Annotated in this window: 61 protein-coding genes and 2 pseudogenes; 47 read left to right on the plus strand and 16 right to left on the minus strand. The window is 41.2% G+C overall.

Annotated features, from left to right (window positions below; genetic code table 11):
* Positions 1-403 precede the first annotated feature (403 nt).
* The 6 genes from M3205_RS25640 to modB all read left to right on the plus strand — a co-directional run bounded on the left by M3205_RS25640 (position 404) and on the right by modB (position 4,261).
* Positions 404-529, plus strand: a complete 126-nt coding sequence (locus M3205_RS25640) for a hypothetical protein (protein ID WP_285886354.1) — start codon at positions 404-406, stop codon at positions 527-529.
* Positions 530-606: 77 nt separating this feature from the next.
* Positions 607-1,173, plus strand: coding sequence for a DUF4256 domain-containing protein (locus tag M3205_RS13975; RefSeq protein WP_251170469.1), 567 nt, complete (start codon positions 607-609; stop codon positions 1,171-1,173).
* Between the two features lie 203 nt (positions 1,174-1,376).
* Positions 1,377-1,868, plus strand: coding sequence for a DUF2243 domain-containing protein (locus tag M3205_RS13980; protein ID WP_251170470.1), 492 nt, complete (start codon positions 1,377-1,379; stop codon positions 1,866-1,868).
* On the plus strand, positions 1,855-2,664 hold the full coding sequence (locus tag M3205_RS13985) for a cytochrome c oxidase assembly protein (protein WP_251170525.1): 810 nt from the start codon (positions 1,855-1,857) through the stop codon (positions 2,662-2,664). Before M3205_RS13980 ends, M3205_RS13985 begins: the two co-directional genes overlap by 14 nt.
* Before the next feature lie 145 nt (positions 2,665-2,809).
* Positions 2,810-3,601 carry a molybdate ABC transporter substrate-binding protein gene (gene modA, locus M3205_RS13990; RefSeq protein ID WP_251170471.1) on the plus strand — a complete coding sequence of 264 codons (792 nt, stop codon included), beginning with the start codon at positions 2,810-2,812 and terminating at the stop codon, positions 3,599-3,601.
* Positions 3,602-3,604: 3 nt separating this feature from the next.
* Entirely contained in the window at positions 3,605-4,261 is a 657-nt protein-coding gene (gene modB / locus M3205_RS13995; RefSeq protein WP_251170472.1) for a molybdate ABC transporter permease subunit, read from the plus strand.
* Positions 4,262-4,396: 135 nt separating this feature from the next.
* On the opposite strand, the gene M3205_RS14000 is transcribed toward modB, so the two are convergent.
* Positions 4,397-6,043, minus strand: a complete 1,647-nt coding sequence (locus M3205_RS14000; protein ID WP_251170473.1) for a hypothetical protein — start codon at positions 6,041-6,043, stop codon at positions 4,397-4,399.
* A 2-nt stretch (positions 6,044-6,045) separates the two neighbouring features.
* Positions 6,046-6,825: an ABC transporter ATP-binding protein gene (locus M3205_RS14005; RefSeq protein ID WP_251170474.1), complete on the minus strand. Its 780-nt coding sequence runs from the start codon at positions 6,823-6,825 to the stop codon at positions 6,046-6,048.
* Between the two features lie 175 nt (positions 6,826-7,000).
* Between M3205_RS14005 and M3205_RS14010 the strand changes: the two genes are divergently transcribed.
* From M3205_RS14010 to M3205_RS14075, 13 genes and pseudogenes are all read left to right on the plus strand, one after another.
* Positions 7,001-7,480, plus strand: a complete 480-nt coding sequence (locus tag M3205_RS14010) for a GNAT family N-acetyltransferase (RefSeq protein WP_251170475.1) — start codon at positions 7,001-7,003, stop codon at positions 7,478-7,480.
* A gap of 136 nt (positions 7,481-7,616) precedes the next feature.
* Positions 7,617-8,066, plus strand: coding sequence for a glycine-rich domain-containing protein (locus M3205_RS14015; RefSeq protein WP_251170476.1), 450 nt, complete (start codon positions 7,617-7,619; stop codon positions 8,064-8,066).
* The gene (locus M3205_RS14020) at positions 8,063-8,308 is read left to right on the plus strand and encodes a hypothetical protein (RefSeq protein ID WP_251170477.1); all 246 of its coding nucleotides are present in this window, start codon (positions 8,063-8,065) and stop codon (positions 8,306-8,308) included. The genes M3205_RS14015 and M3205_RS14020 overlap by 4 nt, the downstream gene beginning before the upstream one ends.
* A 282-nt stretch (positions 8,309-8,590) precedes the next feature.
* Positions 8,591-9,391, plus strand: a complete 801-nt coding sequence (locus tag M3205_RS14025; RefSeq protein ID WP_251170478.1) for a peptidoglycan-binding protein — start codon at positions 8,591-8,593, stop codon at positions 9,389-9,391.
* 410 nt (positions 9,392-9,801) lie between these two features.
* Complete coding sequence (locus M3205_RS14030) at positions 9,802-10,326, plus strand: CueP family metal-binding protein (RefSeq protein ID WP_251170479.1); 525 nt, start codon at positions 9,802-9,804, stop codon at positions 10,324-10,326.
* A 152-nt stretch (positions 10,327-10,478) separates the two neighbouring features.
* Positions 10,479-10,619: pseudogene (locus M3205_RS14035) on the plus strand (NAD(P)/FAD-dependent oxidoreductase); the annotation flags it as partial.
* A 53-nt stretch (positions 10,620-10,672) separates the two neighbouring features.
* Positions 10,673-11,035: a hypothetical protein gene (locus M3205_RS14040; protein ID WP_251170526.1), complete on the plus strand. Its 363-nt coding sequence runs from the start codon at positions 10,673-10,675 to the stop codon at positions 11,033-11,035.
* Between the two features lie 29 nt (positions 11,036-11,064).
* Positions 11,065-11,475, plus strand: a complete 411-nt coding sequence (locus M3205_RS14045; RefSeq protein WP_251170480.1) for an NUDIX domain-containing protein — start codon at positions 11,065-11,067, stop codon at positions 11,473-11,475.
* Positions 11,466-11,756: an RNA polymerase alpha subunit C-terminal domain-containing protein gene (locus M3205_RS14050; RefSeq protein WP_251170481.1), complete on the plus strand. Its 291-nt coding sequence runs from the start codon at positions 11,466-11,468 to the stop codon at positions 11,754-11,756. Before M3205_RS14045 ends, M3205_RS14050 begins: the two co-directional genes overlap by 10 nt.
* Positions 11,757-12,085: 329 nt before the next feature.
* Positions 12,086-12,838, plus strand: coding sequence for a hypothetical protein (locus M3205_RS14060; RefSeq protein ID WP_251170482.1), 753 nt, complete (start codon positions 12,086-12,088; stop codon positions 12,836-12,838).
* A 348-nt stretch (positions 12,839-13,186) separates the two neighbouring features.
* Entirely contained in the window at positions 13,187-13,582 is a 396-nt protein-coding gene (locus tag M3205_RS14065) for a VOC family protein (RefSeq protein ID WP_251170483.1), read from the plus strand.
* Positions 13,583-13,620: 38 nt separating this feature from the next.
* Positions 13,621-14,190 carry a nucleotidyltransferase domain-containing protein gene (locus M3205_RS14070; RefSeq protein WP_251170484.1) on the plus strand — a complete coding sequence of 190 codons (570 nt, stop codon included), beginning with the start codon at positions 13,621-13,623 and terminating at the stop codon, positions 14,188-14,190.
* A gap of 128 nt (positions 14,191-14,318) precedes the next feature.
* A complete protein-coding gene (locus M3205_RS14075; RefSeq protein WP_251170485.1) occupies positions 14,319-14,747 on the plus strand; it encodes an NUDIX domain-containing protein in 429 nt (142 codons plus the stop codon).
* Positions 14,748-14,845: 98 nt separating this feature from the next.
* On the opposite strand, the gene mle is transcribed toward M3205_RS14075, so the two are convergent.
* Positions 14,846-15,685 carry an alpha/beta fold macrolide esterase gene (gene mle, locus M3205_RS14080; RefSeq protein WP_251170486.1) on the minus strand — a complete coding sequence of 280 codons (840 nt, stop codon included), beginning with the start codon at positions 15,683-15,685 and terminating at the stop codon, positions 14,846-14,848.
* A 220-nt stretch (positions 15,686-15,905) separates the two neighbouring features.
* Between mle and M3205_RS14085 the strand changes: the two genes are divergently transcribed.
* The 3 genes from M3205_RS14085 (at position 15,906) to helD (ending at position 19,547) form a co-directional block, all read left to right on the plus strand.
* On the plus strand, positions 15,906-16,064 hold the full coding sequence (locus M3205_RS14085) for a hypothetical protein (protein WP_251170487.1): 159 nt from the start codon (positions 15,906-15,908) through the stop codon (positions 16,062-16,064).
* A 168-nt stretch (positions 16,065-16,232) separates the two neighbouring features.
* Positions 16,233-16,802 carry a ribonuclease FAU-1 family protein gene (locus tag M3205_RS14090; RefSeq protein ID WP_251170488.1) on the plus strand — a complete coding sequence of 190 codons (570 nt, stop codon included), beginning with the start codon at positions 16,233-16,235 and terminating at the stop codon, positions 16,800-16,802.
* 408 nt (positions 16,803-17,210) lie between these two features.
* Positions 17,211-19,547: an RNA polymerase recycling motor HelD gene (gene helD, locus M3205_RS14095; RefSeq protein WP_251170489.1), complete on the plus strand. Its 2,337-nt coding sequence runs from the start codon at positions 17,211-17,213 to the stop codon at positions 19,545-19,547.
* Between the two features lie 185 nt (positions 19,548-19,732).
* Here helD and M3205_RS14100 read toward each other — a convergent pair whose 3' ends face one another.
* On the minus strand, positions 19,733-20,203 hold the full coding sequence (locus tag M3205_RS14100) for a tRNA (cytidine(34)-2'-O)-methyltransferase (RefSeq protein ID WP_251170490.1): 471 nt from the start codon (positions 20,201-20,203) through the stop codon (positions 19,733-19,735).
* A 193-nt stretch (positions 20,204-20,396) separates the two neighbouring features.
* Between M3205_RS14100 and M3205_RS14105 the strand changes: the two genes are divergently transcribed.
* Both M3205_RS14105 and M3205_RS14110 read left to right on the plus strand, forming a co-directional pair.
* The gene (locus M3205_RS14105; protein WP_251170491.1) at positions 20,397-20,708 is read left to right on the plus strand and encodes a hypothetical protein; all 312 of its coding nucleotides are present in this window, start codon (positions 20,397-20,399) and stop codon (positions 20,706-20,708) included.
* A 700-nt stretch (positions 20,709-21,408) separates the two neighbouring features.
* A complete protein-coding gene (locus M3205_RS14110; protein ID WP_251170492.1) occupies positions 21,409-21,813 on the plus strand; it encodes a VOC family protein in 405 nt (134 codons plus the stop codon).
* 86 nt (positions 21,814-21,899) lie between these two features.
* Here the strand turns inward: M3205_RS14110 and ytzI are convergent, their stop codons facing one another.
* From ytzI to M3205_RS14125, 3 genes are read right to left on the minus strand one after another with little or no spacing between them, the layout of a single operon-like run.
* Positions 21,900-22,067 (minus strand): YtzI protein, encoded by a 168-nt coding sequence (gene ytzI / locus M3205_RS14115; RefSeq protein ID WP_251170493.1) that lies wholly within the window; start codon positions 22,065-22,067, stop codon positions 21,900-21,902.
* 41 nt (positions 22,068-22,108) lie between these two features.
* Complete coding sequence (locus M3205_RS14120) at positions 22,109-22,453, minus strand: ArsR/SmtB family transcription factor (protein WP_095244180.1); 345 nt, start codon at positions 22,451-22,453, stop codon at positions 22,109-22,111.
* A gap of 22 nt (positions 22,454-22,475) precedes the next feature.
* Positions 22,476-24,242 (minus strand): SulP family inorganic anion transporter, encoded by a 1,767-nt coding sequence (locus tag M3205_RS14125; RefSeq protein ID WP_251170494.1) that lies wholly within the window; start codon positions 24,240-24,242, stop codon positions 22,476-22,478.
* A 188-nt stretch (positions 24,243-24,430) separates the two neighbouring features.
* Here M3205_RS14125 and M3205_RS14130 point away from each other — a divergent pair, with 188 nt between their 5' ends.
* Positions 24,431-24,577 (plus strand): hypothetical protein, encoded by a 147-nt coding sequence (locus tag M3205_RS14130; protein ID WP_251170495.1) that lies wholly within the window; start codon positions 24,431-24,433, stop codon positions 24,575-24,577.
* Between the two features lie 236 nt (positions 24,578-24,813).
* Positions 24,814-25,959, plus strand: a complete 1,146-nt coding sequence (locus M3205_RS14135; RefSeq protein WP_251170496.1) for an MFS transporter — start codon at positions 24,814-24,816, stop codon at positions 25,957-25,959.
* Positions 25,960-26,024: 65 nt separating this feature from the next.
* Here the strand turns inward: M3205_RS14135 and M3205_RS14140 are convergent, their stop codons facing one another.
* A complete protein-coding gene (locus tag M3205_RS14140) occupies positions 26,025-26,513 on the minus strand; it encodes a pyridoxamine 5'-phosphate oxidase family protein (protein ID WP_251170497.1) in 489 nt (162 codons plus the stop codon).
* Positions 26,514-26,683: 170 nt separating this feature from the next.
* Between M3205_RS14140 and M3205_RS14145 the strand changes: the two genes are divergently transcribed.
* Together M3205_RS14145 and M3205_RS14150 are read left to right on the plus strand one after the other, a co-directional pair.
* Positions 26,684-27,337, plus strand: a complete 654-nt coding sequence (locus M3205_RS14145; protein ID WP_251170498.1) for an NAD(P)H-binding protein — start codon at positions 26,684-26,686, stop codon at positions 27,335-27,337.
* Between the two features lie 110 nt (positions 27,338-27,447).
* Positions 27,448-28,575, plus strand: a complete 1,128-nt coding sequence (locus tag M3205_RS14150; protein ID WP_251170499.1) for a TerD family protein — start codon at positions 27,448-27,450, stop codon at positions 28,573-28,575.
* A gap of 224 nt (positions 28,576-28,799) precedes the next feature.
* Here the strand turns inward: M3205_RS14150 and M3205_RS14155 are convergent, their stop codons facing one another.
* Positions 28,800-29,570: a GDSL-type esterase/lipase family protein gene (locus tag M3205_RS14155; RefSeq protein ID WP_251170500.1), complete on the minus strand. Its 771-nt coding sequence runs from the start codon at positions 29,568-29,570 to the stop codon at positions 28,800-28,802.
* A gap of 106 nt (positions 29,571-29,676) precedes the next feature.
* Here M3205_RS14155 and M3205_RS14160 point away from each other — a divergent pair, with 106 nt between their 5' ends.
* From M3205_RS14160 to M3205_RS14180, 5 genes are all read left to right on the plus strand, one after another.
* On the plus strand, positions 29,677-30,603 hold the full coding sequence (locus M3205_RS14160; RefSeq protein WP_251170501.1) for an ABC transporter ATP-binding protein: 927 nt from the start codon (positions 29,677-29,679) through the stop codon (positions 30,601-30,603).
* Positions 30,596-31,594 carry an ABC transporter permease gene (locus M3205_RS14165; protein ID WP_251170502.1) on the plus strand — a complete coding sequence of 333 codons (999 nt, stop codon included), beginning with the start codon at positions 30,596-30,598 and terminating at the stop codon, positions 31,592-31,594. Before M3205_RS14160 ends, M3205_RS14165 begins: the two co-directional genes overlap by 8 nt.
* 32 nt (positions 31,595-31,626) lie before the next feature.
* Complete coding sequence (locus M3205_RS14170; RefSeq protein WP_251170503.1) at positions 31,627-32,058, plus strand: cytidine deaminase; 432 nt, start codon at positions 31,627-31,629, stop codon at positions 32,056-32,058.
* Between the two features lie 159 nt (positions 32,059-32,217).
* Complete coding sequence (locus M3205_RS14175; protein WP_251170504.1) at positions 32,218-32,466, plus strand: PepSY domain-containing protein; 249 nt, start codon at positions 32,218-32,220, stop codon at positions 32,464-32,466.
* A gap of 108 nt (positions 32,467-32,574) precedes the next feature.
* Positions 32,575-33,033 carry a dual specificity protein phosphatase family protein gene (locus M3205_RS14180; RefSeq protein ID WP_251170505.1) on the plus strand — a complete coding sequence of 153 codons (459 nt, stop codon included), beginning with the start codon at positions 32,575-32,577 and terminating at the stop codon, positions 33,031-33,033.
* A gap of 176 nt (positions 33,034-33,209) precedes the next feature.
* On the opposite strand, the gene M3205_RS14185 is transcribed toward M3205_RS14180, so the two are convergent.
* Positions 33,210-33,848, minus strand: coding sequence for a pyridoxamine 5'-phosphate oxidase family protein (locus tag M3205_RS14185; RefSeq protein WP_251170506.1), 639 nt, complete (start codon positions 33,846-33,848; stop codon positions 33,210-33,212).
* A 424-nt stretch (positions 33,849-34,272) separates the two neighbouring features.
* On the opposite strand from M3205_RS14185, the gene M3205_RS14190 reads away from it, so the two are divergent.
* The 3 genes from M3205_RS14190 to M3205_RS14200 all read left to right on the plus strand — a co-directional run bounded on the left by M3205_RS14190 (position 34,273) and on the right by M3205_RS14200 (position 39,189).
* Complete coding sequence (locus tag M3205_RS14190; RefSeq protein ID WP_251170507.1) at positions 34,273-34,491, plus strand: hypothetical protein; 219 nt, start codon at positions 34,273-34,275, stop codon at positions 34,489-34,491.
* A gap of 472 nt (positions 34,492-34,963) precedes the next feature.
* A complete protein-coding gene (locus tag M3205_RS14195) occupies positions 34,964-38,806 on the plus strand; it encodes a S8 family serine peptidase (RefSeq protein ID WP_251170508.1) in 3,843 nt (1,280 codons plus the stop codon).
* 113 nt (positions 38,807-38,919) lie between these two features.
* A complete protein-coding gene (locus M3205_RS14200; protein ID WP_251170509.1) occupies positions 38,920-39,189 on the plus strand; it encodes a hypothetical protein in 270 nt (89 codons plus the stop codon).
* 133 nt (positions 39,190-39,322) lie between these two features.
* Here M3205_RS14200 and M3205_RS14205 read toward each other — a convergent pair whose 3' ends face one another.
* Together M3205_RS14205 and M3205_RS14210 are read right to left on the minus strand one after the other, a co-directional pair.
* Positions 39,323-39,496 carry a hypothetical protein gene (locus M3205_RS14205; protein WP_251170510.1) on the minus strand — a complete coding sequence of 58 codons (174 nt, stop codon included), beginning with the start codon at positions 39,494-39,496 and terminating at the stop codon, positions 39,323-39,325.
* A gap of 490 nt (positions 39,497-39,986) precedes the next feature.
* Complete coding sequence (locus tag M3205_RS14210) at positions 39,987-40,187, minus strand: hypothetical protein (protein ID WP_251170511.1); 201 nt, start codon at positions 40,185-40,187, stop codon at positions 39,987-39,989.
* Between the two features lie 136 nt (positions 40,188-40,323).
* Here M3205_RS14210 and M3205_RS14215 point away from each other — a divergent pair, with 136 nt between their 5' ends.
* The 7 genes from M3205_RS14215 to M3205_RS14245 all read left to right on the plus strand — a co-directional run bounded on the left by M3205_RS14215 (position 40,324) and on the right by M3205_RS14245 (position 46,685).
* Positions 40,324-41,343, plus strand: coding sequence for a DUF3231 family protein (locus M3205_RS14215; protein WP_251170512.1), 1,020 nt, complete (start codon positions 40,324-40,326; stop codon positions 41,341-41,343).
* 197 nt (positions 41,344-41,540) lie between these two features.
* Positions 41,541-42,026 carry a hypothetical protein gene (locus M3205_RS14220; RefSeq protein WP_251170513.1) on the plus strand — a complete coding sequence of 162 codons (486 nt, stop codon included), beginning with the start codon at positions 41,541-41,543 and terminating at the stop codon, positions 42,024-42,026.
* Between the two features lie 480 nt (positions 42,027-42,506).
* Entirely contained in the window at positions 42,507-43,613 is a 1,107-nt protein-coding gene (locus tag M3205_RS14225; protein WP_251170514.1) for a sensor histidine kinase, read from the plus strand.
* The gene (locus M3205_RS14230; protein ID WP_251170515.1) at positions 43,598-44,287 is read left to right on the plus strand and encodes a response regulator transcription factor; all 690 of its coding nucleotides are present in this window, start codon (positions 43,598-43,600) and stop codon (positions 44,285-44,287) included. Before M3205_RS14225 ends, M3205_RS14230 begins: the two co-directional genes overlap by 16 nt.
* A gap of 133 nt (positions 44,288-44,420) precedes the next feature.
* Positions 44,421-45,032: a DUF5957 family protein gene (locus tag M3205_RS14235; protein WP_251170516.1), complete on the plus strand. Its 612-nt coding sequence runs from the start codon at positions 44,421-44,423 to the stop codon at positions 45,030-45,032.
* Positions 45,032-45,532, plus strand: coding sequence for an anthrone oxygenase family protein (locus tag M3205_RS14240; RefSeq protein WP_251170517.1), 501 nt, complete (start codon positions 45,032-45,034; stop codon positions 45,530-45,532). The genes M3205_RS14235 and M3205_RS14240 overlap by 1 nt, the downstream gene beginning before the upstream one ends.
* 193 nt (positions 45,533-45,725) lie before the next feature.
* Complete coding sequence (locus tag M3205_RS14245) at positions 45,726-46,685, plus strand: 3-oxoacyl-ACP synthase III family protein (RefSeq protein ID WP_251170518.1); 960 nt, start codon at positions 45,726-45,728, stop codon at positions 46,683-46,685.
* 363 nt (positions 46,686-47,048) lie between these two features.
* On the opposite strand, the gene M3205_RS14250 is transcribed toward M3205_RS14245, so the two are convergent.
* The 3 genes and pseudogenes from M3205_RS14250 to M3205_RS14260 form a co-directional block, all read right to left on the minus strand.
* Complete coding sequence (locus tag M3205_RS14250; protein WP_251170519.1) at positions 47,049-48,131, minus strand: Ger(x)C family spore germination protein; 1,083 nt, start codon at positions 48,129-48,131, stop codon at positions 47,049-47,051.
* Positions 48,118-49,206 carry a GerAB/ArcD/ProY family transporter gene (locus M3205_RS14255; protein WP_311315734.1) on the minus strand — a complete coding sequence of 363 codons (1,089 nt, stop codon included), beginning with the start codon at positions 49,204-49,206 and terminating at the stop codon, positions 48,118-48,120. Before M3205_RS14255 ends, M3205_RS14250 begins: the two co-directional genes overlap by 14 nt.
* 49 nt (positions 49,207-49,255) lie before the next feature.
* Positions 49,256-50,521: pseudogene (locus tag M3205_RS14260) on the minus strand (spore germination protein); the annotation flags it as partial.
* 152 nt (positions 50,522-50,673) lie between these two features.
* Here M3205_RS14260 and M3205_RS14265 point away from each other — a divergent pair.
* A complete protein-coding gene (locus tag M3205_RS14265) occupies positions 50,674-50,862 on the plus strand; it encodes a hypothetical protein (RefSeq protein ID WP_251170521.1) in 189 nt (62 codons plus the stop codon).
* A gap of 35 nt (positions 50,863-50,897) precedes the next feature.
* Positions 50,898-51,164, plus strand: coding sequence for a GNAT family N-acetyltransferase (locus tag M3205_RS14270; RefSeq protein ID WP_251170522.1), 267 nt, complete (start codon positions 50,898-50,900; stop codon positions 51,162-51,164).
* Positions 51,165-51,398: 234 nt separating this feature from the next.
* On the opposite strand, the gene M3205_RS14275 is transcribed toward M3205_RS14270, so the two are convergent.
* Positions 51,399-52,781 (minus strand): polysaccharide deacetylase family protein, encoded by a 1,383-nt coding sequence (locus M3205_RS14275; protein ID WP_251170523.1) that lies wholly within the window; start codon positions 52,779-52,781, stop codon positions 51,399-51,401.
* 217 nt (positions 52,782-52,998) lie between these two features.
* On the opposite strand from M3205_RS14275, the gene M3205_RS14280 reads away from it, so the two are divergent.
* A complete protein-coding gene (locus M3205_RS14280) occupies positions 52,999-54,261 on the plus strand; it encodes a YeeE/YedE family protein (RefSeq protein WP_251170524.1) in 1,263 nt (420 codons plus the stop codon).
* Between the two features lie 116 nt (positions 54,262-54,377).
* The coding region (locus tag M3205_RS14285; RefSeq protein ID WP_396105691.1) for an HTH domain-containing protein at positions 54,378-54,570 on the plus strand (193 nt) is incomplete at its 3' end.

Raw genomic sequence — 54,570 nt, forward strand, 5'->3', positions numbered from 1 at the left:
GAGCTGTCTTGATGGATTATGCAGAGGAAGTTAGAAAAAGAATCATTAAAGAAAAGAACCAGTAGAATCTGCGGAGCGAAATTTTTGAAGTAGTGGAAGGGGCCCCTTCCACTACTTCAAAAACATAGAGCTAAATAACTTGTTTTTCCTAGGAATGAATTTACACAAAATAGTGGACTTGACTAAAATGTTTGGTTTAAGTCAGAAGTTGGCTCCGGTTCTGACACAGGAAGGTGAAAATGTCAGGTTTAAGTCAGAAGTTGGCTCCGGTTCTGACACAGGAAGGTGAAAATGTTTGGTTTAAGTCAGAAGTTGGCTCCGGTTCTGACACAATAGGATGACAGTGTCTGGTTTGAGTCAGAAGTTGGCTCGAGTTCCGCCACAGGAAGGTGAAAGGTCTGGTTTGAGTCAGAAGTTGGCCCAGGTTCCGCCACAGGAAGTTGAAACTGTCGGATTTGTGTCTGTCTTAAGTAAGAGCAGCAGCAAACAAAAAAGGGAAACCGACGAAACTGCCAAATATGAACAGTAAATGCGACTCCAGCTTTTATCAACTGGCCCTTTAGGGTCATAATTATATTATAATGAAGAAAAAAGGGGGTTACTTATATGACAAAGGGAAATAAGGAGCTATCACCTGAGCAGCAGGATGAATTGCTTCAAACATTGAAAGCGCGTTTTGAAAAGAATATGCATAGGCATGAAGGGCTGGAATGGGCGGATGTACAAGCCAGGCTTGAGGCTAATCCTGAGAAAGTATGGTCGCTGAATGAAATGGAAGAAACAGCCGGGGAACCGGATGTTGCCGGGTATGATGAAAAGACCGGCGAATACATATTTTATGATTGTGCAGCGGAAAGTCCTAAGGGCCGCAGAAGTTTTTGCTACGATCGAGAAGCCCTGGAGGCAAGGAAAAAACATAAGCCGGAAAACAGCGTGATGGATATGGCTGCTGCCATGGGCGTGGAGCTTTTAACGGAAGAGAAATACCGAGAGCTTCAGGAGCTTGAAGCTTTTGATAAGAAAACATCGAGCTGGGTACAGACACCTGCTCATATCAGAAAACTTGGCGGGGCTCTCTTCTGTGACCGCCGTTACGACACGGTCTTTGTGTATCACAATGGAGCTGATTCCTACTATGCTGCCAGGGGGTTCCGCGGTTTGCTGAGAGTTTAGGTTCAGAGAAACTCGAACTGCCTGCAGTGAGAAGGGTTTTCATAAACATAATTTAAAAGGAATACAGCAGGCGCGTTTGTAAAGGAACGCGTCTCTTTGTGTTTACAAAAAAATGGCTTGTGATTGATAGTTACCAGTAAAGAGGGGTATAGGAATTCAAAACCTCTTTCGTAACGGCTGGAGGGTATCTTTGGAGGAACATAATGTCTGCTGAAACGAACCCAAACCGTTCTGCCTTTTTGGCACGCAATATTTGGTCTGGTGTACTCTTTGGAATCGGGCTTGCCGCCTTTATGGATGAGACCATATTTCATCAGCTGCTGCGCTGGCATCATTTTTATGACAAATCCACAACTGATATTGGATTGATCTCTGACGGGCTGTTTCATGCTTTCAGCTGGTTTGCAACCATTGGAGGTTTATTTCTTTTTGCTGATCTGCGCAGGAAGAAGGCACTGTGCCTGATGAGGTGGTGGGGAGGAATGCTTCTTGGTGCTGGAGGATTTCAATTATACGATGGAACCATTCAGCATAAATTAATGCAGATTCACCAGATTCGTTATGTCGAGAATGTGTTCCTTTACGATCTGGTATGGAATATCATAGCGCTGTTTATGATTATTGTCGGCGGTGCCCTTATTATACGTGCAGGAAGAAAACAGCGGGAAAGGGCTGTCTCCCATGACCCATCTTAATCAAAGTGATGCATCTTTTGCCGCTGAGATCTTTCCCCAACTAGTCCTGGCTATCCCATTTGTTTTCGTGTTGGTTCTGTACGGGATAGCAGCTATGGCTTCGGGCAGGAAACATACGCAATGGCCGGTATACCGAACGGTTTGCTGGGTGCTGGGAGTTCTCCTGGCTATTCTATCAGTTGCGGGTCCTCTCGCAGACCGTGCCCATTCTGATTTCTCAGCTCATATGATTAGTCACCTGTTTTTAGGGATGCTTGCGCCTTTGCTCATGGCCCTTGGATATCCCGTGACTCTCATGCTTCGGTCATTAAGTGTCCCCTTAGCCAGAAGGGTTTCAAAAGTGCTCAGAAGCAGAATTTCTCAAATACTTACCAATCCCATCTTCGCATCCTTCCTTAATATAGGCGGTCTTTGGTTAGTGTACACTACAGATCTTTACTCACTTATGCATGAGAGTATTCTCTTGCACTTGATCGTGCATTTCCATGTTTTCCTTGCAGGCTATCTTTTTACTGTTTCAATAGTTTACTTCGATCCGATCCCGCATCGGATACCTTTTATATCCCGTGCCATCGTATTAGTGGCTGCTCTTGCAGGACATGGGATTCTGTCAAAGTATATTTATGCTAATCCACCCGCCGGGGTGCCAGCAGCACAAGCAGAATTGGGCAGCATGATCATGTATTATGGCGGGGACGCAGTGGATATTCTGCTTATATTTCTTTTTTGTCTGCAATGGTACAGAAGCGGAGTCAATTGGAAGTGGCAGGAGCTGAAACACAGGAACCATGCTTAAGAATTGATGGAAATAACCTCCACTCAGGAGTTGGCTGGGAGCAAGGACTTTTTTCCAAATAGAAAAGATTATATTCGCCAGTGTCTCTATAAGTAGTTATAATTAATTATTACTAGATATAACTATTTATAGAAGGAGATACATAATGAAAAAGAAATCCCTGCTATTTTTTTCATCAATGGTCCTTTTTTTATTAATGGCTGGATGTCAGTCTGAAAATACAGAAGCAGAGAAGCAGAATGCAGCCGGAGAGAGTGTGGAATTGACTATTTCTGCAGCAGCAAGCCTGCAGGATGCTTTAATGGAAATCGAAACAAGGTTTGAAAAAGAATATCCGAATGTGCTGATCAACTTTAACTTTGGAGCTTCAGGCTCTCTTCAGCAGCAAATCTCCCAGGGAGCCCCCGTTGATTTATTCATTTCAGCAGCAGAGGATAAATTTGATAAACTGGTAAATGACGGACTGATTGAAGAGAAGGATGGAATGGACCTGGTCGGTAATGAACTAGTTCTAGTTGTGCCAAAAGGTTCAAAGATCAAATCGTTTCTTGATCTCACTCAGGCAGATAAGTTGTCCATCGGCACTCCGGAATCGGTTCCTGCCGGGAAATATGCAAAGGAATTATTAGAGAAAATGGATATCTGGAACAAGGTAGAAGAAAAAGTGGTACCTGCCAAAGATGTCCGCCAGGTCCTTACATATGTAGAGACTAATAATGTGGATGCCGGAATTGTTTATAAAACGGATGCGTTAATATCTGAAAAGATTGATATGGTGGACACGGCAGATGAGAGCACCCATAACCCTATCATTTATCCTTTGGGTATGATTAAAGGTACAAGTTATCCAGATGAAGCTAAGCTGTTTTATGCTTATCTTCAAAATGAAGTATCTATGGATATTTTCGAAGAGTATGGATTTAAAGGATTGAAATAATTTATGTCTACTGATTTTTGGTCACCAGTCCTATTATCTGCCGAAATTGCTTCTGTTTCAGGAATATTAGCTGTTATTTTGGGCGTTATCACAGGTAAGATGATGGCAAATAAAAGATTTAAAGGGAAAGCCCTTGCGGATACCGCTTTACTGTTGCCATTAGTTTTACCGCCATCTGTTGTAGGTTTTTTACTGATTGTCATTTTTGGAAGAAACAGTTTTGCAGGCCAATTTATTGAGTTTATTTTTAAACAGCCAGTTATGTTTACCTGGTGGGCTGCTGTTATTGCTTCGACGGTTGTCGCATTTCCTCTTATGTATCAGTCTGCAAAGACAGGCTTTGAAGCGATTGATTGTGACATTGAAAATGCGGCCCGGGTAGATGGAGCGAATGACATTCAATTATTTATGAGTATCACGATTCCTCTTTCATACAAGGCCATTATTTCAGGCGGCATACTGAGCTTTGCCAGAGCATTGGGAGAGTTCGGAGCTACTTTAATGTTTGCCGGTAATATTCCGGGAAAAACACAAACGATTCCAACCGCTATTTATGTAGCCATTGACTCAGGCAATATGGAGATGGCCTGGTTATGGGTTGCATGTATGATTGGAATATCATTTTTCATGCTAGTTTTTGTTCAGCTGATTAAAACATAAGGAGACATCCTTTTTCGGGATGTCTTCTTATTTTTCAGGCTTTTAATTCGTACATAAGCAGGTGGCAGATAAAAAAAGAGCCGCCAAAAGCGGCAGCTTAAAAGTTGATCCAGTACTCCTGAATTCTCAAGGGAATCACCCTTTGCTTATCTTCTCCCATGTTACATTGAAAGCCAGACTCCAACTAGTTACGAGGCATATGCTACATATTCCCAAATAGAGATATATTCCATAAGGCAAGAAAGTGCTTATGAAGTGCAGGCCTGCAAGTAATGCTACAAAAAGCATCAATCCAATTATAATGGCAGTATTGCCGTTTTGATTGTAATCATCAAACGATTCCGAAAAGGGCAGGGCTTTCTTTAATACGATAAAACAAATGACTGCGTATAGACAGGCGCTGATAAATACGGCGATAAGGTCCGGCAGAATTCCTGACCCGTAGATAAAAAGGAATAGTGCACTTAGAATAAAGTAGACCGGCAGATATAATTTGAAAATAAATGCCTTAATGGTACCGCTGAACAGCGGCTTTAACGATTTGAGAGGGGCAACCCGGTAAATAAAGGCCCCCTTATATTTTCCTGAATACTTTAAAAGGATCATGATAGACGGAATTATGATCAAGCTAAAGTAAATCGATAGATAGGACTTGCTGTCCGATAGCTGTGCAAAATCTTCACGGAGAGTATTTATGATTAAAATAAACGGAATCACGATGGAAAAACCAAGTGACGGATAGGCCTTCAGTTTAAAGTCCCGTTCATTTTTCATCATGCTCCCGGCAAAGCGGAAAAAGGCTCTCTCCTCCGGGGAGCGGCAAATGATGTTAAGAAGTAGTTGCCCTGCTTTACTCCGCTTCATTTCTTTGGCTTTCCCGTGATAAGTAAGCTTTTGCAGGCTTTGCTCGAAGGTGCCGGTAAATTTCATATAAATCCAGATGGACAGGATCGGAATTAGAAGCGATAATGCTGAAAAAAGGAGATAAACCGGCTCGAAGGACCCATTCAATACCATTTCCATATTTGCGCCATACCACATTGGGAAAATAAATATCTGCCACCAACTAGGCAAGAAAGAGACCGTTAAGTCAATAAACTCAAATGACCGTATAAGCAGTTGATACCCAACCATGATCATCAGGGAAAGCCCGATTTGAACATAGTTGATGAGATCTTTTAATTTTTCCCCATCAAAGAACCGTAGTATTGATAAATAGATCAATGCGGTTAAACCAACAACCAATAAATTAATCAGAATGATATTTATGACAGCAAGAAGGAAAAATAAGAGCCCATTTTTGAATAGTCCTACTATCAAAGGGATACCCGTAAGCGCAATGGTAAGGAAAGAAAGATAAATCGTAACATGCACCATCTTTGCCGTGCTGATTGTTTTTCGGCTGACTGGCTTTGGAAACAGGATGTTTCGATCCCGGACATCCAATAATACCGAAGAGAAATCGGAAATCATGGAGGTCATAACGAAAAAGGTGAAAATCCCGTAATAAAGGCTCATCTGGAATAGGTAATTGTCTCCCATAAGCACAAATGGAATTAAGAACAAGCTGAACAATACGTAAATCCATAAAGATTTTATGTACTGATTATTCTTTTCTTTGTTTTCTTTTTTTGCATTCTGCGAGAAAATGGTGGGCACGCGCCGTCCATCCATTGTCAGCTTTACCTGCAGGATTTTCCTCATAATCTTGTAATCTATGCCAAAGCTCTTAAAAACCCGTTCAAAAGGATCCAATAGTTTAAGAGTGCGAGAGTCCTGCATCCCTACATCTCCCTTACAGCCGACACAAACCGGGCACCAAGTTCCTTATGTTCACTGAATCCCGTAAGCTGATTGAAGATCTGTTCGAGTGAACCTTGTGTATTTTGCTCCTTTAGCTCATCGAAGGTGCCGTCTGCTGCGATTCTTCCGTCATGCAGGAGAATAATGCGGCTGCTTATTTTTTCAACCACATCCATGATATGAGAGGAATAGAAGATCGTTTTCCCCTGTTCGGCAAGCTGTGCCATTATTTCTTTGAATATCATGACACTATTTGCATCCAGGCCATTGATGGGTTCATCGAAAAAGAGAAGTTCCGGATCATGCAGCAGGCTCGAGATAATGAGGAGCTTTTGGCGCATTCCTTTTGAATACGAAGCGATCCGTGAATGATAGACTTCCCCTATTCCAAAAAGCTCCATCAGGCTTTTTGCCTTATTGCTGGCAAGGCTGGAATCAAGACCATATAACTCACCAACAAAGGTTAAGTATTCCTGGCCGGTCAAGTTATCATACACTTCAGCAATTTCCGGCACATATCCGATTCTTCTCTTATACTCGATATCCCCATTCGAAATATCCCGGCCAAAGATGTTGACCTGGCCAGTATAGTCATCTTCAATGCCAAGCATGATCTTGACAGTGGTGCTTTTCCCAGCGCCGTTCGGGCCGATATATCCGATGATTTTTCCGCGTTTCACTCCAAAAGAGACACCGTTGAGTACTGACTTCGGACCATAGCTCTTTCTCAAATTATTAATTTCTAATATAACGTTCTCCATCACTTTAACCTCATTTCAAAAATATTCCATTAATTCCATTGTAACATTAGAACTACTGCTTGCTAAAGGGGATTTTGGTTTTGTCCTTCTGAATGAAATGGAATAATAAGGTTGTTAACAGGATGACTATTTAAGATAATTAATAGAGACTTTATTACAGATTAGGTGGCTAGAAATGAAAATTTACGCAGTTAAGGATTTACCGGAAAATATAGTAATAGAATTCTTTAAGCAGCAATGGGGAAGTACGGAAATGGTAATCTCCAGCGGGATTTATGACTGTAGTGCATTAGATGGGTATGCTGTTCAAAATGAAGAAGACAAAATTATTGGCCTGATTACATACATAATTAAAAATACAGAATGTGAAATTATATCTTTGGATAGTACGGAAGAAGGTAAGGGGATAGGTACAAGGTTAGTGCTGGAAGTTGAAAGTCTTGCTAAAAAGAAAAACTGCAGGGTGGTAAAACTTATTACAACCAATGATAACTTATTAGCTTTGAAGTTTTATCAGAAACGAGGGTTTATCTTGTCTAAGATTATTCATAATGCGGTTGAGGAAGCAAGAAAGGTAAAACCTGAGATACCTTTAATTGGAAATGGCGGCATACCGATCAGAGATGAAATTGAATTGGTAAAGCTATTGAGCTAAAGGGGCGGATTATAATAGAATGGCCATTGCCATCTTCTTCTAATGGACGAACCAGAACAAATCCTGAAGGGGAATTCTGCTGGTGTGATATTATCTTAAATGGTTTTTGTGGTAAGGAAATTAATATTGAAAAAATATGGAACTTCCGGCAATGGGATTCGTTTTGACTTCTCTTTTAAAAGAGTCCCCTATGTTCAGTGGGAAAGTCGATGAACTGTGGTATCAGATGCTCATGTTTACCCGTGAGTATGATGAATTTTCAAAAGGATATTTGGGAGGCACTCTTCATCATAGCCCAAATCTAAGCCAGTTGCCTCAACCTGATTTGCGAGAGTTTTTTGATTGGGTGTATGGTGAGCTCTTTTTCATAAGAGAGGAAAATATTTATCTATATAAGGGGTTTTACAGATTCCCTGTACCTCAAAATATTATTGATGATTTTAAAAATTTGCCGGAAAATGAACTAATCGATCTCTATTATAATTGCGATAGCCAATATATGAATACGGTGCTCTCTCTCATTTCCGCCATGAAAAAAACAGCAAAGAAAGTAAAAGACTATGAAAAAGCATCATACAAGAAATGATGAGAAAAAGGAAAAATAAGCAAGACTATAACGCAATGCTGGTTCCTTTTTTATCTGTATCGTATTTTCATTATGATGATTTTGTCAGTTACATGAAAATCAGCAGCAAGGTTTCATCAAGCGGTACAAGCTGCGGTTCGGGCAGTTCCTGCAGTTCCTGCAGTTCCTGCTCATCCTCTGCAGCTCTTGCTCAAGCTGTGGCGGGGGAGGAGATTGAGCTGGAACGAGAAGCTGGCGAATGAAGTGCTATCTGTTTAGATGAGGGCCATCTTTTGGTTTAATTGATTCTGTTGTTGAAAAAATACATGCAATGGATATATGGAAATAGCTCAAATTACTGAAGTTGAAGGTCTTTAGCTTTTTCTCATAATGTTGGGTAATATTTACGCAGACAAAATAGAACGCATTATTGCAATATAATGGATGATAGAGGGACGAACGTTGTGATTCTGTTTGCAACACTCGAATAATGTCTTTTCCTCCCGAATTCTTTTATATCAAAAGAAATTGGGGAGGATTTTTAAATGTTAATGAGCTTTAGAAACATGCTGATGGCACTCGTGGCTGTGGTTCTTATGCTGGCTGCTCCTTCTTTTACAGAAGCGGCGCTTGGGGATCGGACACTTGCCAAAGGATCATCAGGATCTGATGTCGCTGAATTACAAGATTACTTGATGACAAAAGGGGTATTCCCATACCATACATCAACAGGATACTATGGTTCTATCACAGTGGAAGCCGTCAAGGATTTTCAGCGCAAGCGCAATCTGAAGGCTGATGGAATTGCAGGACCGCAGACAAACCACGCATTAAAAGTACTGAGATATGGGGATATTGGAAAACAGGTCATCCAAATTCAATATCAATTAAAACAAACAGGTCACTATAAAACTAATTTAGATGGTATTTATGGAAATGGTACAGTAAGCGCTGTCAAGAGCTTTCAAAAACAGCAGGGATTGGCTGCGGACGGAATTGCCGGACCTGCAACGAGAGCAGCGCTTGATCGAAAGGCGAAGCGCGGCACAGCGGCAGGTAAAACAATGACAGTGGAGAGCACAGCATATACAGCGAGTTGTGAAGGCTGTTCAGGTGTGACCAGGATGGGTCTGGATTTAAAAAAGTACCCTGATGCGAAAGTGATTGCAGTCGACCCAAGTGTCATTCCGCTTGGCTCCATCGTAGAAGTGGAAGGCTATGGAACTGCAATAGCAGCAGACATAGGCGGAGGCATCAATGGAAATTCAATCGATGTGTTCATACCTGCCCAGGGCGATGCCCTTAAGTGGGGAAGAAAAAGTGTACGTGTGGAAATAATCGAATAGGTATGGGCTGGCCCGCACTAAAAGTAGTGCGGGCCAGCTTTGTTTTATTTTAAAAGTTTGGCTTATAAGGAAATTCCTTATTAAACCTATTAGATTTGCAGAGATTAAGGATTTCAACAGATTGTTAAACTTTTTGTAAGTTTATTTGATAAGTGAATTGCATCACTTACTGTTATTATGCACTCTTTACATTAGATCAGGGAGGGAGCATACCATGATAGAGAATCTTATGTAAGGTAGCTCTGTAAGACTTGCTATAGAAGCAGGCCTTTTTTGAAAGATAAGAAAGTATATAATCTTTGAACGTCGATAACTGCATACTTAGTCAAGCTTTCATAAATTGTTCATATTTATTTGCTATAGTACTTTGGTATAGTTAGAGATGAAGAAAGAATAAGGATGTGAAAACGATGAAGATCAAATTGGTTCTCGCTGCTTCCCTGATTTCTATTGCATTAGCTGGCTGTGGACAAGCAGACTCCAAAGAAGATGCTGCTTTAGAGACTGAAGACATCAAAGCATTAGTGAACGATTACAGCGTTGGAAACATAAAGACCGGTTCGGCATCCATTACTTCGGAACAGCTGATCGTTAAAGAAGACGGAGAGGAATTATCCTATGATCTGCCGGAAGACGAATTTTTCGTGTCGATTGCTCCCTACGCTATTGAAACTCACCCTTGAACGAATCATAGCTTGACAGGTTGTCAAGGTGAACTGGCTGAAAAAGAGTTTGATGTATATATTGAGGATTCAAAAGGCAATGTGATTTTGGACGACAAGGTCAAAACCCAGGCTAATGGGTTTTTCGATTTATGGCTTCCAAGGGACAAAACCTATCGAATAAAGGTTAATCATGATGGAAAAGCATCAGAATCGGAAATTTCCACTTATGAAGGTGATGCTACCTGCATTACCACGATGCAATTAATATAAAAGTAGGGGAATACCTGCTGTCGGGCGGCCATTTGGCGGCTCTTTTTTTTGAGGAGTTGTATTCCTTTTTCTGGTTATTATGTATAATGATATTCAAATATATACTTGAAGGTATTACAGGGAGAGAGAGCCATGATAAGCTGTGAAGCGGTCATCAAAGAGGGGTTACTGAAATTAAGAGGCTATATTTTATAGGCTTACCCTGGCAATACCAGAGAGGATCCGCTTTGATTTGTGGAATTGGTCAAGATGCTGAATATTTGCTTAATGTAGTGCTTTCTAATAGAACATAGAATGATTAAGTTATATAAATTATAACAAAACGAAGAGGAGAGCATGCAGTTAAATTGGAATCCATAAATCCTTTCAATCGACAATAGGTAAACTCGAAAAGGCCATGACTCAGATGACTGAGAAAGGTGCCAATACTACCCTGGTAGAAAAGCGGCACAAAGCATGCTGCATCGGCTTGGCTGTCCTGGAGAATGTATGGGATCAGAAACTCCATCCTTATACCGAAGAGGAGTTAGCCGAAGCCCGCAAAGTTCTTATTGGTTTAATGCCTTCGATAGAGAGCGCTTATGCCAAGTTAAAAGAGGGAAGTCCCCAGAGGACGCTTTTGGAAAGAAGAATAAAAGCGTTAGAGCTGGCTGCTGAAGCGCTTGAGGATTTTGGTGAAAGGAATAGCACTAAAGGTGTGAATAGTTAATTCAAAGTAAGAGATAAGAGGGGGTAAAAATGAATAAGTGGCTTGGTTCGGCGGGAGTTTGTATTAGAGGGAATAAAGTTCTAATGGTATTACAGGGGACAGCAGACGAACCAAAGCGATGGTCTGTTCCTTCAGGTGGTTTGGAAGAAGGAGAAACGTTTGAGGAATGCTGTATCAGGGAGGTAAGGGAAGAAACAGGTTTTGAGGTAAGTGTGGTACAGCCTATTTTCAATAAAGTGAGTTGCACTGGGGAAGTAAGATATTTTGAAGTAGAGATTATTGGAGGAAAAGCAGCCATTCAGGATCCTGATCAATTAATTTATGATATTGGTTGGAAGAGTTTTGAGGAATTAAAAAGCCTAGAGCTATCGTTTCCCGAAGATCGAGATTTTTTGGCTGACTATATAAGTAGAAAATTGGAGGAATTATCTTGGCAGTAGGTAAAAGTTTAAAGGTGTGTGAAAAGGGCCATGAATTTTACAAAACTAGTGAGTGTAACAGCTGCCCTGTCTGTGATAAAGAGAATAAGCCAAAAAACGGCTTCCTTTCAAAACTCAGTGCTCCTGCAAGGAATGCATTGCTATTCGAAGGAATAGACACTTTGGAAAAGCTATCAAATTACACAGAAAAAGAGATATTAAAACTTCATGGCGTAGGACCTGCTTCCCTCCCTATTATGAGAACCTCTTTGGAAGAAGAAGGGCTATCATTTAAAAAATAAATCGCAGGATTTATTTTTCAGCGGGTAAGAAAGCGCATTATTGCATGGAATCTCAAAAGTTATGGATTGAAATGCAGAGAGAGAGTCTTGAAATATCCTCAGATAGCGTGCTCACTATATACGGAACTTGTGGTAAGGGTGATAGAAAAGTTTATAGAGAAGAGTTCTATGCCGCTAATCAGGCGGCTTTTTTCTTTAAAATAATCTAGGGGGATTTGTTGAATAGGAGAATTTATTTGAAAAACAATTAATCCAAATTGAAACTTTCAGATTTTAATTCCGTATACTTGGAAAATACTGTTTTTCTGGAGGTGAATTAAATACATAAATTGAGAGTTTTTTGTCTTATTTCAATAATTTTATTAACAGCATGCACTCGAGAGGCAGCTGTTCCGGAAGAAAAAGTAAAAAAAGAAATAAGTGAAGAAAATATTGCAGTTACAGAAGATGGTAAAATAACCTTTCAGATTTTTAATACAGTTAAGGTTTCACAAGAAAAAGTGGAATCTATAAAAGAAGAACTCCTTGATGCATATGATGATATTCAAAACTCAATTCATACTGACTATGTACCATCCGAAAGAATAAATGTATTTCTCAATAAAGGAAATCAAGCGTCATGGGGGATGAGATCGGAGCTCAAACTTTTTTCCATTAAGGAAAATCAATATCCTCTTGTCCATGAACTGACACATTCTCTACTTGGTTATGGAGATAATTTTGATTCAAATATGGGCTATTTGACGAAAGAGGGTTTTGCTGCTTATATGGAAGATAAGCATGGGAAACAAAAATCACACTCCCATAAGATTATGAAGTACTTTTTCGACATAAATAAATCAATTCCAATTAGAAAATTGATAGATCTAAAACAGGACGATGCCTACTTTCGTCCCCCTCTTACAAGCCAAGAAGAGTACACCCTTCAATGGATGAGCTATTTACATTCAGCTTCCTTTGTCTCCTATTTAATTGATACATATGGATTGGAAGAATTTGAGGGGATTTACAACAAAGAAGACATAGCTTCTAAAATAGAAGAAGTATATGGAAAGAATATTAGTGAAATTGAAAAGGATTGAATAAATTATGTAAAAGAAAGTCAAACGGAACTAACATATGGAGATAAGCTTGAAATGAGGTATTTTTATGATGCAGTTTCTGTTATTGACCAAATTGATCCTAAGTTTTTTACTGGTGAATAATATGTTTTTATAAAATAGGCAAGACCTGTTATATATAATGGGCTTTATTGACGTTCTCAAACAAGTAATTATGAAAGTATATGAATGGTAATATAAACGGCTTTTCTTCTAAAATGCGAGAATTCGCTATCTAATATGTTTAACCTTAGGAAATCCAATGAGACTTGTATAGAATTTTATCTTTTTAAAAGCTGTAAGCATAACTGCTCACTAGGAGGTGTGTATTTGTCAAAAGGGTTGCTTCATCATATCGAACTGTACGTATCAAGTTTGGAAAATTCATGCGAATTTTGGGGGTGGTTTCTCGAGGAATTAGGGTACGTATCTTATCAAAAATGGGAATTCGGACAAAGCTGGAGACTAGGTGAAACCTACATTGTCTTTGTACAAGCAGAGGAACGATTTCTTGATATTCCATATCATAGATCCCGAGTTGGGCTGAATCATCTGGCATTTTATGCTGAATCACGGCTTCACGTTGATGAAATAACGAATGTATTAGAGACAAAAGGGGTCAATATACTTTATAAAAATATGCATCCTTTTGCTGGAGGGTCTGCACATTACGCAGTATATTTCGAGGATCCTGACAGGATAAAGGTAGAACTAATCGCTCCTTAATTTTGTTATATTAAAAAAGTTTATTTAGGGGGAGGTATATGCCGTTTGAACAATGCCAGAGTGTTGCTTCTTTAATGTCAGGATTCAATAATTCATGGGGCATTGCTGGTGGATGGGCAATTGACCTTTTTATCGGCAAGGAAACAAGAGAACATAAAGATATAGAGATTGCTATATTTCGAAAAGATCAGCTATATTTTAAAAACTTTTTTTTAGGTTGGGAATACAAAAAGGTTGTTAAAGGAGAATTTCATACTTGGGAAAATGAGATTCTGGAGTTGCCAATCCACGAAATCCACGCATTAAATAAGGATAACGGAAGAGAAGTAGAAATCCTACTAAATGAAACGAAAGGAGATCATTGGGTATTTAGAAGAGATGCCAGGATATCCTGGCCGCTGAATCTAGTTTGGAGCTATTCTGAGGCAGGGATTCCTTTTTTAAATCCAGAAATTGTCCTTTTATATAAGGCGAAAAATACAAGGGAAAAAGACCACCAAGACTTTCTGGCTGCAAAAGACTTTCTTGATAATGAAAAGAGTAAGTGGCTTCGGGAGGCATTAGAAATACACGAACCAAAGCATAAATGGCTTCAACTTTTGTGCTAGTTATTATTCTATTATTGCGTTCAATCCTATTATGAACAGCTGCCGGCTAGAGCACTGAAAGAACTAGGATCTGTTAGCAGAATCTAGAGAAGTATTTAAATAGACCCAATATGAGTGGGAGGCTTAAAATGTTTATTGTAAATGTAGAAGGAGCTATAAGGAAAAATGACAAGTGGCTTATTATTGAGAGAAGTAAAAAAGAGGAACATGCAGGTGGTTTGCTTTCCCTTGTTGGAGGAAAGGTGGATCTGGAAGGAAACTCATCAAATATTTTAGAGAGAACTGTAAAGCGTGAAATTTCAGAAGAAGTCGGGGTAAGAGTAAAAGACCGTTTAACTTATGTACACAGTACTTCTTTCGTAACAGATACTAATCAAAATGTAGTCGATATTGTGTTTCTTTGCGAGTATGAATCTGGTGAGGCACTCCCTATATGTGCTGATGAGGTAGAAGAGGTGTTATGGCTAACAACAGAAGAGATCTTACATCACCCGAAAGCGCCTGTTTACTTAAAAGAAAGCATTAAATGTGCTGAAGCCTTGATTCCTGTCCATTAGCAGCAGGGATCAATTAATCTCGTAATTGTAAAAGAGAGCAGCCCAATATCTCATTAATTAAGAAATTGGGCTTTGAATTTTTTCTAACTATTATTTAATCAGGAACTATGCTTTATAACAGAATCTATAATCTGATCCCAGTCTTCACTATGAATTTCATGGCCGGTTCCATCAAGTGTCATCAATTCAGAATGCGGGATAGCTTTCTTAAGCGCAAGTCCGTGCTCATATGGGAGGGCCGGATCTTCTGTGCCATGGATAATAAGAACCGGTGCGCTAATTGCATCGGATTTGTCATAATATTCTTCCCCGCCTTGCAGTAAAGCATGGTTAAATCTGCTCGGCAGATGGGTGGCGCGGTCAACTTCTCTTGCTGCCAGCTTATGCATTCTTTCGTGCTCGAAAGGTTTGGTGCCGGCTAATGTTTTCCAGCCGCCTGCGAGATATGAAATAGCCGCATTCCGATCCGTCCAATCAATGGAAGCACTCTTCATGTGGTGATCCAGTATGCTTTGATCCATTGGCGGCAGCTTTTCCATCACAGTTCCAAACACACTTGAAGCAATGAGTGTAAGTGTTAATACACGTTCCGGATATCTTAAGGCAAGAATCTGGCCGGTTAAGCCGCCCATGGACATGCCGACAATATGTGCCTGGTCTATTTGATAAGCATCGAGTACGCCTGCCGCATCATCAGCCAAGTCGGTTATGGTGTAATGGGAAGTCCCCGGCTCATAAGTAGTCGACCTTCCCAGATCCCGATGATCGTACCGAATGACAAATCTCCCCTGGTCAGCCAGACGAATACAGAAATCCTCGTCCCACCAGTCCAGTGAAGTCATGGCACCCATTATTAAAAGAATGGCTGGATCCTTAGGATTTCCAAAGCTTTCTGTACAGATTTCCACATTATTTATTTTCACTATTTGTTCACGCATATGTTACCTCCGTATCACTGTTCTTCCTATCGCAGATCAGTTTCTTCCCGGAGCATTGGCCTGCCCCTGTTCATTATCTGTGCCGAATCCACTTGATAATCATGACGAGGCCTCCTTTAAAATTCTTAATAACAAGGGACTCATCCCTATATGTATTACCTTAACATAAGTCTAATCACCAAAAAACAGAATACTGATAAATCAGATTATAGTTGTCACTTTGTTTGTTAGAGATACTGCAGGCAGGTCGCTTCGCGGCTCCGCTCCAGTCGTTGAACATCCGAGTGAGATAAAAGAAGTCCTCGAGAACCCTGAAAAAGCCATTGGTGGCATGATGAGAAGAAAACAGGCAAAGGCAGTCTGGACAAGGGGGTGCTGACGAGCTTACTGCAAAAACACTGAATTAGTAAAAGCTTTCTCTATGCTATAAAATTAGCGTATGGAGTAAGCTTTTTCTATTTGCAATAAGTTATGATAACGGGCGTGATATGGTTCGCAGGGAACTGGGCAAATGGATAAAAGTCAGCAAAAGGAGAATTCAGTATAAATGAAATATGGAGATGAAATGATAGAAAGAAAGATACGATACGGATACGGTTCCAGGAGCGTGGAGCATCATTGTATGCTGCTGACAGCAGAAGACCATCATGCAGTGCTATTTCATCTTATTGAAGACCCTTTTACAATGATTGCAGGTCAAACTCATATAACTATACCGAAAGGGAGCTATACGATTGCTTATTACTGGGAGGATCGTCCGTATAATTTGTATTTCTGGAGAGATGCTGAAGGCCGCTATTTAGGCTCCTATTTTAATATTGTAAAAAATACAGTGTTCACTGATGGAATGGTTTCGTTTGAAGATTTAATCATCGATATGCTAGTGCTTCCGAATGGAGGTGTTTTTATATTAGATGAGGATGAATTACCTGAGCAGCTGGAGAGCTTTGAGAGTGGTGCTGTCCAGCAATCTTTACACGTATTAAAAGAGTCTTTAGAAGCTGTTCTTTCTCAGGTTATTTCAGAATCGGAAAGCAATTATGCGCATGAGAAATTTGTGCCTGTGCTCAAACAGTTTGAGAAAAGGTTGGGTGAATCGCTGCAGGAATCCCACTAAAAGATTAGTCCGCCTTAAGAGTCAAAAGGCGGACTAATCTTTTAGAAAAAAGGAGCCTGAAGGAAAGAAATAAACCTGCAGGATTCTACCATTCTTAATGTAGTGAAAAAATAAAATAAGATTTGGAATGGGTCAAGGGGAAAGAATGTCTAATTAGGGGAGAAATTATGTTTAGTGGAGAAAAATAAAACTAGCCGTCCTTAACGCTTTAAACGTTAAAAACGGCTAGTGTGGAATCGACAAAAAAATCATGTAAAAACCATTGAAAAATAAGAGGTGCTGTGATAAATTTATATAGATACGCATCATTTAAATATAATTAAGTATATTATCCCTATATTAATTATATAATGCGATCGATTCGTTTGTCAACCTTTTTATATAAAATTTTTTTAAGGAGTGTTTGCTATGAATTCAAAACTTCAGCAGGAGCAAAAACGATTGGATGGTGTAATGGAGACGATTACGGAGGAAGTCCGCAGATTGGAAGAAGAAACCTCCAGGCGTAAAAACGAAGTGGTTCATATCCGCAAACACTTTTGGGATGAAGTCAAGGTGAACACTGATACCTTTGATGATTATTTGGAGACCATTATCGGTTTGAGGCAGGAGGCACAGGCTCTGTCTGTAAGCCAGAGTACCCATCGGCATGCTTCCAAGCGCTTGTCAACGCTTCGCCGGATGGAGGAGGTGCCCTATTTCGGCCGGATCGATTTTACGGAAGAGGGCTCTTCCGAACAGGAGCCTGTTTATATTGGAATTTCTACGCTAAGAGATCAGAGCGGCGAGAATTTTCTCATTTACGACTGGAGGGCGCCGGTTTCGAGTGTGTACTATGATTACCAGCCGGGACCGGCTATGTATGAAACACCCGGTGGCATTATCGAGGGCACATTAGAGAAAAAGTGGCAATATTTAATCCGCCGCGGTGAACTTCAATCCATGTTCGATACGAGTCTGACCATTGGGGATGAAATTTTGCAGCAGGTTCTAGGAAAGGGAACTGATAAGCATATGCACAATATTGTCGCAACCATTCAGCAGGATCAGAACCGGATCATCCGTCATGATCAGGGAAGGCTGCTTATTGTTCACGGTGCTGCCGGAAGCGGCAAGACGTCAGCTGCCCTCCAGCGAATTGCTTATCTGCTTTACAAGTACAGGGAAAATCTGAATGCTGATCAAATCATCCTGTTTTCACCTAATAGGATGTTTAACAGCTATGTATCCAATGTGCTGCCGGAGCTCGGAGAAGAGAATATGCAGCAGGTTACCTTCCAGGAATATTTGGATCATCGGCTGAGTAAAGAGTTCGTGGTAGAAAATCCATATGAGCAGTTAGAGTATGTTTTAACTGCTGCGAAAACCCCTGAGTACAGATCGAGGGTTGCGGGCATTAAATTTAAAGCATCTGTCCGTTTTTTTGAGGCGATTAATGCTTACTTAAAGTCGCTGGAGTTATCTGGAATGTTGTTTAAGGATATAAATTTCAGAGGAAAGCCGATTGTTGCTGCTCAGCAAATGGCGGATCAATTCTACAGCAGCGGCACCTCACTCCGATTTCATAACAGACTTGAGAAGCTGGCGGATTGGCTTATTAAGCAAATTACTGAAGCTGAAAAAGCTCAACGGTCCAAGGAGTGGGTACAGGATGAAATTGAACTGCTCAGCAATGAGGAATACCATAAGGCACATGCCTACCTGGCGAAAAAACGCGGCTTAACAGAGGATTCCATTCATGATTATGAAATCGAGCCTGAAGCGTTAGCCCGGCTGATTGTACGGAAAAAATTCAAGCCGCTGCGAAAACAAATCCGGGCCATGCGTTTCATTGATTTTAAGGGGATATACAAGCAGCTATTTGCAGATCCCCTGAAGGTCCAAGAATGGATAGAAGAGAAGATGTTGGCAGAATGGGCTGCTATCTGTCAGGCGACACAGGAAATGCTCGATGAAGGAAGATTATGCTATGAGGATGCTACTCCATTTTTATATGTGAAAGAGCAGATCCAAGGCTTTCAGACAAACAGTTCGATTAAACACATTGTAGTGGATGAGGCGCAGGATTACTCACCGTTTCAATTTGAGTTTTTAAAGCGTTTGTTTCCTGCTTCCAAGATGACGGTGCTCGGTGATTTTAACCAGGCTATTTTTGCTCATGCAAGCGAAACTGCAGATTTTCACACACTCACCAGTCTGTATGGTCCGGATCAGACAGAACTGATTAATTTAGCGAGGAGCTACAGGTCAACTAAACCAATCATTGAATTTACAAGAAGACTGATTCCTAACGGGAAAGAGATCATCCCGTTTGAACGAGATGGCAAGCTGCCGGTGCTGAAGCAATTATCCGATCACGCCGAACTGCACAGCTTCATTGCCGCCAAGGTTGCTGACTGGAGAAGCCAGGGATTTAATAGCATGGCCATTATCTGTAAGTCTGCTGAGGAAAGTGCAAAGGCTTATGAAGCTTTGTCCAGCATCGATGGAATAAAACTCTTGAGGAGCAACTCGACTGAATATGAAGAAGGAGTCGTTGTCGTGCCTTCGTATTTGTCCAAGGGAATTGAATTTGATGCCGTCATCATTTATGATGCATCGGAAAGTGTATATGGAGATGAAAGCCTGCGAAAAGTGTTTTATACCTCCTGCACAAGAGCAATGCATGATTTGCAGCTCTGCAGCGTGGGTGAACCGAGTCCGTTCTTGCAGGATGTTTTGAGGGAAGGTCTCATTGAGGTTTGACATTGCCGGGTGTATCTAAAACCGGGTGGTATCCAGTTCTGATACCGCCCGGTTTTTTTATGATGATGATTAAGATAAAATATCTCTGATTATCAAGGGATCGTGGGAGTGATCGAGACTTAATTTTTGCACTCTCAAAAAGGCTCTAGGTATATTAAAAACCATCTTCCAGCGGTGAAGATGGTTTATTTCATATTCGGAAATCCCTGCTGACGCAATGCCTCATACACCAATATTGCAGCTGTACTCGAAAGATTGAGTGATCGGACATTGCCGTTCATAGGGATTCTTAAGAAATGATCTTTATTTTCCTCCAGCAAGTCTTTAGGCAAGCCGGTTGTTTCTTTTCCAAACATAAAATAATGTTCCTTTGAGACATCACTGAAATCAAAGGATGAATGGGCCTGTTCACCAAAGGTTTCGATATAGTAAAACTCGCCCTGGTTTTTTGTGAAAAACTCATCCATGGAATCATAATACGATATGTTCACTGAGTCCCAGAAATCAAAGCCTGCCCGCTTAATCATTTCGGGCTCTGTTGAAAAGCCAAGCGGCCGGATCAAGTGCAGAGCTGTATCTGTTCCAGCACAAGTCAGGGCAATATTTCCGGTATTGGCCGGAATGTCCGGCTGATATAGTACGACATGTATACCCAAGGGTTGTCACCTCTATCTTTAGTTTTCCATTAAGATTATAGCATAGAGGCCGGAAATTTAAGCATTTGTAGCTGGGAGTACAATACATCCTCATTTTCAGAGTAGAGTAATTTTTGTAAAAATATGTTAAACTTAAGGTTGGAAGGTACTTGAAAAGGAGGAGATCATCATACGGACTAAATATTTTATTGTTTTGCTTCTGACATTTTTGATTGAAGCGGGTGTAACACTTTTCGTTGCCTCCACATTCTCTGTAAGGTTCATTGAGGTCATGTTTTTTACTGGCATGGCTTTTGCTGGGCTTAGCTTTTACTTTTCTAGCAGCGGGGGAGTCATTGCTGATTTCAGTTCCTCAAATGCAAGTGCGCAAACAGGCTTCATCCAAAAGAGGGAAGTGTTTGTGTTTAGGAGAGGGCCAGTCTTCACATCCTCCATCATTTTTTTCTGCATTGGATTAGTGTTGTTTATTCTGCTTATTTCAGGGGTTATTCCGCCTGCGGGTTAAGGAATGCTGCTAAATGAAGAAAATGAGTAAAACTACCTTTTATTCAAGGAAGGTAAAAACCAGCCAGAATAGGTACTTAATATGACAACTCTGTTAATTATGATTCTATTAAGATTGAAATTGAGATTGCAGGAGAAATTGTAAGAAACATAGCCAGTCATGCAAAATAGGAGAATCATCTATGCTATATATTAAATTTTGTCTTTATCAGTTCCTTTTGTTTTCAGTGCTTTTTGTTTTAAACATCCGTTTGGACCAGTATATCAGCAGGCCATTTACCAGGATTGATTTTATAGCCATATGTATCAGTGTGCCTGTCTTAATCATTATTTTTATAGTTATAAGCAAGTTATATAGACCTTTTGACGTTATTAGACTGCGAAATAAAATCTTTATCTCCATACCCGTTTTTATCCTGTCAGTCTTCTATGCAGGTTTTCTTGATTCATTGTTCTGAGGGTCATATTATTACATTGTTCTCGCATTCAGTTGTTTATTAAGCCTAATCAGCAGTTGGGGTGATAATTGGATTCTTACAGGTGTATTGGGCTTAGGTGTTTTGATTTGTGGAGCAATCGGTTTTTTAGCTATAAGGAGTGCCAGGCCGGATTTTAAATAGAAATTGCAAGGAGAGAAATGGATCTGGATGCTCCAATCGAATTATGAATTATTGCAGATAATATATGAGGAGATGACGAAAATGAGTGAGAAATTATTACGAGTAGGTACAACCTATATCCCAGTAACAAATTTAGACCTTTCCGCTGATTGGTATGTAAATAAATTAGGGGCAGAGTTAAGCTACAAAGATCAGGACAAAGCAATTTTAAATTTTGCCAATCAGAGTATATTTCTTGTGAAATCTAAGGAGGATCAAAGCGCAAATTTCTTTGATATTTACGGAAATGAGTGTTTTTCTCTTACATTTGAAGTAAATGGGTTAAGCGCCTTAGAAGCCATACATAAGGACTTTAAGCAAAATGGAATAAGTGTTGGAGAGATTGAAGACAGAGGACACTCTGGAAGAAATTTTGTTTTTTATGATTTAGACGGTAATAAATTTGATGTGTGGAGTGAACTCAGTCCAACCTTCATACGGATTTAATAAAGATATGATTAAAGATAATAAACAAACAAAAAAGGAATGATCCAAGAAGGATTATCCCTTTTTTGCTGAAGTGGCATCTAATATTATTTATTGTTACTATTTTGTACCTTGCAATCATCGCTTATATTTGGATTGTTTTCTAAGGAGTCCACGGTATGCTTAAATTTATAGGCTTTAGAAGTTGTGATAACACTTAAGAATAGCACAATTAAAACAATCAAAACTCCAACAATTATTAATCCCGTTAACATTGTATTCACCTGATTTCATCTGTTTTTTCAAAATCGCCCGTTTAAGGCTGTTCGGTATTATCATCATCATTAAACTTATCTAGCATTTCAATCGTATCGACAAGGTGGTTATTAAAAATTTGGCGTGCTGCTTGAAGTAATTCAACAATCATGGGGTCTCTTAAGGAATAGATTACACGATTTCCATCTTTCGTTCCCGTTACAATATTTTTAGCTCTTAAGACAGTTAGTTGCTGTGAAACCGCAGATCCTTCACTTCCTACAAGACTTTGAATTTCATTAACATTTTTGTCTCCATCCGCTAATAATTCCAGTATCCTAATCCTTAACGGATGGGCAAGAGCTTTAAAGAATTCAGCTTTAAACTGCTGGATTTCAAGATTCAATTTATTGGCCCTCTCTTTCAAATCAATTATAAGATGGACTGGCAGTCTCTCTTAATTCTTGCCTATCACTTTCTTCACCAGAAAAGACTGTGCATTCTTTAAACGCAAAGTGTTTACAGCCCAGGCATTTACCTTTATTTAAGTGTGTAAGTGAGAAATTAATCGCCTCACCGGTATGTTCGAAGAAATGTTCTTTCCCTATAAATTCATATAATCCTGTCTTTTTAAGCACATGTTTTGGCTGAGGTTTTATTCCAGATATTAAAATGATCCCATGTTTTGAGAAATCCTTTACAATTCTGGATAAATAATATTCGCCCGTTGTATCCAGCAGAGGGACTTTCCCCATTCTTAAAAGTAAAACCCTCGTATTAGGGTTGAACGTATTCATCACTGACTGTTCGAATGATTGAGCATCCCCGAAAAATAATGGGCCATCTACAGTATAAATACTAATTTGGGGACAGTCATGAGTATCTGTCACCATGTGAGATTGGATTTTTCCATGTTTGTTTTCATGATTGGGCAGTGACTTTGACGTTACCATCATATCACTCATACGTTTTGTAAATAGTAGTATAGCTAATATGAGTCCTGCCTCAACAGCAATCGTTAAATTTGTAAAAACCGTTAATAAAAAGGTCACAACTAAAACAAGTGAATCTCCCGTCCTGGTTTTTAATACATGATAAAACTCCTGCTTCTCGCTCATATTCCAAGCAACGACCATTAAAATCGGGGCCATACTTGCTAAAGGAATAGCCGACGCATAAGGGGCAAAGAGAAGTAAAATTAGCAAAACCACGATTCCATGGATGATTCCGGAAAATGGCGAAGTGGCTCCGTTTTTTATATTTGTGGCTGTTCTCGCTATTGCACCTGTAGCCGGTATCCCGCCAAACAATGGAGTAATCATATTCGCTATCCCTTGGCCTAAGAGTTCACGATTACTATTATGCTTGCTTTTTGTCATTCCATCGGCCACTACTGCAGATAATAAAGATTCAATGCCGCCAAGTAAAGCTATAATGAAGGCGGGTCCGATTAACAGCTGAATTTTTTCAAACGTAATCTCCGGGATCTCAAAATGGGGCAACGAACTTGGAATATCCCCAAATGTTGATCCAATTGTTGCTACTTGATTTGGATAGAAGAAAATCGCTGCAAGCGTAGAAAGCAGTAAACCAGCAAGAGATCCGGGTATCCTGGAGAAGAATTTAGTTGTCAGTAAGATGGTCACTAAACAAATCCCGCCTGTTAAAACACTATAACCATTCATGGTATGAATGTGAACGATAATTTCATTTATATTTCTAAGAAATGATTCATGCTTCTCAACACCTGTCAGTCCTAAAAAGTTGGCAATTTGACCGGTAAAAATGATGACTGCAATCCCTGCTGTAAAACCTATCGTTACTGGTCTCGGAATAAATTTAATCAAAGAACCCAGCCTGAAAATGCCCATAAAACATAATATAATCCCTGCTATAAATCCGGAAATTAATAGGTTTTCATATCCATATGTCATCACAATCCCAAACAAGATAGGGATAAATGCACCAGTTGGTCCACCGATCTGAAATTTCGACCCCCCGAACAGCGAAATCAATATCCCTGCAATGATTGTCGTATAAATTCCATATTCCGGTTTTACTCCTGAAGCAATGGCAAACGCCATGCCTAAAGGAATGGCAATAACGCCAACCACAAGACCCGACAGAAGGTCCTTCTGGAAACTTTCTAAGGAATACCCGCGATATCTTCCGGTAAAAATTGATTTGTATTGCATTTCTAACCCTTCTTTAATTTTATAATTTGTATATCTGATTATTTGAATATACTATGATATGAATTTACTCCGATTACTTAATATTGTCAAAGGGAATTTTCAGGGGATTAATAAAGGTGATAAGAGAGGCTGTCAAACGGAAAAGTTGGAAACCCTATAATGAAGAATTTCTATAAGGAGGGATTTTGATGAATGACAAAGATCAGGAAATAAATGAAGGACTGAATCAGATATTTGAACTCATTAATGCCAAAGAGGATGTCGGGGAAATTAATGAAATCCTTAAAAATGGAAATGCGGATGATGGAACGGAAAACTCCACTCCTGATTCTTAAGACAAAAGAAACTATAAATGGGCAGGATCAGGTGCATTATTGTCTATACTTTTCAGTAAATTCACCCTATAATAATAGGGAATTTCAGGTGAGCAATGGAAGCACGTCTCCTTCCACTCTTTTTTGATTTGTGATTTTTTTAAGAGGTATTATTATGCATACAATCATCAGTGTACGCCCTTAAAAAGGGGGACGTACACTTCTTTTAGCCGCCGTACTACTTGGAGGCTATGGTTATGAAACCAATCTATTACTTATATGCGAAAGCTTTTTCTGATTTTAGTTCACGCATGCAATTCATCGGTTTGACGAGCGTATTGTTACTAAGTGAACATCCTGAATTGTATTTGATGCTCTTTTATTTAGGCAGACAAATTGGCGGTGTTTTGGTCAGTTACCTGGCTGGTGTTGTGGCTGACCGTTATTCAAGGCGCCGAACGATGATACTTTCAGAACTTGCAAGCGGATTCGCTCTGTCCAGTTTGATTTTCATTGAACATCCGGTGTTTATTGTGGCTATTGCTTTTATCCTTGGCATCACATATACATTTTTTGATGTCAGTTTCCGGGCATCTATCCCATCGATGTTTGGGGAAGAGCGCATATCAGAAATCAATACGCTTCTTGTGCGTCTTGGAGCGATAATGAGTATTATTGGTTTTGCAGCTGGAGGCTTAATTTCAGCTTTTTCTTCCTATAAATATTTAATAATGTTTGACAGTGCGATCTATCTTGGGTCCGCCCTGATTCTATTAAAGGTTCACTGGAAGGAACAAACGAACCCGGAGCAGAACGATCAGCCGAAGCTTACTGTCAGTCACGTATTGCAATCAGGAATTTATCGATTTATACTGGCGGTTGGATTTGCTTACCCGCTTGCAGCTGCTTCTTATCAATATGCCCTTCCGCTTTTGGCTTCTGTCAAGGAACATAGGGACTTATACAATGGTTTGATGTGGTCAACTGTCGCAGCAGGCTCATTTCTATGTTCATTGATTCTAAAGAAGCAGTTTGTAAACGAAAAGCGCTATATTGCCAGTCTGCTTTTGTTTACAGCGTTCGTGTCGATTGCATTCATGTATGAGCTGGCGCCTGTCACGTTTTTTATCCTTTTGCTTGCAGGGGCTGCAGAAGCAATGGTGCAAGTGTGTCACTATACGCTTCTTCAGCGCAGTGATAAACGTGTTCGCGGCCGCTTATTTGGACTTAACACGCTTGCAGCAAGAGGCGGGTTTCTAGCTGGATTTGGAGTTGCACCACTGCTGGCAGAGGTCACTTCAATGCCCTATAGTGTATGGACCATTCAATCCATACTAGTGATGTGCTGTTTTGTTCATTTGTGGAGAAAATATTACTCTCGCAAAAAAGCGGAGTGGTCATAATTCGTCAAAATGATCTCATCTGAAGCAACAAAAATGGATTGTCATTCAGACAATCCATTTTTGCTTTATTTATTTATTTCAACTGTTTCGTTAATATCTGCTGATTTAGAGTTTTTCCCTGTCATGCGTTTAAAGAGAAAAGCTGCTTTTTTCGTAAAATTGCCAGTCTCCCAATATTCTGCCGCTTCCGTTTTTACTTTTATGAGGACAACGTTTGGATCATCATAAGATGTCTGCATGATTTCTTCGTATGCTTTGCTCCACAATTCTTTTTTCTTTTCTAAGTCCTCCACGATTTCCGCTTTTCCACGGACGGAAACATAGGATTTGCCTGCATAAGCTACGTTAACATCCTGATCATGCAGAATTTCCTCATACTTAGCAGTCTCTTTTTTCGTGAAGAACCATAAGTCACCATCAAATTCTATTTCTTGTGTTTTCATTGGACGGGACACAAGTCCTTCCTCTGTAACCGTGGTCAACATCGCCGTATCAATGTCTTTGATTAACTCTCTCACTGTTTCTAATTCTTCTTGATTGATCATGTTAGACATTTCCATCACCTCGTAAAAGTTTTATAGAGTTATATTACCCTTTAAACAAGCTTTTATTCAGGTTTAGAACAATGAATGATGGAATCAGGCGAGCAAATAGATCTTTAGTTCCTTATAATTGAATCTAATATATAATTGAAAGAAAATATCCAGAATAGAAGGAGAAAATAATGCACGCATTAATAATAGGAGCTACGGGAGCAACAGGCAGGGACCTGCTGGATTTGTTGCTGGAAGATGAGTCCTTTCATCAGGTAGATGTTTTTGTCAGGCGGGATATTCCTATCCAGCATGAGAAATTAAAGGTGCATGTGATTGACTTTGATCAATCTGAACAATGGAAGCATTCCGTGAAAGGCGATGTCTTGTTTTCTTGTTTAGGTACAACCTTAAAAGCTGCAGGAAGTAAAGAAGCGCAATGGAAAATCGATTATGACTACCAATACCAGTTTGCCAAAATAGCCAGAGAAAACCATGTCAGTCATTATGTTTTGGTATCTTCAGGAGGCTCGTCTCCTAATTCTCCCTTATTTTATCCAAGGATGAAGGGGCAGCTGGAAGAATCGGTGAAAGATTTAGGATTTCCTGGCGTGACCATCTTTAAGCCGACTGTACTGGTACGAAAAAATAGTGATAGAACCATGGAGGTTGCCGGGTTGAAAGCCGTACAGTTTTTTAATCGGTTCGGACTGCTTCGTTCACAGGAGCCGATGCCGACAGAAATCTTGGCTCAAGCCATGGTCCATTCCGTGAAACAGCCAAGAAACGGCATTTTTATGCTTGAAGGTGAAGCTATTCGGGAATGTGCCGGGAAGTTTGAGTAGGAACCTGATATCTTTGACCCAAGAGGTCAAGGTTATTTTTATACTGCATATGGAAGTTATTGGTCGAGTGAGCTATCATATCAGTAAACAGTAATAAAGGAGCAGAAACCATGACAGCTGACGTTCAAAAAGGATCCCGTATTGATTTAACAAAAACAAGACCAGATATATCGCAGCTTGCTATCCGGATCAGCTGGGATAGTCCTGGTGGTTATGATATAGATGCTGCTGTATTCATGGCAGATCAGAATGGCCATTGCCCTGATGATTCTTCGATGATTTTTTATGGCAATAGTGATTCAACAGATCAATCTGTACGGCATTCTGTGGTTGGAGAGACGGGCAGAAGCACAGAAATATTTCATATTAATTTGCCTTTAATAACACCTTCTATCGAAAAGCTAGTTTTTACGCTGACCATCTATGAAGGTGATAAAAAGAATCAGACTTTCTCAGAAATGAACAATGCTTCTATTGTAATCAGTGATGCAGTAACAGGGGAAGAAATGCTTACATATAAGCTGGGACCTTTTACGATTGAAAACACTATAGTATTGGGTGAACTATATAATAGAAACGGAGATTGGAAGTTTTCAGCCAATACCGGCGGTTTTTCCGGAGGACTCGCTGCACTGTGCAAACATTTTGGCATTGAAGTGGAAGAAGAGCAGGAGGGAGGCGCTTTTGAGGCAGCACCTGCGCTGGAAATTGAAACTCCTATTTTACAAGAGACTGCAGCAAAACCTGAACCGCCTATTGTGCCTGAGCCAGCTGTTCAGCAGCCGCCGATTAAGCTTGGGAAAATCAGGCTGGATAAGCCCGGAGAAGGGGTTTCACTCAAAAAGGCAGCCAAAATTGAAGATATTAAAGTCAGGCTCCAATGGACAAAGGGTGTTGATTTGGATCTGCATGCTTTTTATAAAACGAAAACAGGCCAGTTTGGACAAATTTATTTTGGCAATAAGGGCGGTTTCCATGCCTCTCCATTTATTAAGCTTGATCGGGATTCCGGTGTTGGAAACACGTCTGGAGACAATTCAGAAAACCTGACGATCAAAACACTGAAGGATCTGGACTCTGTTATCATTGCCACGAATATCTTCCGGTTTTTCGGCTTCATCTCCAAAGGGGAGAACTTTGCCAGATACGATGGGTGCGTTCTTGTTAAAACCGGCAACGGAGATGATATAGAAGTTCCGTTAACGTCAAAAGTAAAAGGCAGATGGTGCATTAAATAGACAATACCGATGCAGCAGATCCAAAGGTTCTGAATATCAACCGGGTACAGTCCAATAAACCCGATATTAGAGATTTGTGAAGAGTAGATTTATAGCAATAAATTCACATTTTTAGATGTAGCAATTGCTGATTTTGAAGTTGACGGAAGAGGTGAATCTGCCTCAGAAACAGGAACCGTAGAAAAAGGTGAATCTGCACATCTGATGCAGATTCACCTTTTAGTTTATTCAACGATACTTTTCTCAATAACAAGCGATAGGTTTTCAGCCATTTGCTGATAAGTGGCACCATTCGGATGAAAGACGTCACTGGAAAGATCTCGTTTGGCATCTGTGACCAGATTGAAGGTATCCAATACTTGAACACGGTATTTCAAGCCTAATGTCCGGGCAGATTCATTCCATTTTTGAATGACAGAATCAAATGAATCCCCATTGGGCGATTGTTTGAAAGGGTTATACAGTCCTATATAGACGATGACGGCATTCGGATTGGTTTCGCGAATGCTTTTGAATGTTTTCTCCAGATTCGGAATTTCTGTCTTTACGATGCCAAGAGCGGTTTCCTCTGAATATTTCTCCAGGATCTTCCCGCTATTAAAAAGGTTATTTCCTCCAATGGTGATGGAGATTATTTTGGCTTCTTTAATAGATCTCTGAACTTCCTTCTGCTCAAGCTGCACTAATAAATCTTCAATTCTGGCACCACGCACACCAAGGTTTTGAAAACGATCTATGGTATTTCTTTCTTTAAGCTCTTTTCCAGCAAGCGAGACAAAACCTTCTCCTTTCGATGAGCCGACACCTCTAGTTAATGAATCTCCAAGGGCGACATAGGCATCTCCAGGTGTGGCAGGATTATCGTCTGTTTTCTCTAAAATTTTTCCCCGGGGAGGGCTGGTAACATCCATATAAGCACTGGCAAGTCCATATCCAAATAGAACTGTTAGGACAAGGGATAGGGTTAAAAATAACGGCCACTTCCATTTTTTCATGTTTTAATCTCTCCTTCTAATTTGATAGTATCAATTTTTTTCAAAATGGAGTATTCAAAAGAGTTATTGTTCGAAGATTTAGTTAGAATAGGACAGGGGTGATGATATGAGTGTAAAGCCAACGGTACAATTAGAAAACGTAACGAAGATCATTGGAAAGAAAACAATTATTAATAATATATCATTTGATATTTATCCAGGTGAAGTCTTTGGATTCCTCGGTCCGAATGGCGCCGGGAAAACCACTACGATCCGGATGCTTGTCGGGCTCATTAAGCCAACGTCCGGAAAGATTCACATTTGCGGTTTTGATGTAAGAAAGCATTTCGTTCAGGCGATGCAGCGCCTTGGTTCCATCGTTGAAAATCCGGAGCTGTATAAGTATTTAAGCGGGCGTGAAAATCTGCAGATGTTTGCCCGTATGCTGCCGGGTGTGGATGATGAACGGATACAGGAAGTCATTGATCTTGTGGATCTGACGGCCAGAATCGATGATCATGTGCGGACCTATTCTTTAGGGATGAGGCAGCGGCTGGGGATTGCTCAGGCATTGCTGGGCCGGCCGGATGTGCTGATACTGGATGAACCAACGAATGGGCTGGACCCGATGGGTATCAAGGATCTTCGCCTGTTTATCAGAAAGCTGGTTGATGAAACGGGTCTGTCGGTGCTCGTATCCAGTCATATTTTAAGTGAAATCGAATTGCTGGCCGATCGCGTGGCTATTATGAGCCATGGAAAAATCGTAAAGGTCGGCAGTGTGAGTGATCTGGTTGGTGCACAGTCCGCCGGTGTGGACTGGAGAGTCAGAGATTCTTTTCGTGCGCTTTCTATTTTACAGGAATCCCCGCATGTCCAGGCGGCAGAACTGTACGATGACCATACGATACATACGCTGATGGATGAAAGCAAAACCTCAATCCTGAATGAAGCACTGATGAAAGCGGGCATTGAGGTATGGACGATTGAAAGAAAAGTGCAGACATTGGAGGATCTATTTATTAGTTTGACAGGAGGCGATCATATTGTCTAATCCAAATATGCTTGGCCTGATTCGCAATGAAGTGATGAAAATTGCCTCCAAAAAGCGACTGCCGATTGTCATCCTGATTTTAGTCATATTGGTGTCGATGTTCACATACGCCCAATACCGGGAGATACAGGAGAAAATCGAAAAGCAGGGAACTCTGGACTGGCGGGTGGAGCTTCAGCAGGAAATTGTCGACCGCCAGAACCGGCTCGCATCGAGCGGAATCCAGAACGACTTCAGACAGTTCCTCGAATTTGATCTGAAGCAAAAGCAGTATTATCTGGACAACGATATCAATCCGAATTATCCCGGGGCGCCTACGTTTATCCGCATCTTTTTCTCGCAGGGAATCACACTTGTCCTGCCGTTATTCATTATTATTATCATGGCAGATATTGTGAGCGGAGAGTACAATGACGGCACGATCAAAACCTTATTGTCCCGGCCGGTTAGACGGTGGCGGATTCTGATGGCCAAATGGCTGACGGTGTTGTTGTATACTTCCATGCTGATGGCGGCTACGGTGATCGTCTGCTATGGGATTTCAGGTATCGTCCTAGGATATGACGGCTGGACCGCCCCAATTTTAACAGGATTTCAAGCTTCTGCAACTGGTGAGTTTGCAACAGAGTATATCCATACCCTGCCGATGTGGAAATACCTGCTGATGTCAGCCGGACTTGCATGGGTGGTGACAGCTGTCGTTGGAACAATAAGCCTGATGATCTCTGTCTTGGTGAAAAATACAGCCACGGGAATTGGGTCCATGATGGCTGTGTTAATCGCAGGCACCCTGCTGTCCTCCCTTGGCTCAAGCTGGACGAGCTCCAAATATCTGGTGAACTTAAACTTTGATCTGATTAACTACCTTGAAGGGCAGGCTCCGCCGATTGAAGGAATGTCCCTGCCGTTTTCGCTGACAGTGCTTGGAGTTTGGACGGCAGGCTGCCTGGCTGTGGCGTTTTGGAATTTTACTCAGAAGGATATGTATTGATTCCGGTGAATAGTAAATGGAGGCGAACCATTTTGTTAAAAGTAAAACCTTTAGAAGCTAAAGACTATGAATTGATAAAAGAAGCAGAAAAAGTCATTGAAAAAAATTATAGGTATGGGCGGCACCACATTGGTTCAGCAGTCAGAACAACATCTGGTAATGTATTTTCAGCAGTACACGTTGAAGCGAATGTTGGGAAAATAACCGTATGTGGTGAAGCAATGGCTATTGGCAAGTCTATATCAGAAGGAGAACACGAATTTGAAACGATAGTAGCAGTGGCCCATCCTCACCCACATGAGGAAATAGAGACATGTTGGGTTGTTGCTTCTTGTGGGTTGTGCCGAGAGTTGATTAGTGATTACGGCAAAGAAACTGATGTCATCATTTCTTATAATAGTGAATTGGTAAAGTGTAATGTGATGGAGTTATTACCAGAAAAGTATACAAGCGATATAGACTAACAAGCATTTCTTTAAGAACCGGCTGCCATCTAAGGCGGCTTTTTTATTTTGAACAACCTGAAGTAAGTTAAAGAAGATAATGGACTAGCACTTTTAGTTTGTTACATACATATTGATAAAAGAGGTTGGGCTATGTAAGGATGAGGAGGGAACTTTCAAATGTATGAAAATTATTATTATGGCAACCCCAAACCATTGTATAGACAAAGAATTACGAAAGAGCAGGCTCAAGAGATCGCCCTTAAAAATGTACCGGGGAAAATTCAACATGTAGATATGGATTTAGAAAATGGTGTCTTAGTTTATGAAATTTTCATTTTAACACCAGATAACAGAATATTCGAGGTAGAGATTATTGCAAAAACAGGAAAAGTATTAAAAATTGAAGAAGAAAATGACTTTGATTAATACTCCCCTAATGGGTGAACTTTAGGGAATTTGCATTAGGCATTAATATTAAACTCAATAGGAATAGAGAAAAGGCAGTCTTGGCTGCCTTTTATTTATTAGATGGTGTTGGATGAAAGAGGTGAGTCAAAAATGAGTTTTGTTGAAATGATTCCAAAAAGGCTCTATATCGGCGGGAAGATTTCTTCAGCAGATTGGGAATTTATAAAAAACAATATAACTGCAATCGTTAATCTAAGAACTAAACCAGACAAACCTCCTTTTGATTTTTTTGGGAGAATTATGATTTGGGCTCCACTTAATGTTCGGGTTGCTCCTACATTAGAATGGGTTCTTAGACTTATGAAGCAGTTAAATCAGCTAATGGAGTTAAAACATAGAATTTTAATACATGATACCGTTGGTAAAGAGCGTTTGGGTTTTGTTATAACTGCTTTTTATATGCAGAGATATGGATTAAAGCATGACTCAGCACTTATAATCGTTAAACAATTAAAGCCGGACATAAAACCCCCAGCTGATTACATGAAATTACTTGTTCAGTACGAAAAACATCTGGGTCACTAGGCAAAACTGTGTGAGGAGAAATTACAGATTTATATACAATTGGTGATTGAACAACAAAAAACCAGGATAAAAAAGGCAGCAAAAAAAGCTGCCGATTCTTGGTGTGAATTAATATGCTAAATACAATGTAACAGCAAACCTGTTCAGGTCCATTTTTCAGCACTATTTATTTTCCCTTAATACAATCTATTTTTATAACTTTCCTGAAGATCCTTCGCAACTTGGTCAACAGTTCGATTCGGCAGGTTGCTATGGGCTGCCAGCATAGCAGGGGCGGAAGGAAGGGCTTCTTTTGCTGGCCATGACTCCCCGGTCCATAACCCTGATCGGATCAATGCTTTTGCACAATGGATAAAGCATTCCTCTGCTTCTACTAAAATCCCAAATAACGGAGTGCGTCCGTTGGCTCTACTCATTTCCAAGAGCTCCAGGTCACGGCATATGTAAGCTTTGCCATTAATTCTTAGTGTTTCTCCAAGCCCAGGTATGAGAAAAAGAAGCCCGATATTGGGGTTTTCGATAAGGTTATGAGCGGTATCCATTCTTCGGTTGCCCGGCCGTTCCGGAATAAAAAGATGCTGCTCGTCAAGAACTGTCACAAACCCGGGGGCATCCCCCCTTGGAGAAACATCACATTTTCCGGCAGCATTTGCAGTGGACATGGTTAAAAAAGGCGACATGGAAATAAAATCAATGCAATGTTCATCAATGAAAGAGATGACTTTGCCGGCGGCACGTGCACTTGGCTGGCCGATCTCCTCCCGAAAAGATACAAATTCTTCTTTTGTGGTTATGATATTTTTAAATGTATTCATGGTTATCTCCTTTTCATCTAAGCTATTTTTCTATCTCCGCTGATGTCTTTACAAGCCGGAACACAACATAATAGATTCCGCTAAGGCCGACTATCCCCAGGACAGTAAGAAAAGGCATTTTTTCGGCAAATAGGATTCCAATCACAAATAGCGTAAGGCAAATGAGTATGGCCAACAGACTTAGTAATATTTGTTTACTCTTTTTCAATATTTCACCGCTTTCCTTTTAAAGTGGGACAAGTACTTAAATGGAGGTTATGGTATGGACTTTGATGGGGAAGTGTTCTGGTTGTTTTTTGTAGGGTATTTATTCTTTTAGCCAGCATGAAAAATAGTATAAAGCTGGTTCATGAGATTATGGATCGGCTAAGATTACCTAAGTAATATATTAACATAAATATCCATTTAAAGGGTGTTTTGGTAAATGGAATTTGCAAAGGTAGGGGATTTTGTAAATAGATGGAGAGGATTTGCAAATAGATGGTGTGGATCTGCAAATAGAGAGTGTGAAATTGCAAATAAAAACGCTGAATTTGCAAATAGGAAAGCTTCTTTGCAAATTGAATATGAATCTGCAATAGAAGGAGGGGATTTGCAAATAGAGAGTGTGAAATTGCAAATAGAAAAGCAAAATTGCAAATAAAAACGCTGAATTTGCAAATAGGAGCTTCTTTGCGAAATGAATATGAATCTGCAAATAGAAGGAGGGGATCTGCAAATAGAGAGTGTGAAATTGCAAATAGAAAAGCAAAATTGCAAATAAAAACCTGAAATTGCAAATAGGAAAGCTTTTTTTGCAAATTGAATATCAATCCGTAAATAGATGGAGAGGATTTGCAAATAGAAAGGTTGATTCTGCAAATAGACCGGCCCATCTGATGCTGTTTTTAGCAGTGCCCTTTATTGGGACAAAGAACCTGTCCCTCTGTCCCAGCTAAGTCTCATATTCTGTTAAATTATGAAATTTTTCTACAGCATTTTTTGTAAAAAATAGATCTAATTTCCTGTTACAAAATCTGTTAATCAGGTCTTTTGATCCTTATATGAAAATTTTGGATTTGGTACCTTTATAGGGTATTAAAAAAATTCAGAATAATACAACTAGGAGGTAGGGAATGAGGATTAAAAGATCAGCAGTGGCCTTATTAATGTTCATGCTAATCTTCTCCAGTTCGGTATCTGCAGCCATTGTGCCTGAGAAAACACCGAACAGCAAGGGAGAAGAAAACCGCAAGACCATCCAGGAAATAAAGAAAAGTGAGCTGGACAAGCAGTACAGCAAAACTGATATTGTCAGGGTTATCGTGGAGATGAAGACAGAGCCATCTGTCCTTTATGCCCAAAAGCAAAAGAAGAAGTATAAAGAACTTCCAGATGCAACAAAGCAGAAGCTGAAAAATGAAAAGCTGTCAGAACAGAAGAAGGTAAAGGATCGTGCCAAAAAGAGTAAAGTGAAGATGATTGAGCGCGAAAGCTTTACTACAATTGTAAATGGCTTTAGTGCTGAGATGATGTATGGAGATATCGAGCTTGTGAAAGAAATGCCGGAAGTGGCCGAGGTACAAGTGGTGAACGAGTACGAAAAGCCGCAGGAAAAACCGGATATGGTATACAGTAAAGAGCTCGTACAAGCACAAGAAGCTTGGCGTGATTATGGCTTTAAAGGTGAGGGCATGGTAGTCGGTGTCATTGATACCGGTATGGATCCTTCTCACCGTGATATGGTTTTAGCCGATGAATCAGAAAAAGAATTAACGAAGGCGGAAATCTCCAAGTTTAAAAAAGATAACGGCCTTCTTGGAAAATACTATTCTGAAAAAGTACCATATGGATACAATTATATGGATGAAAATGACACAATCCGCGATATCGGACCGGATGCTTCCATGCATGGAATGCACGTTGCCGGAACTGTTGGAGCGAATGGCGATGAGGAAAACGGCGGCATTAAAGGGGTAGCACCTGAAGCTCAAATCCTTGCGCTTAAAGTATTCGGAAATGATCCGAATATGCCATCTACATACAGTGATATTTATGTAAAGGCAATTGATGATGCGATTGTACTTGGTGCAGACGTATTGAACATGAGCCTTGGTTCTACAGCTGGTTTCGTGAGCCCTGAATCAGCTGAGCAAAAAGCGATTGCCAGAGCAGTTGAAAACGGCATTCTAATGTCTATCTCTGCTGGGAACTCTGCTCACTTTGGAAATGGATTTGCGAATCCAAGCAATGAAAACCCGGATATCGGTGTCAGCGGATCACCTGGTGTATCCTATGATTCTCTGCAGGTTGCATCCATTGAAAATAGCTTTATGGATCTAGATGCAGTGAACTACCAGTTCGGTGAGGAGTCTGGAAAAGCTGCGTTCCTATCAGCATCAAATGTTCACCCGAACGATGTTGAAGAGAAAACATTTGAAGTGGCATACGGCGGACTGGGCAAGCCTGAAGAGCTTTCCGGAGTTGCTGGGAAATATGCATTAATTCAGCGCGGAGAGCTGGCATTTGTTGATAAAGCGATCAATGCCCAGGCAGCTGGAGCACTTGGTGTCATTATTTACAACAATGCAGATGGATATGTCAACATGGCAAGTGATCCGTCCATTACCATTCCGCAGCTGTTCATGCTGAAAAATGACGGTGACAAGCTGGCAGCAGCCCTTCAGGATGGACAGACAGTCAATCTTACGTTTAACGGAGAAAAGACAAAGTCAGCAAACCCTGAAGCTGGCAAAATGAGCGCCTTCACTTCATGGGGATTAACACCTAACCTGGACTTCAAGCCTGAAATCACAGCTCCAGGCGGACAAATTTATTCTACTCTTGAGAATAACAAGTACGGAATGATGAGCGGTACATCCATGGCAGCTCCTCATGTTTCCGGTGGTGCAGCACTTGTTCTTGAGCGTGTGGATAACGAGTTTGGCGTAACCGGCTTTGACCGTGTCAACGTTGCGAAGAACCTGATGATGAATACTGCGGCACCAGTTATTGATAAAGGAACAGTAAACAGTGCATTTGAATGGAATATCCCTTATTCCCCGCGCCGCCAGGGATCAGGCATCATGCAGCTTCATTCGGCATTGTCTTCTCCTGTGATTGTGACGGAGGCTTCAACGAATGAAGGGAAAGTGGCTTTAAAAGAGGTTGGCAATACGTTTGAATTTACGTTAAAAGCACAAAACTTCAGTGATGAGGATGTAGCCTATGATGTGGCGGCTAATCTTCAGACTGACTTTGCAGCCTATGAAGAGATGGGCTGGGCAGCAGATGAGCTTGAAGGTCAGAAGATATTAGATGCTTCTGTAAAAGTGAATGGCCAGGATTCAGCAGAGGTAACCGTTCCTGCGAATGGATCTGTAAGCTTTAAAGTAAGTGTGGATGTGAGTAATGCAAAAGTAGTAGAACCTTCTATGACAGGAAACTGGGAAACTCCGGTGGACATTAATGAGGTGTTCCCGAACGGATACTTTGTTGAAGGATATGTCACGTTGACAGATTCAGCTGATGTGAACCCGCGGTTAACGGTTCCATATGTAGGCTTCAAGGGTGATTGGGATAAAGCTCCGATCCTTGACGGCATGAAGTATGATGACAGTTCATTCTACGGAATGGCAGGAGCTGTTTCTGAGTCAGCTGACAGCTACACATATTTGGGATACGACCCGGTAAATGATACTTTCAACGGTGAAGCCATTGCGATTTCTCCGAACGGGGACAAAGTTCAGGATCAACTGATTCCGGTCCTATCATTCTTAAGGAATGCGAAACAAGTAGAATTCGCGATTACAGATGAAGATGGAAAAACGTTACGCAAGCTGCGCACGGAAAATAGCCTCCGCAAGCTTTATTACGATGGCGGCCGCGGTGCAACTTACACGCTTAACCCGTCTTGGGGCTGGGATGGAAAAATCAGCAACCAGTTTGCACAGGATGGACAGTACTATTATGAAATTAAGTCTGTCATCGATTATGAAGGGGCAGAATGGCAATCCGTGAAAATCCCTGTAAAGGTGGACACGGTTGCGCCAAGCGTTCAGGCTGAGCTGATCGAAGGCAACACAGTATTAAAGCTGGAAGCTTCTGATAACCCTGAAGGCTCAGGCATTTCGTATATTGATATTTTCGTAGATGAAGAGTCTATTCTGGATGAAGCACTAAGCGGGGATACAGAAGAATTTGACCTTCCGGAAGAATTGGAAGTCGGCGCTAATGTTAAGGTTGTAGCCTATGACTTTGCTGGCAACTCTTCCGAAGCAACTGTGGAAGTGGGCGAAGTGAGCAATGACAAGACTGTTCCATACGTGTACCTAGAAGAGCCTGAGGCTCTTGAAGTGTACAACACCAATGAACTGACTGTCAGTGGCTATATTAAAGAAGAGTCTGGCATGAAGGAATTCAGCATTGCTGGAACTCCAATTGAAACTACGTACAATGAAGCTAAAGGCCAGTATGAGTTTGAAACAAAGATGACGTTTGAAGATGGCGTTCACAGCCTTGAAGTGAAAGCTGTGGATACTGCAAATAATGCGATCTCTTTCAAGCGCACAATCATCGTCGATGCGACTGGCCCGACGGTTGAAATTGATGGACTGCCTTCAAGCAAATACATTAAGCATAACAAGAAAGATCCTGCCATCGACATCACCGTGACAGATAACTTTGACCAGCTTCGCTTCTACCAGGACGGCAGCGAACTATTCTACCAGGAATTCCAGGAGCCTTATGCAATGAGAGGCATCGAAAAAGAATTCAAAAAGATTAAACTATCATTGAAAGAAGGCTTAAACGTCTTTACGTTTGAAGCAGAAGACCTGGCAGGCAACAAAACAACCAAAACGGTTGAACTGTACAAACTGAAAAAAGGTGAACAGCCACCGAAAAAACATGAAACCCCTGATGGACCAGCAAAGCCTGGTAAAGGGAATGGAAATGGAAATGGAAAGAAAGATAAATAATAGTATGTGGAAACCCGGCTTCTTTGAGGAGCCGGGTTTTTTTTGGGGGGTGACAGCTGGCTGGAGGGGATTTTGCAAATAGATGGAGAGGACCTGCAAATAGAACGCTGAATTTGCAAATTGAATATCAAACTGCAAATAGAAGGAGAGGATTTGCAAATAGAGGGTGTGAAATTGCAAATAGAAAAGCAAAATTGCAAATAGAACGCGTGAATTTGCAAATAGTTGAATGCAATCAGCGCGGGAAGAATAATTTTGCAAATAGATGGGGAGGACCTGCAAATAGAAAGTGTGAATTTGCAAATAGAGGGTGTGAAATTGCAAATAGAGCCCAAGCAGCCACATCTTATGAAAAAGTAAATATCCTAACTCCAAATAACTGAAGGTACTGTTCCGTATATTCCATAGGGGACTGCAGCTCTCTTTTCTTATATAGGGATTGAGGCATCATTGAGTCATAGAGAGCAGTTTCCATTTGAATCTGCCCTGGAATGTACATACTAACTTTTCTTTCTCCTAAAAAAAGATATTTTGAATGGTTATAACTAAAGTTGATACAGAACCTGCAGCTGTTAAAATAATTATTTTTCGGCTATTCTGCTCATTTGAAGGCTTCATTAGCTCTATGGATAATGATATCCATATAACTATAGATGCTAATGCTATTATTAATAGAGTGGTACTTGTCATATTGCAATCCTCCATTCAATTTTTTACGATTACCATATATTTATCTTCAGTCAGCAGTATTCAAGTTTTCATTAGTGCTGAGTTATGTAAGTATGTGAAATGGGGTTACTTTTATGTGTTTTAACGGACTTATATTCAAACCATTCTTCCAGTCTCTTGCTTATAACTATATGTACGGTTTCCTCCTGAAATAGGTTTCATATAACCGGAATTTTGTTCCAATTAAATTTTTCACCAGCGGAAGAAAGTTTTTAGAGAAATATGTTTTGCGGCTCGATTATAAGAATTATTTTTCAAAGAAAAAGTTTTAGGCTACAAAGGATTATATGAAAATTTGGCTGGGTTTATATAGATGGACCATGGCTTGGCGGAATTCGATATTGGCAAAAAGAGGATGATGTATCGTAATTATTCAATGTTGAAAGAGAAATAGTGCAAGTGGGACAAAGGGAGAGGAGCCGGTTTTGAAAGAAAATTGGTTTTTGTCTTTTTATTGGCCATTCCTGCGATTCTCGTCATATTCTTTTTTATTTTCAAGAGGAGGAACGACAGGCTGAAGAGAGTGGAAGAAAAGCTGGATCAAATACTTATTAAAATGGAAAGCGATAATAAATAGCGGCGCATGGTTTAGTGTAAGGCGAAAAACTGTGTACAGAATGAATCTGTGCGCTTTTTTTATGCTTTTTACCATTGGGCTGGAGGAGCTTCAGACATCCGGGGGTGAGTCCGAATTAGGGAGGGACATTAATCCCATTTATGGCAATATGTATTTTAAAAGTATATGAATTTAAAGGAGGGAGATATTAAGTAAAAAAGAAGGGATTACCATGAAAAAAATTAAACCAATTAAATTAGGTTCTCATCAAGCAAGCAGCAAGGAAAAATTAACATCTGCAGAAATGGGCAAGCTTTGGGCTACATACATGGGAAACAGTATGGCAACATGTATTTTAAAATATTTTTTGCAGCATGTGGACGATAAAGAAATTAAAAAGTTATTGGAAAATGCCTTGCACCTCTCGGAAGAATTCCTGGAAATCATTAAAGGGATCTTTGAGAAAGATGGAGTTCCCATTCCTGCAGGTTTTTCGGATGAGGATGTTAACTTAGGTGCCCCGAGACTGTTTATGGACGAATTTTATGTCCATTATTTAAAGTATACGGCAAAAGCGGGATTAAGTATTTATAGTATCGCGATCCCACTGGTTTACAGAAAGGATGTAAAGGAATTCTTCAGGCATTGTATGGATGGTGCCTTGGAATTAATGGAGCAGATAAAAGATATCCTCATGCATAAAGGGTTAATTATTAAACCACCATTAATTCCGGCTCCTGAGAAAGTGGAATTTGTACATAAGGATTTTCTGAATGGATATCTGGGAAACAAACGTCCTATGCATGCAATGGAAATCACCCATTTCTACGATAATATTGAAAATAATGTAACAAGCAAAGCACTGATTACGGCATTCAGCCAGGTGGCAAAGGATGAAAAGATCCGAAAACTATTCGAGAGTGGAAAGGAAATAACTACAGTTAATATCGAGAGTTATAAACAAAAACTGCATGAGGAAGATTTGCCGTCTCCACCTTATCTGGATGACTTAGTAACGAATTCCACTTTTTCGCCTTTTTCAGATAAAATCATGCTGTTCCATAAGATGGATATGTTTTCAATAAAAATCAGGGCCTTCGGAAATTCAGTGGCCGTCAATGGGCGGCGGGATATTGGAATGATTTATTTGAAGGCAATTATGAAAAACTCATATTTTGTTGAACGTGCTGCTAGAATTATGATTGAGAAAGGATGGTTTGAACAGCCACCTGCAGCTGCTGATCGAGGTTAATGATTTGCATATTAGAGAAGCCTTTCGCTGAGAAAGGCTTCTTTCTATGGGTGACAAAAAAGGAATAGCTTTTGGCCCATTTCCTGCAATAGGCTAAAACCCAAGACTTAGATAAAAATTGAACCGGAGGCTCACGATACTATAAATGGACCATGTTACATTTGATATATAAAGAGTCAGGATGAGGATGAGGATAAATGCTAAAAGTGAAACATCAATTAACAGATTCAGCTGCAACCCAAAAGCTGCAAATGACCATTTCTTTATGTTCCATTCTTTTTACTATGGGGACAGCCATTCACAATTTTTTTATTATAAATCCGACACTTATTGAAACCATGATGCAAATGGCGGGAGTAGGGAACCCTGCTGGTGAAGCAATTGAATTCACATTTGGTTTTAGGATTGTCGGGTGTTTATACATTGCTGGAAATGCGGTAGGTATATTGGCTTTAAACAGCCGCTCAAAAATATTATGGTGGATCATCTTAATAGTGAATGTCACGCAAGCCACTGGTCCTATTATGATTCCTTCATCAATGTGGACAGCAGTTTATGACGTTTATGGTGTGTTAGGAGTCCTGCCAAGTGCGATTACGGACGGGGGAGCCATTATCTTATCTTTAGTCATGATCATTTCGATGTTCAAGTTTCGTACCACATGGGCACAAAGACCGTCATAATCAGCTGCTGATCAGGGAGGGGCAAAGGGACAGGTCAACTGTCCCAGAGGGATGGGGAAAATGAACCCTGTCCCTTTTTATGTATGAACATGGGGCTGGTGTGCAGAATGAATCTGGGCACTTTTTTGATGCTTTTTAGCTTAAACCTAAGCAGCTGGAGGAGATTTGGACATAAAAAGAAGGAGAGTGCTAGTTAGGATCAGAACCTTGGGTAACTTTGGACACTTAAAGCAGAAAAGCGACAGTTAGAGTTAGAACTCGGTACAACTTCGGACACAAAAAAGAGGAGGGCACCAGTTAGAGTCAGAACCCATTGTTAACCAGGAAAAATCCCATACACCTCCCCTCTTCAAACAACCACCTGTTAAGAAATTTGTAATAACTATATAATGTTTTGGTTAGAATCTTAATTTATACTTCCTTCAAGACTTTCAAGCCGGGTTCAATCTGGCTATTATGATAAAAAACCGGGGTGACTGGATGTCTATAAAAAAACGATTGATTTTGTCTAATATAGGGATGGTGCTGCTCCCTGTTGTTTTATTTCTGCTGCTGGAAATGGTCATTGGGTATGTATTGTTTTATCCTGTGAAAGGTTCAGTAGATCAGGAGGATCTCGAATTCTTCCGGTCGATCCGGATTTATTTGCTGGTTGGGGTGCTGGTTTTGACTAATGGTGTCCTGACTTTCCTTGTTTCGAAAAGTATCATTGCCCCTCTTCTTCAGCTGAAGCATGCGGCAAATGATATCAGCAGAGGAAATCTGAATACCAAAATAGAGGTTACCGGGAGAAAGGATGAACTGAACGAGCTGGCGATGGCCTTTGAAATGATGCGCGAAAGGCTTAAGGAGGCAGATGCCATGCAAAAGCAGTATGAAGAGAATCAGAAGGAATTGGTTGCAAGCATTTCCCATGATTTAAAAACCCCTTTAACGAGTATTAAGGGCTATATCCGTGGACTGTCAGATGGTGTAGCGAATACGCCGGAAAAAATGGAACGATATTTGGGTACGATTGAAAAAAAGGCGGATGATATGGAAGCTTTGATCTCGGAACTTTTATTGTATTCCAAGCTTGATTTGCCGAATGTGCCATATGATTTGAGGGAGCTGGATTTAGTGTCCTACTTTAATGATTACCTTGAGGAGCTTCGGTTTAATTTGGCGGAACAGCCTGTCAGTCTCCACCTTGAGCGCGAGCCGAATGAATCGTATCGCGTGCAGGCAGACAGGGAGAAATTGAATCGCGTAGTTGGAAATATTGTGCAGAACAGCTTGAACTACATGAAGGGAAGCAAGAAAGAACTAGTGGTCAGGCTGGCGTCAAAGGCGGAGGACATCACGGTTGAAATTCAGGACAATGGTGCTGGCGTTTCACAAGACGAGCTTCCCTATTTATTTGACAGATTTTTCCGTACGGATGTTTCCAGGAATTCGGCCACAGGCGGCAGCGGGCTGGGTCTGGCCATTGTCAAAAAGATCATTGAAGGTCACGGGGGGACCGTTTGGGCAAAGGGCAGAACCGGACAGGGGATTAGTATCTTTTTCACGTTAAAAAGGGGGGAAGAGGATTGGAAAAAATCTTAATCATAGAAGACGAGCTTAGTATTGCTGAGCTCGAACGGGATTACCTGGAATTGAATCATTATGAGGCAGATATTGCGGCAACAGGTCAGGAAGGGCTGGAATGCTTAAAAGCAAACTCCTATCGGCTGGTTCTGCTCGACCTGATGCTTCCGGATATGGACGGTTATGAAGTTTGCAGGAAAATCAGGGAGGTTTCAGAGATTCCCATCATTATGGTAACAGCAAAAAATGAGGACATTGATATGATCCGCGGATTGGGCCGCGGGGCGGATGATTATATTGCCAAGCCTTTCAACCCCAATCAATTGATTGCCAGGGTGAAGGCCCATATTGCCAGATATGACCGGCTCGTTTCAACCGGACAGAACAAAGATGAAGACATCAGGATTGGGGATTTGCTGATTCAGCCGGTAACCCGCAAAGTATTTGTGAACAACGAGGAAAGAACTCTTACGGCCAAGGAGTTCGATCTGCTGCTGTTCATGGCTTCCTCCCCGAACCAGGTCTTCAGCAAAGAGCATCTGCTCGAACAGGTTTGGGGCTTCGAATTTTATGGGGATGTAACAACCGTGACAGTTCATATCCGAAGACTTCGGGAAAAAATTGAAAAAGACCCTTCTAAACCGGAGTATATTGGAACGGTGTGGGGTGTGGGGTATCGGTTTAAACGGTAAGAACGTATAGATTTCTATGCGTTCTTTTTTTTATTTCCGGATTTAATAATTCTGTAAGAAATTGATAAGAGTGCTGTTAGAACCTCTCCGTAGAATGGGTTTTGTAAAGAAAATAAGAGAGGGGAAGAAGAAAATGCCAAAAAGAACACTGGCTGAAAATAGTTATATAGGTTTGGGTTTGGTTTATCTGGGCTGTCTGATGGTTCAATTTTTGCTTGCTGGGATGTCGATCTTTGGAGATCCGTCCAAGTGGGCTGCCCATAAAATGTTTGTGCATTTTTTTGGCTATGCCATTCCGGTGCTGATGATGCTGTCTGCGCTGGCAGGAGGATTTTTTAAGCAGATCTATAAGGAAATGACGATCGTTCTCCTGCTGCTGTTTGTCATGTACTTTACGGCAAACATGGGGTGGAAGTTCAGCTGGCTGGGCGCTTTTCATCCAATTGCCGGGATTGTGCTTCTGGGGGGAGGAGCTGCAGCAGTTCGTAAGGTTCTAAAGGGGACTTACAGGAATGAGAATCCCGTTAAAGCTTTTGCAGGAAAGGAAAGAGGCCTCCTGATTTGGGCATTGGTGGGTGCCGCCGGCGGATTTACAGCTGGAGTCATATTTTCGAATATAATCGCCATTGCTGGGCTGATTTTAGTGGATAAGCCTATTGGCATTAAATTTCTGCCGCTTTTTATGGCTGCCTCTTCAGCGGTGATACTGCCCGTCTGGCAATATAAAAAGAGGAAGGAGAAATAATGAAGCAAAAATTAACGTATTTCTTTATGGTTTCCTATTTATGGATCACCTTTATTACGCTGGGGGCTTTTGTACTGGAGGTATTCATGGTTTATCCTAATATTTTCTATAACATACCGGAATCATTGGAGGTTTCAATGGATTTTATGAAGGCTGCGAGCCCCCATACGTTCTTCCCGCCGCTTGGATTTGCGAGCTGGGTCACTGGTGCCGGTGCGCTGATTCTGGTGTGGAAGCAAAAGTCTTCCCGCCGCTGGGTTCTGGGAAGCATTCTTGTCATGATTCTTTTAGGGCTCATTTCCATGATATTTGAATGGCCGAGGAATGAAATTATGTTTATAGAGGGGCAGAGTGTCCATACTGCAGAATTTCTGAAACAGACAGCAAGGGAGTTCCTGATGATCAATTGGATCAGAGTAGCTTGCAATACGGTTGGCGCCATTATGGTATTTGTGGGATTTTTAATGTTTTATAAGAATGATTTGCAGGAAAGAGAGTAGGCAGATGTAAGGGGCAGTCGGAGCTGTCCTTTTTTCTCCGTGCCAAAGCTTATATTTATGGAGAATCCGGCTTTTACTAACTACGAAACTACCTATTTACTAGATAGAGATATACAAATTACTCCTAAAATATGAAAATATTGGGTACAATTGAGGTGATCCAACAAAATTCGTCAAAAAAGGAGATGCTAACATGTTGAAAAATGCTGGAATAATGGGGGTAGGGAGTTATTTGCCGCCTCGAGTAGTGACTAATGAACTTTTTAATGAAAAGTGCGGCATTTCTGGCAGATCCATCGAAAAAATGACAGGCATCAAGGAAAGAAGATTTACGATTCCAGGCATTGATATGGTAGACATGGCGTGTAAAGCAGGCGAAGCAGCCTTGGAGAATGCGAAAACAGATGCATCCGAAATTGATTTTGTTATTCTTTCCACAATTACACAGGAACGCATCTATCCCTCTATTGCCTGTCAGGTACAAAGCCGCCTCGGCATCCCGACCACAGCTGGAGCCTATGATATGAGTGTAGGGTGCGCTGGTTTTGTATTAGCTCTGCTGAATGGCTTCCAGTATGTACAGACCGGCTTTGCGAAAAAAGTGCTGGTCATTGGTGTAGATGAATGTTCCCGAAATATGGTATTAGAAAACAGGAATGAAAGAAAGGTTAATATTCTGTTTGGCGACGGAGCTGGCGCTGCGATTGTCGGGAAAGTGTCGGAAGGCTTTGGCTTATTATCTTCAACGGCAGGTTCTGATGGATCAGGGTCTGAATATATGAGAGAAGACAAGAACCATAGACCGTCAATGGATGGAGAGGCCATTTTTCAATTTGCGTCGACCTACATTCCAAGAATTGTAAAAGAAGTCTTGCAAAAGGCCAATTTAACTCTTAATGACTTAGATTATCTTGTTCCGCATCAGGCAAACCTTCGCATTATTGAGAAAGCGGTACATAATCTTGAGTTCCCAATTGGTAAGGTAGCCACCCATGCCGTCCAGTACTACGGAAACACATCTTCTGCCAGTGTGGCACTAGCTCTTGCTGATGAAGTGGAGGCGGGACGGATTAATGCCGGCGACCATGTTGTTCTGGCGGGTTTTGGGTCAGGTTTGGCTTGGGCAGCAGCGCTGATCAGGTGGGGGAAATAATCAATAATTCGTTAGAAGGAATAAGTTAATGTGGACCCATGCCTTTGACTGTGAATTCATATGGAATTACAGTAATAAAAGGGGTAGTGCTGCTTAGATGGAAGGCCTTACGGTGACAGCTGTAATCAAGCAGAATAGAGCCACTTATAGGGAAGGCAGGTGGTGAGTGGCTCTAATCAAGCGGAATAGTGCCGCTTAGATGGAAAAAGGTGCGGTAAGAGGTCCTAATCAAGTCGAATGGAGCCACTTAGAAGGAAAGCGGAATAGTGAGCGGCAAATTTGCTCCCCTCATATTGCAAACCGTTACCTTAATTATCGTACTTTTTCCCATATGCACCTGAAAAAGAAACAGTTCCTGCCCCATCAGATAGTTTTCAAATACCCCTCATTTTGGATGTCAATGTCAAATTGGATATCTGATTTTAAATTTGGATAATACACCGACCTCCAGTTTTTCAAATCTTTTCGGTTAATTTTCGTGCGATACAATTGGCCCAATCCAAGTATATCTGCTTCGCTCTCCTGGAGTTTGGCAAGCATGCCGTTAAACCGGCTTGTCAGCAGGCGGCTTAATTCTTTTTTAATCATGGCCTCGGTCGTTTTGCCTCTGGTTTCCAGGGGGACCACCTTTAATTTGATACGGCTTTTGAGATAAGGCTGTTTATTCTTAAATTCAATATGATGATCCATCGAGTTTCCGGTGATCATGACACTTGCATGATCCAGAACTTCAATTTGTCCATGGGTGCTTTCGTTGTTGAAAGCGTTGAATAGCAGGGTTTCATCGTTACTGATCTGCTCAACCATCTTGCCGTTTTTAATAACGGCCGTTCCCGTTTGCCGGTAAGTTGTCGACTCTCCCGCAGCAATCATTGGGATCGCTACATCACGTGTATACGAATGGATGCTGCGATACACTTCCCATATTCGTGTAAGGGCAATTTCCGGATTCCAGCCTGCATTTTTTTCAAAGAAATCGAAGAGGTTGGTTCCCTGGAGGTTCTTTGAATTGGAAAGAATCGAAAAAAACTCATCCAGGTTCTGGTCACAAATTGTAATGAGTGCTTTGGGTGATACTTCCCGAGATCTGATGAAACCGGCTATAATATCTTTCATGCCTTCCTCAGCCGTTTTCCTCTCAATCATAATGACCTTTACATGAAGAAGGTCAATCGAGCTCTCCATGTCCCGGCTGATCGCATCGACAGCGTGTGAAATGGTCTCGCCGGTTCCGCTCACGATTTTCACTTCTACCTTATCTTCAACAGGTTCTGGGATCTTTAGAAATACTTTGTATTTACCCTCATCATCTGTAGAGATGCCAAGAACGATGGGGAGTGTCCGATGGTTGATATCCCTGATGTCCCAGCAGCCGGTCAATAGTATGACTGTCAGAATCAGGCAGACGGCAATAGAAATGTTGGATTTCCATTTACATGTTTTCATGTTTACTCTTCCTCTTCATGCGATATCCAAAGAATAATAGTGATAAAGGGACTGCCACAAGGATGTAAAACCTTAAAAATGTATTCCACCAAAATAATTGCTCAACCGCCCTCCAGTCCGGAATGAAAAAACAGGAAATAAACACTAAAGTCGACAGGGCAAGCAGTAACTTTACCGGCTTAATTGCCGGCAGATAATGATTTGCAATCCGGACTGCTTTCCATGACACAAGCGAAATGTAAAGCATGATAAAGCAGATAAGGCTTAACAGAAAAAACATGGTGACCCTGTCGAACATCAGCCAATTAATATTGATGGCATCCACGGCTATTACATATGGGAGGAAGGTTGTAGCCGAGGTTGCCTGCCCGAAGGTGAGAACTGGAATATAGACTGAAAAAAGGAAAAAGGGAATAAGGAATGCGCCGGCCCATAATATATATTTTCTGTCATATGAGAAATAAGGCTGGACAAAGCCGAGAAAGAGAAAGCCTCCAGAGAAAGCGAAAAAACTTTCAAAGTAGGTTCTCTTCATTAAGAATCCGAGATCTGCATCTAAAGGAACGATGTACCGCCAGTCTGCGTTTTGGAAAGAAGTGAAGAAAATAAAGATGATTACGGGAAGAAATAAAAGGGACAGGAGAAGTCCTGTGCGAAAAATCGTTTCAACTCCTTTGATCGCAATATAGGTCGAGATGGATATCAGTAAAAGCATGATCGCCCATAAAGGAGTATTTGATAAAAAGACGATGGTAATGATTTCAGCATAAGCCCTGACCGTAATCAATAAAATCATGCTGAAATAGAAGAAAATCGGAATAATAAAGAAGATAGTTGTCCATTTTCCGATTCCTGCATAGATTCGAATGATGTCTTTTTTCGGAAAATAACTTAGTCCCTTCATATAAATAGTGATAAATAGGAAATGAATGGACACACCGATCAGGACAGGAAGCCAGTGGCCCTGTTCTGTACTTGAAATCACATTGCCCGGATACATAAAGAAAATAAGGCCTAAATGACTGATGACATACATCAGCATCACATGCAAATTTTTGTCCGCCATTGCTTTCATTCCCTTTTACATTTAAGTAGAGATAGGACTTGCCATAAGTATTGAGGCTTGACAGATAAGCGCATATGAAAACCAAACCGGCAACCAGCCCCAGGATGCCAAATACCGCTGCCAGAAGCACAATGGCATACTTGAAAAGCCGGATGGCAACAGTATTCTGAAATCCTACGATAGTTGAGTTGGCGATGGTAGTAGCGGCAAGAATAATGATCAGCAGATTGCTGACTAATTTCGCTTCCACTGCGGCCTGCCCCAGTATAATTCCTCCAACCATTGTAATGGTGGGGCCAATAGATTTTGGCAGTCTTACACTGGCTTCCAGGATTAATTCCAGAATAAGCAGCATAAAAATAATTTCCACCAAGGCCGGATAAGGTACGCCTTCACGGCTTTGGGCAACTGATAAAGCCAGCTGGATCTGCAGAACCTCAGGATTTACGGAAACCAGTGCCACATAAAGCCCTGGTGTGATTAGTGTGATTAAAATGCCGATGATTCTGATTAGCCGGATTGCCAGCATGATAGGCAGGGGGAAATTTCGGTCATTCTCAACAGCGAACATATCCCAGAACAGATTCGGAAGAATAAGCGCAAAAGGCAAGCGATCCACGAACAGAATCACTTTTCCTTTTCTCAAGTTCTGGACTGCATGATGGGGAAGCTCGGTTGTATTAAATTTAGAGATAGCGTTCCAGGATGGAAACTCCAGCATTTTGGCAAGCTCCTGTAAATCACGTGCTTCCATTTGGATATTCTTTTCAATATGTTCACGGATCTTGTTAACCAGCTCTATATCTGCTTCGCCCTCTATATACAGCAGGGAAAGTTTGTTATTGCGACTGCGCCCGGATGAAAAAGAGTCGGTTCTGATTTTGTCCGAGTTCACCAGTTTACGGACGATGCCGATATTCGTATCAATTCCTTCTGTAAAAGCATCCAATGCTCCTTGAATCACATTTTCGTTTGCGGGTGAATCAACCGAGCGATCAAGCATAGGCGGAACAGGCTCCATAATGATAAAACGGTCGGTGTTTTCAAAATGAATGATCAGTTTACCTTCAAATATGGATGAAATGGCCTTTCGGATATCCCTCTCAATCACTTCTCCTATTGCCTTCCATAAATCCTGAGGGTGCTGATTCTGGGAAAGGAGGCTCTCTGTATGCTTGTGCAGCACTGTTCGGGTTTTGATACACTCAATGAGTGTATTAAATCCCATCAGCACCACGGCAGCATCCGCAAGATAGTCCCTCTGAAGATGAAAATCGCTATTGTTCTCAAGCTCTGCTTTTATTTCATTAGTAAAACGGCCCATTGTGGGTTACCCCTTTATAAAGACATAAATATTATTATTTTTCGCTTGTTGGGAAAATTTATTCCTATATACTTTATTTGGCGTTTACCTCGGCTAAGCGTTCATCCAGGACCAAGACTCGAGGGGCATAACTTATGCTGGAGGGAAGAAAAATGAAAATTATCGCGGTTCATGAACATCCACCTTTATTGGATAGTGCTGTTCACTATTTTTGGGAGAAGTGGGGAACAGAAGAAAACTTCGCTTTTTATCAGGATTGCATGATTCACTCTGGGAAAACATGGGACGGGATCCCAAGGTTTTATGCAGTCATCCAGAATGAGGAATTCATTGGCATATAGCCTTAATCCGCAATGATCTTAATAGCAGGCAGGATTTGCAGCCGTGGCTTGCCTGTCTGTACATTGATCCCGCATGCAGAGGAAAGAAGCTTGGCGCTATCCTCCTTGATCATGGTATTGAAGAAGCAGCAAAGCTTGGATTTAAAAAACTCTATCTCCAGACGGATTTAGAAGGGTATTATGAAAAATATGGCTGGGTGCATCGAGGAAAGGTGTTTGGGGCAAGCGGCAATTCCATTCCCTTTTATGAAAGGCTGTTTTCGCAAAGTTTGTTGCTATTTATATTATATTTACTGAGTTGATTGTAGTGGAAGGTCCGAGACTCCTACGGGAGTAGCGGGACAGGTGAGACCCCACAGACGCGTAGCGTCGAGGAGGCTCACCGCCCGCCCCGTGGTTCGCTGAGCATCCTCTCACTGCAATCAACGGACAACATTGATAAGCGAAAAACAACTATTTATACGAAAAGAGCCTTATGAAAAGAGGACAGGCGCGTAAAACAAAACGCTCAGGAAAAACCCTGAGCGTCTAGATGTTTACGATCTTTTTCCAAAAAACGTACCGGTCACTTCCTGTTCCTGCAGGGATAGAAGTTCGGAGACGGTAATGAATTCGTAGCCCTCTTTTTCCAGGTGCGTCAGCAGGTCTGGAAGTGCTTCAGCAGTTGTCTTATGGATATCATGCATTAAGACAATTGAACCTGGCACAGCATTGGCCTTCACTATTTTTAGAATCGATGAAGCGTTGAGTGTTTTCCAGTCCAGTGAATCGACAGACCATAGAATAAGCGGTGTATGGGCCATTCCGGCAATTTTTTTCACATCTTCATTCATGGCGCCATAAGGCGGGCGTAGGGTCGCGGGAAGCTGTCCGCTTGCTTCCTTGATTTTGGCGCTTGCTTCTTCCATTTCTTTGCGTATTTCTTTTTCACCGAGGGAAGAAAGATCCGCATGGCTGTCACTGTGATTTCCGATTTCATGGCCTTCTTGAGCGACCTGGCTTGCGAGGGCAGGATAGAATTGCGCCTGACTGCCAAGCATATAAAAGGTAGCTTTAGCGTTATGCTTTTTTAATATATCCAATATAAGCGGTGTGACTTTCGGGTGCGGCCCATCATCAAAGGTAAGAGCAATATACTTTCCGTTTGGATCAAGTGGAGCAGTTTCGGGTTCGCTTGCTTCCGGTTCAGGCAGCTGAATGTCAGGGAGCTTCAAGTGCTGGGCAATTTCATCCTTTAAGAGGGGATGAATCTGTTCGATCGGAATTTTCACTTTGACCGCTCCGGCTGCGCCTGCGGCAATTTCATATTCGTTAAAATAAAGTGTAAAATTCTTGCCGCTCAGTGACCATTTCCAGCTCGTTGGATTTTTCAGCGCTTCGTCAAGCAGGTCAGCAAACAGATAGTCCTTGAGGTCTTCCTTCTTGCCTATTTGGTTTTTTACCATCGTTCTGAGCTGTGTCAGGGACTTCTCATCCATTTGGATGATATCGGCAAGCTGCACCGTTTTCTGATTCGCAAGGTCGATCGTGAACGTTTTGACCGTGGCCTGCCCATTTGCGCCGCCGGTGTACTGGTAAGCTTCGAATACCAGGGTATACATGGTATCGGAAATTTTTTTCGGATCCGCCTTGATATTAAGATGGGCACGGAAATCTTCGCTGTCCAGTACCTGCCGGTTTGCCTGCACAAGTTCAAGGAAATCCCTTTCCTGCGCCTGAATCCACTCTTTCATGGGTTTGTTCAGAGTTTCAATTTCAGTTATCGGTGTACTGATCGCAAGGGTATAAGATTTCGTTTCCTTTGTCCGCGTTTCTAGGTTTAATCCGGGGAAAGCTTCAGGGGATGTGGTTTCTGTTCTGGAGAAAGCCTGAAGGCTGGTGTCAGCTCCAGCACTGATGAAATAATAGATGCTTGCCATGAAGATGCAAAATATTGCCCACGATGGCCATTTAAACCGCTTAAGCAATGATATCCTTTCCTTTCCTGTCTGTAAAATTATGACTCTCAGAAGATATAATTATATCAGGTGACAGAGGGAAAATCATCGGGTTGGAGAAAAATTCACCATTTACTTTTTAAATAATATAGTTTAAAATAACACTTTAATCCGACTAAAAAGATAAGAAAAGGAGTGAATGAGGTTGGCTCAAGTTGAAATGAAAAATAAATCATGGATTTCAGCACCAACAACAGTTGTTTCAAACTTAAATCCGATTCAAAAGCCTTTTGTTGCAGCTGGTGTTCTTGCAGCTCTTATTTTGTTCATTTCTATAATAAATGCAGCGAACATGACACAGGGAGTTCTATTTATTATTGGAATTGCGCTCGGTATGACCTTGCTTCATGCCCGCTTTGGCTTTACATCTGCATTCAGGCGCTTTGCCAGTGTTGGGAACGGGCAGGGGCTGCAGGCACATATGCTGATGCTGGCTGTTGCTTCAGTATTATTTGCGGTTATTTTAAGTACTGGCTTCAGTTTTACAGGAATTGAGCCTAAAGGATATGTTTCTCCTGTGGGAGTCAGCGTCCTGTTTGGTTCCTTTATTTTTGGAATAGGAATGCAGCTTGGGAATGGCTGTGCGTCCGGCACTTTATATTCTGTAGGCGGAGGGCAATCTTCCATGATTCTTACGCTGATTTCTTTCATCGCTGGTTCTACGATCGGGGCGTACCACTTCTCATTCTGGATGGAAGAAACACCGGCATTGCCTCCAATCTCTCTGGCGACATCAACTGGACTCGGGTACGGCGGAGCATTGGTTCTGCAGCTTGCGTTGTTTGCCTTGATCTATTGGGTGACCCTGCAAATCGCGAAAAAGCGTAAAGCGCCAATGATGAAAGCTTTGCCTACAACGGCCGGCTGGAAAAAGATCCTGCGAGGTTCATGGCCATTGTTCGCAGCAGCAATCGTCCTGGCTTTGCTTAATGCACTTACTCTCACGGTCCGCGGAACGCCTTGGGGCATCACATCCGCATTTGCGCTATGGGGCGGAAAAGCGCTGTTGGCAATGGGTATTGACGTAACCTCATGGGGTTATTTTGCAAGTGAGCCCAATTTAGCGGCTTTGAAAAATACAGTGCTTGCTGATTCTACAAGTGTTATGAACTTCGGCATCATCCTTGGTGCCTTCATTTCAGCGGCATCACAGGGAACATTCAAGCCTGGTAAAATCAAGCCGGGTGTCGCAGGTGCTGCCGTTGTCGGTGGACTGCTGATGGGATACGGTTCCCGTCTTGCATTTGGCTGTAACATCGGTGCCTACTTCGGCGGAATCGCATCTTTCAGCCTGCACGGCTGGGTATGGGCCATCATGGCTATGTTTGGAACAGGTGTAGCGCTGTTCATCCGTCCGCTGTTTGGATTGAAGAACCCGAAATCTAATGATTCGGTTTGTTGATGGAAACCTGGCACTCTTTGAACTATACCCCAGATACTGGACACTTATAAAAAAGTGCCCCTTTCTGGGGTTTTTTGTGTTTCAATAGATTTAATCAATAGGACGGAGGATTTTTCATGAGTAAGAATATTTATAATGAATTCCAAATGAAAGAGCTTGAAAAGAATCCAAATGTTTTGAAAGCTTCTGAGAGGTCAATCTCCTATAGTTCTGAATTTAAGATAAAAGCAGTGGCGGAATACAAAAGTGGGAAAACACCATCGCAAATCTTTATTGAACAAGGCTTTGATCTAGAGGTGATTGGCAAGG

It is taken from the genome of Cytobacillus firmus, from assembly GCF_023715565.1.
Lineage (GTDB): Bacteria > Bacillota > Bacilli > Bacillales > Cytobacillaceae > Cytobacillus > Cytobacillus firmus_C.

Bases quoted from the DNA above. Each gene is read 5' to 3' on its own strand.
- M3205_RS13975 (WP_251170469.1), top strand. From the start codon at position 607: ATGACAAAGGGAAATAAGGAGCTATCACCTGAGCAGCAGGATGAATTG.
- M3205_RS13980 (WP_251170470.1), top strand. From the start codon at position 1,377: ATGTCTGCTGAAACGAACCCAAACCGTTCTGCCTTTTTGGCACGCAAT.
- M3205_RS13985 (WP_251170525.1), top strand. From the start codon at position 1,855: ATGACCCATCTTAATCAAAGTGATGCATCTTTTGCCGCTGAGATCTTT.
- modA (WP_251170471.1), top strand. From the start codon at position 2,810: ATGAAAAAGAAATCCCTGCTATTTTTTTCATCAATGGTCCTTTTTTTA.
- modB (WP_251170472.1), top strand. From the start codon at position 3,605: ATGTCTACTGATTTTTGGTCACCAGTCCTATTATCTGCCGAAATTGCT.
- M3205_RS14000 (WP_251170473.1), bottom strand. From the start codon at position 6,043: ATGCAGGACTCTCGCACTCTTAAACTATTGGATCCTTTTGAACGGGTT.
- M3205_RS14005 (WP_251170474.1), bottom strand. From the start codon at position 6,825: ATGGAGAACGTTATATTAGAAATTAATAATTTGAGAAAGAGCTATGGT.
- M3205_RS14010 (WP_251170475.1), top strand. From the start codon at position 7,001: ATGAAAATTTACGCAGTTAAGGATTTACCGGAAAATATAGTAATAGAA.
- M3205_RS14015 (WP_251170476.1), top strand. From the start codon at position 7,617: ATGGAACTTCCGGCAATGGGATTCGTTTTGACTTCTCTTTTAAAAGAG.
- M3205_RS14020 (WP_251170477.1), top strand. From the start codon at position 8,063: ATGATGAGAAAAAGGAAAAATAAGCAAGACTATAACGCAATGCTGGTT.
- M3205_RS14025 (WP_251170478.1), top strand. From the start codon at position 8,591: ATGTTAATGAGCTTTAGAAACATGCTGATGGCACTCGTGGCTGTGGTT.
- M3205_RS14045 (WP_251170480.1), top strand. From the start codon at position 11,065: ATGAATAAGTGGCTTGGTTCGGCGGGAGTTTGTATTAGAGGGAATAAA.
- M3205_RS14070 (WP_251170484.1), top strand. From the start codon at position 13,621: ATGCCGTTTGAACAATGCCAGAGTGTTGCTTCTTTAATGTCAGGATTC.
- M3205_RS14075 (WP_251170485.1), top strand. From the start codon at position 14,319: ATGTTTATTGTAAATGTAGAAGGAGCTATAAGGAAAAATGACAAGTGG.
- mle (WP_251170486.1), bottom strand. From the start codon at position 15,685: ATGCGTGAACAAATAGTGAAAATAAATAATGTGGAAATCTGTACAGAA.
- M3205_RS14090 (WP_251170488.1), top strand. From the start codon at position 16,233: ATGAAATATGGAGATGAAATGATAGAAAGAAAGATACGATACGGATAC.
- helD (WP_251170489.1), top strand. From the start codon at position 17,211: ATGAATTCAAAACTTCAGCAGGAGCAAAAACGATTGGATGGTGTAATG.
- M3205_RS14110 (WP_251170492.1), top strand. From the start codon at position 21,409: ATGAGTGAGAAATTATTACGAGTAGGTACAACCTATATCCCAGTAACA.
- ytzI (WP_251170493.1), bottom strand. From the start codon at position 22,067: ATGTTAACGGGATTAATAATTGTTGGAGTTTTGATTGTTTTAATTGTG.
- M3205_RS14125 (WP_251170494.1), bottom strand. From the start codon at position 24,242: ATGCAATACAAATCAATTTTTACCGGAAGATATCGCGGGTATTCCTTA.
- M3205_RS14130 (WP_251170495.1), top strand. From the start codon at position 24,431: ATGAATGACAAAGATCAGGAAATAAATGAAGGACTGAATCAGATATTT.
- M3205_RS14135 (WP_251170496.1), top strand. From the start codon at position 24,814: ATGAAACCAATCTATTACTTATATGCGAAAGCTTTTTCTGATTTTAGT.
- M3205_RS14140 (WP_251170497.1), bottom strand. From the start codon at position 26,513: ATGTCTAACATGATCAATCAAGAAGAATTAGAAACAGTGAGAGAGTTA.
- M3205_RS14145 (WP_251170498.1), top strand. From the start codon at position 26,684: ATGCACGCATTAATAATAGGAGCTACGGGAGCAACAGGCAGGGACCTG.
- M3205_RS14150 (WP_251170499.1), top strand. From the start codon at position 27,448: ATGACAGCTGACGTTCAAAAAGGATCCCGTATTGATTTAACAAAAACA.
- M3205_RS14155 (WP_251170500.1), bottom strand. From the start codon at position 29,570: ATGAAAAAATGGAAGTGGCCGTTATTTTTAACCCTATCCCTTGTCCTA.
- M3205_RS14160 (WP_251170501.1), top strand. From the start codon at position 29,677: ATGAGTGTAAAGCCAACGGTACAATTAGAAAACGTAACGAAGATCATT.
- M3205_RS14175 (WP_251170504.1), top strand. From the start codon at position 32,218: ATGTATGAAAATTATTATTATGGCAACCCCAAACCATTGTATAGACAA.
- M3205_RS14185 (WP_251170506.1), bottom strand. From the start codon at position 33,848: ATGAATACATTTAAAAATATCATAACCACAAAAGAAGAATTTGTATCT.
- M3205_RS14190 (WP_251170507.1), top strand. From the start codon at position 34,273: ATGGAATTTGCAAAGGTAGGGGATTTTGTAAATAGATGGAGAGGATTT.
- M3205_RS14195 (WP_251170508.1), top strand. From the start codon at position 34,964: ATGAGGATTAAAAGATCAGCAGTGGCCTTATTAATGTTCATGCTAATC.
- M3205_RS14205 (WP_251170510.1), bottom strand. From the start codon at position 39,496: ATGACAAGTACCACTCTATTAATAATAGCATTAGCATCTATAGTTATA.
- M3205_RS14210 (WP_251170511.1), bottom strand. From the start codon at position 40,187: ATGGTAAAAAGCATAAAAAAAGCGCACAGATTCATTCTGTACACAGTT.
- M3205_RS14215 (WP_251170512.1), top strand. From the start codon at position 40,324: ATGAAAAAAATTAAACCAATTAAATTAGGTTCTCATCAAGCAAGCAGC.
- M3205_RS14220 (WP_251170513.1), top strand. From the start codon at position 41,541: ATGCTAAAAGTGAAACATCAATTAACAGATTCAGCTGCAACCCAAAAG.
- M3205_RS14225 (WP_251170514.1), top strand. From the start codon at position 42,507: ATGTCTATAAAAAAACGATTGATTTTGTCTAATATAGGGATGGTGCTG.
- M3205_RS14235 (WP_251170516.1), top strand. From the start codon at position 44,421: ATGCCAAAAAGAACACTGGCTGAAAATAGTTATATAGGTTTGGGTTTG.
- M3205_RS14240 (WP_251170517.1), top strand. From the start codon at position 45,032: ATGAAGCAAAAATTAACGTATTTCTTTATGGTTTCCTATTTATGGATC.
- M3205_RS14245 (WP_251170518.1), top strand. From the start codon at position 45,726: ATGTTGAAAAATGCTGGAATAATGGGGGTAGGGAGTTATTTGCCGCCT.
- M3205_RS14250 (WP_251170519.1), bottom strand. From the start codon at position 48,131: ATGAAAACATGTAAATGGAAATCCAACATTTCTATTGCCGTCTGCCTG.
- M3205_RS14255 (WP_311315734.1), bottom strand. From the start codon at position 49,206: ATGAAAGCAATGGCGGACAAAAATTTGCATGTGATGCTGATGTATGTC.
- M3205_RS14265 (WP_251170521.1), top strand. From the start codon at position 50,674: ATGAAAATTATCGCGGTTCATGAACATCCACCTTTATTGGATAGTGCT.
- M3205_RS14275 (WP_251170523.1), bottom strand. From the start codon at position 52,781: ATGGCAAGCATCTATTATTTCATCAGTGCTGGAGCTGACACCAGCCTT.
- M3205_RS14280 (WP_251170524.1), top strand. From the start codon at position 52,999: ATGAGGTTGGCTCAAGTTGAAATGAAAAATAAATCATGGATTTCAGCA.